Here is a 55,517-nt window from a genome sequence, read left to right as displayed (position 1 = left end):
GACTCCGTCTGATCGTCGGTGACAGTGCCCGGCCGCGTGAGGCGATCCGATACGTGATCCCAGATCTGTGCTGTGTAGGAGTCGACGATGGCGGCGACATCGAGCCCCTTCGCCTTCTCCGTGGGGACGATGGTCAGGACCAAAGTGTCCCCATCGGTGTCGTACTCGTCGCGGTAGATGCTGGCATGCGTGTACAGGTCGCTGCCGTCGTCGGTGTAGGAGCCGGCCCAGTCGTTCTTCACGTTGGTGCTGCCGAGCTGGTTGCCGTCGGCGTCCTTGGCGGTGAGGTGCCACTGCACGGACGCCATGACCGACTCTTTGTAGCCGGTCTCGACCGAGTACAGCTTGAAGGGGAGCAGGCCGCCGGTGCAGTCCTCCGCGCTCCAGCCGTCGACGGCCCGTCCCTCGATCGTCCAGCTGACAACGGGACTTTCGCCGTCGTCGCACTTGTCCATCACCTGGAAGAAGTTGGGCTTGTCAGGGCTGGCGTTCTCGTGTTCGTGGTAGTAGTGCAGACCGGAATTGAAGGACGCCGCCATGACGATGTCGCCGTCCTTGTTGTAGATCTTCCCGTTGCTCGTCGCGGCCTGTGCCTTCTCCGTGGTCCCAGGGCCGAACGGTCCGGCCAGCAGGGCGATGCCGAGGACAGTGACAAGGCGCAGTAACGTTCTTCTCATCGCGAGAGCTCCCCCGTGGCTCCGGCCGCGCGGGTACCCCTGACAGATGGCCGGGGCCTGCGCGCAGCATGCCGTCAGAGCGTAGGGGGAGATAAGGCGGTCGTGGGTGCGTAAGGCGTGTGACCGATGCGCATATTTTGTGTCAACTGCGCTGAGGAACAGAGGCGTTGAGTGCGCACATGGGCGACTGCCCCGGCGAGTGAGTGCATCGCGAAGTTGCTGATCATGGGTCTGGTGTGAGCGTCGGGGCAGGTACTCGCGCTGGTCGTCGGCCGTGTCCGCGGCGGGGATCGTCACTACGTCCGGAGTCACCACCACAGCAACGCACCGGCACCCCTACCGTCTGCTGTACGGGCAATGGGTGTCCTCCGGGCGGACCGAGGAGAAATGGATCTCATGGCAGCTTCCGACTGGCTGGGCACGCCGCCCCCGGACGGCGGGCGACGGCTGGCGGCGTGGACGCTCGCCAGGATGGGCGCGGCCCTGGCCGAGGACGCACCGTTCGAGGCGCGGGTCGTCCGCACGGACGACGAGGGCACCCACACCGTCGAGGTGAGCGGTTCCAGCGCCCGGCTCCGGGAGGCGGAGGGCGGTGATCCGCGAGTGGCCGCGCTGTTCGACCCGGCCTCGCTGATCCGGGACATCGGCACGGCCTCGGCACGGCACGGCACCGCGCTCGGGCGGCCCTGCGTGGTGCTGGACGTCGTTCCCCACCCGGTGTGGGCGGACCCGGACAGTCCGTGGTGCCCGCCCGGGGCCGCCTCCGCGCGCCTCGTGGTGGACACGGCCACCGGGTTCCTCCTCGAAGCGGCGACCACGCGGCCCGGCGCGCCGGTCTCTCACGCCCGCGTCGACGGGCTGGCCGGCCCGGTGCCCGTACCCGCACCCGAAGGTGACGGCCCGTTCGGCACGCGCGGCTGGCGCCGTCCGGGCCCGAGCGAGGCCGAGGACGCGGCCTGGGCGCTCGGCCGCATGGCCGCGACGCTGCTGGAGCCGCTGGACGCGACGGCCCGGGTCACCGTCCACAGCGAGGCCATGGGCCGGATCGCCGATGACCCGGAGCCGGTTCCGGAGCCCGGGGAACGCAGGTGGACCGTCACCGTCGAGCGCGCCGGTGACGGCGAACGGACCGTCGCCATGGGCGACGACCCCGACGCGCACAACAGCCGCTTCGTGATCGCGCGGCTGGCGGAGATGCTGACGCCCGCGCGGATCGTCTCCCACCTGCGGCGGGTCGCTGTCCCTCCCGGTCCGGACGGGACGACGGTGACCGCGACGGTCCGGCCGATGCGGGCGTTCCCCCTGAGCTTCTGGGCGCCCGACGAGGACGTGGAGTGCCGCTTCACCGTCGACCCCGCCACCGGCGTCCTCACCGAAGCGGTCGCACGCCTGGGCGACCGCGAACTCGCCCACTACGGCATCACGTCACTGCGGACCTGAGCCTGCTGCCCGGGACCCGCGGCGTTCACCGGAGGGGTGGCGCTGCGGGATGCGGCGCGAACCGTTCCCCTGGCGGGGCGAGCCGGGCGGACCGGGCGGGGCCCGGCTCGGGGTCTTCGGCGGCGCGGGGCCGAGCACGGTTCGGTCTCAACAGTCGAATACCGACCAGCAGATGTCGTTGCGCAGCCGCTGGTCGTCAAGTACGAGCTCGCGAACCGCCTCCGGGAGCTGATCGCGCTGCCACTGGCACTCGAGCCGTCCCGCGGTCTCGCTCTCGCCTTCCGGTGCTGCCGCACGTGCGGCCTTGATCGCGTAGGCGGCCGCGCCGAGCTCGTGCGCGGCGACGTGGGCGACGGCCCCGGCCTGACCGGCGGCGTACGCGGCATGCCGTGCTGCCCCGCGCAGGTCTCTGGCCGCCCCCATCGCGTGGCCGCCCGCCGCGCGAGCGCGCATCATCGTGACCTCGCCACGCACCCAGGCCCGGGCATGCTCGATCGCCTGGCGCGGTCGCGGGTCCCCGGGCCGGGACGACTCGAAGAGACCGAGGACGTGCTCCGCGCAGGCGGCAGCCCACAGGGCGAGGAGACGGTGATGCGCATCGGTGAGAGTCCCACCACGGCGGATCGTCACGAAGCGAGGGTCGCGGACCTTCGGGAGGATCACGACGTGCACTCCCTCCCGCGCACATCGGCGCCGCTCGCCGCGGTGTGCCCCCGCGGCCGCTCAGCCGCCTGACGCAGGGAATGATCCAGAGTGCTCATCAGCCGGGCGACACGACTGCTGCCGCCCGTCGAGAGCGGATAGCGGCAGAGCACATCGATGAGTACCGGTGTCGCTCGCCGCCGCGACCGTTCCAGCAGGGCATCCGCGATCGCGGGGTCGCCGCCCGCCGTGAGCTCTCCGATGTGTGCGGCGCTCGCGGAGGCCCGCAGGATGTGACCGACCTGGCCGGCCTGGGCGATGGGATGCAGGTATGCGGCCGACGCGGCGTCACCGGCGGATCGCGCGGCCAGTCGCGCGGCTTCGGAGGGCGCGGACCGGGCGGCTCGATGAGCGTCGAGGGACGTGACGCGCTGCAATGTCGTCCTGCGGGCACCGTTGATGAACGCCCAGGCCGCGTCGACCGCCGCACGAGGGCGCGGATCACCGGGAACAGCCTGCTCGAAGACCGGTAGGACGTCCTCTGCGTGCCACACCACGTAAAGCGCCACGACGCGCAGTTCGTGCATCGTCAGATCGAAGTCTCCGGACACGGTGTGCTTGCTCTGCGCCATGCCCCTGAATCGTATCCTTGAACGCTCGGTGGAGACTCTGCGGCGCATCCTCCGCTCATCCGCGCCGAAACCCTCAATCGGAGGTCACATGCGGCCCGTGGACCTGGCGCGTCGCCATGGCCTCTCCCCGCAGACGGTCCGCAACTACGAGGACGCCGGCATCATCCCGCCGGCCCACCGCAGCCGGACCGGATACCGGGACTACACCGCCACTCATGCCGCCGGCCTCGCGGCCTACCTGGCGCTCGTCCCCGCCTTCGGTTACTCGACGAGCCGACGCATCATGCATGCCGCCACCGGCGGCCGGCTCGACGAAGCACTGGAGTACGTCGACGACGGGCACGCGCTCCTGGCCCGCGACCGCGGCACGCTGCGAACCGTCGAAGCGGCGCTCGCTCATCTCGGAGCCGCCGCCCCGGATGCCGCGGCCGGCACCCGGGCGCCGTACAGCATCGGTGAACTCGCCCGCCACCTCGCGCTCAACCCGGCCACCCTGCGCACCTGGGAACGCGCTGGAGTCCTCACCCCACGACGTGACCCGCGCGGGCACCGCCAGTACCTGGCGCAGGACGTGCGCGACGCCGAACTGGCGCACCTGCTGCGCCGGGGAGGCCGGCCCCTGGGGGCCATCGCCACCGTCCTCGGAGAACTCCGCGACGCCGGCAGCCTCGAAGCGCTGGCGAGCACCCTGGAAGGGTGGCGGCGCGACCTCACGTCCCGCGGAAGGGCCCAGCTGTACGCCGCCGGTCAGCTCTCCGCCTACCTCGACGCCTTGGACCGGTCCGTGAGAACCGGCTGAGCCCTGAAGCACGAAGCCCTGCCGTGGCCGGCAGCCGCTGTGGAGAGGCAGGAGCACGCTTCTGGCCAAGGCCCCCTGAGCGCTGAAGTCGAAACGGGGGCAACGTCCGTCTTCGCCCCGGGAGACCGTCCATGGACGGAGACTTTCGGCTCGTACCTTCTGTGTTCCACGACGGGAACACAGATCAAGCTAGAAGACATCAGATACGAAACCCTCGTCAAACCGCTGAAAGTGGAACTGCGGCTCCGCAATGCCCCGCCGGGGTTCGACCTGGGCCCGATAACCAGCGCCTCGGGACAGCCGCCGAAGCCCAAAGAAATAGGTGACATTTCCGGGCAGGTTGGACCCTTCCGCAAAGGGGCTCAGAAATGCGACCAGGACGCGGTGTTGCACTCGCTCACACGTCAGCAGCACTGCGGGTCACAGATCTTTGAGGGCCGTGGTGGGCGGCCCAGCGGGCCGGGGCCGGCGACCGGACAAGGGCCGCCGGCCCCTCATGGCGCCACTACTCAGAGAATCCTGATCTTATCCAGTTTGACCGACCCAACAGTCGGAAAGTCGTAGTAGGTCCACTTGCCGATGGGAGTGCCAGGCTGCCATCGGCCGTCCCCATACCACTGGACCACGTTGTTGCCGGTTGAGAGATTGTCAAGCCACTCGGTTCCCGGTACATCGAAGTCGTGCTCTCCGGCGTTGGCGAAACAGACGTGGTGAGCGTTCCAACCGCCACCGAAAATGTAGTGCCAACTGACCTTGAGCAGGTCGGATCGACCATTGCAGTCGACGAGATTGATCGCGGACGCCTGTGTCGGGGTGGCGACGGTGAGGGAGGCCGCTGCCATAGCGGTTGCCAGGGTGGACAGAACTAGCCGTTTGGCTTTGTTCATGGTGTTTCTCCTCTTGTTGTCGTGCTGGTGGACCGGACGGTGGTGCGGTCTGGCACGGTGCCGTCCGGAGTCAAGGGGCGAAGACCGGCCTCAGGCCGTGTCAGACGCAGTCAGAAGGCGTTCTGCCCGATCGGTCTGCTCCTGGATCTGCTCCTCATAACCGGTCAGGACTTCGGCGTTCGCGGATACGAGTTGCTGTTGGTATCCGGTGAGGACCGCGAAGTAGACGCCGGCAAGATTCGACGACCGCGTGCAGGATTCGTCGGCCATGGCCGCGGCGATCTCCTTCGCGGTCGCCTTTTTGGCCTTCAGGTAACGCGTGGCCAGCTTCTCGGGATCGTCGGCGGGGTGCCCCGCCGTGCTCATGCAGGAGGACCAACGCTCTCGCGCGGCGCGGACCCGACTGTCCGCGGCCGCCTTCTGGAATGACCGGCCGAACAGGTTCTGGGTCAGCTTCCATCCCCGGGTGCCCACGAGAGTCGGCATCCGCTCGTCAGCCTTGTCCCAGCAATCGTTGTAGTCCCTCAGCTCCCGCCCGGTCGGGCCTTTCGAAGCGGGGACCGGTACTGCGACGTGGAAACCCTTCCGCTTCGCGGTGCCGCGCCCGATGTATCCCCAGGCGCCGGCTGGGTGGATGGCTTCCTTCTCCGCTGTCGTCTTCGCAGCGGTCGAAGTCTTCTTCCGGTCTGCATAGCTTGTGTGTCCGCGGCCCTTCATGCAGCGGGCGACCAGCGTCTCGTGCGTCCGGTGCAGCAGGAGGTCGTCCTGCTCGGAGGTCCCGTAGGCGGACAGCGGCAGCTGCGTCAGCCCGTCGTATCCGGTGGCGGGCGCTGTCGGAGCGGCCGCGATGGCCGGCGGGTCCGGCGTCACGTGCGCCCCGCTGCCGGCGGGGCCTGCGGAGCAGCCGGTGGCCAGCAGTCCGGCGGCGATCGCCGTGGCGGAGGCCGCGCTCACAACGGGCCGTACGGCCCGTCGTGAGCCGGGTGCGACTCGGACGGTTCTCACGCTGGGCCTGCCTTTCCGCAAGAAGGGGCGTCGTTCCCCGCATGTTCCGGCCGCTGGGGAGGTGACATGGAGACTGAGCCCTTTCCGTTGTGATCGGGCGGTGAGTTCGAGGGTGACGACGGTTCGGACGGCGGCTGTGATCCGGGTGGTGCCGCAGGCGGAGCTTCCGCCAGAGCCGCCAAGACGTGAAGATCGCCATGGCACGTTCACCGAGGCCGCGGATCTTCGCGTGGTCCCGGCTGTGACACCGGCGCCGGCCGCGCGGGTGCTTGCCACGGACCGGCACGGATCGCAGGGGCCGGCGCCCTGATACGCCTTGCGGCCCGGCATGTGACGTCCTCCGCGGCGAGGCGGCGGGAATGCCGGGGGCCCGCGCCGCGGTCAGGTCGAGGACCTGCACGTTCATCCCGTGGTGCTTCTTCACGGCGAACACAGCTCCATGAGCCGGCGCCGGACCGGCCCATGGAGCTGGTGTGTCAAGAAATGATCAGCCGGTCGAAGGTGACCGTGAGCGTTTGCACGCTCCCGTCTCCGCTGCTCGTCACCCTCCTGATCTGCGGGAGATCGAACCGGTAACGCTGGACTGTCCGCCCGTGGAAGTCGAGCACGTCGATGGTGATGTAGCCCGGCCGGAACCGGCTGGGGTCCTTCAGCCACTTGTCGACGATGGTCTGGTTGCCGGTGCGCCGGGTGAACGTGACCTCGTGCTCAGTGAGGCCGCTGACCTGCACCAGATACTCGGCGGGGGCGCCCGCCACACTGAGACGCCAGTTGTTGTTGACGATCGGTGGCTTAACGTCTTGGGTGATCGCCTGGTGAGCCGAGGTGTGCGGTGGTGTGCTCGCTGATGCGGTCGCGGTCGATCCGATGCCCAGGAGACCGGCGGACAGTGCCCCTGCGGTGATCAGAGTGGTCACGCGCCGAACACGGTTGCGCTGATACTTCAACAAAACCAAAACCTCACAATCGTGACGGTGTCTTCGGACTTCGAAACTACGGATCTGGCGGCCCGGAATCGTCACCCGGCGGTGGACACTTTCCGTAGCTCGCACGGGGGACGGGCCCAAGCTTCGGTGTCGTCGGCCTCGTCCGTTCTGATCAGGCGAGGCCGAGAAGAGTGCGGGCGCGGGGTTGGTGCCGGGCTGCCCGTCGGAGGCCGGCAGCGATGTCGTGGTGTCGCCAGGGCCGAGTCGCGGATAGGCGAAAGGAGGCGGCGGCCGCCCCGGGTGATCCGGGCACCGATGTGCAGGAGGCGGTAGCAGAGTTTCCTGGGTTTCGCAGTCGCGAGTTCGCTGATCCAGCCGGACGCCTGGTCCGGGTCTCGGACGCACTGCCGAGGCCGGGCTACCTGCGGGCCATCGCTCTGGGCCGCCGGGGCCGAGGGCGGGGTGGGGACGTTCGTCAGAGGCTTCCCGCTCGGGCGCGGAAAACTCGGCTGCCGCCGGGACCGGCCCGCCCGTATCCTCGCGCGGAGGGCTGACTTGGGACACCGCCCGGCAGCCGGCACCCGACGGACCGAGGACGCGTGGCCCAATGAGCAGCCGACTCTTCGCAATCACCTTTGACGCGCACCAGCCCGAACGCCTGGCCCGCTTCTGGTCCGGCCTCCTCCGCCTGGAGAGAGCCGACGATCCCTATGACGGCGTCGCCGTGCCGTCCGGGAACGACGCCGGTTACCGCCTCGGCTTCCGTCCCTCCCCGGCGCGGAAGAGCGCCCAGAACCGACTGCACTTCGACCTGACCAGTTCCTCCCCGGAGGACCAGCGGGAGACCGTGGCCCGGGCACTCGATCTGGGCGCGCACCACGCCGACGTCGGCCAAGGACCGGAGGTCCCCCATGTGGTGCTGGCCGACCCCGAGGGCAACGAGTTCTGCGTCCTGGAGCCGGGCAACAAGTTCCTCGCCGGCTGCGGCGTCCTCGGGGCGCTCGCCTGCGACGGTTCGCAGGCCGTGGGCTACTTCTGGAGCGAGGCGCTGGGCTGGCCGCTGGTCTGGGACCAGGACGAGGAGACCGCCGTCCAGTCGCCGGACGGCGGCACGAAGATCACCTGGGGCGGCCCGCCCCTCCTGCCGGACCCCGGCAAGGACCTGCACCTCGACCTCGCGCCGGACGGCGACCAGCGGGCGGAGGTCGAGCGGCTGCTCTCGCTCGGTGCGAAGCGCCTCGACCACGCCCCGGGCGGGGACGGCGCGGTACGGCTGACCGACCCGGACGGCAACGAGTTCCGCGTGCTGGCGCACGGCTGAGGCCGGGACCGCGCGGGCCGCGATGGGCGGTCGCTGCTGCGCGGAGCGCGGAAGAGGGCCGGGCCTGCCCCTGGTGCACCGAAGGGGCGGCTCAAGTCCCGGCGGACTGCCCATGAGGAACCACTCGGTCCCCAGACTCTGTCGTCCCGAAAGGGAAAACGGGACCGCTGGGGCGGGCCACGTGCCCGATGGACGGCGAGGGAGAGGCCCGCACCGAGCCCGGGACACGACCCCGTAGGACATCGGCGGCTTCCGTTGGTCGACGGCGGACGGGGTCCGGCTGTCCGTGGAACCTGCACAGTGTGGTGCTCTGCTCTCACCGTGCGCGGCACGCAACTACCCGCCCGCGCCGCTCGTCCTCCAGACATGACGTCTGCAACACCGCCCACCCGACCGTCCACCGCCCCGCCGGACTGGCCGCACTGTGGCCACGGCGCCACCGCGGAGGACTCGGTCGGCTGCCGTGGCAGCCGTATCCTCGACCGCACCGCGTGCCTGGCCCACGCGCCAGAGCCTGACCGCGCCGCCTACCTGGCCGCTCTGGCCCCCGGCGCCGACATTGACCACCGCGGGACTCCCTTCACCGCGGAGCTGCTGGACTGGTTACTCGATGCCCTGCGCGACCCGACCGCTGGACGCCCTCGCCTTGGCACCGCCCGGTTCGACTGGGCGGTCTTCTCCGGCGGCGCCGGGTTCGAAAGGGCAATCTTCTCCGGCGACGCCACCGGATTCGAAGGAGCGGCCTTCTCCGGCGACGCCTGGTTCGATGGGGTGACCTTCTCCGGCGACGCCGGGTTCGATGGGGTGACGTTTTCTGGCGACTCCGGATTCGAAGGGGCGGCCTTCCCGGCGGCGCCTGGTTCGAAGGAGCGGCCTTCTCCGGCTACGCCTGGTTCGGCGGGGTGACGTTTTCCGGCGACGCCGAGTTCGACGGGGTGGCGTTTTCCGGTGACGCTAGGTTCGGCGGGGTGGCGTTTTCCGGTGACGCTAGGTTCGGCGGGGTGGCGTTTTCCGGTGGCGCTAGGTTCGGCGGGGCGGCCTTTTCCGGCGACGCCGAGTTCGACGGGGCGACCTTCTCCGGCGATGCGGGGTTCGGCGAGGTGATCTTCTCCGGCGATGCCAGGTTCAAGGGAGCCCGCTTCGAGGCGACTGCGAGGCTGGGTCCGCTGGTGTGCGGCGCCACGCTGGTGCTGGACGGTGCGTTGTTCAGCGAGCCGACGACACTGGAAGCCGCCGCCTGTGCCGTGACCTGCGACCGTACCCGGTGGGCCTCAACGGCTACGCTGCGGTTCCGTCATGCCGAATTGGACCTGAGTGACGCGGTCCTAGAGTTCCCACTGATGGTTACCGCCCGCCCCACCCCCTTCCCCTCCTTGGTCGACCTGTTGCCGGAGACACTTGTGTCAGGCCGCGATCCCGGCGTGCGGCTGACCTCCGTGGACGGGGTGGACGCCGCGCACCTGGTGTTGCACGACATCGACCTCAGCGCCTGCCGGTTCGCCGGGGCGGTCCACCTCGACCAGCTCCGCGTGGACGGCTGGTGCACCTTCGCCACTACCCCCACCGGCGTCCGGTGGCACCGGCTCGTCCCGAGGTGGTGGAGCCTGCGAAGCACCCTGGCCGAGGAGCACCACTGGCGTGCCCGGCGTCTTCACGCCACCGCGGCCCGGGGCTGGACCCCGCCGCCCCGGGAGGACACCCCTGCCCTGAAACCGGCCGCGCTGGCCGCGCTGTACCGGCAGGTGCGCAAGTCGCTGGAGGACGGCAAGAACGAGCCGGACGCCGCCGACTTCTACTACGGCGAGTGCGAGATGCGCCGCCACGACACCACCCGCTCCCGCGGCGAACGGGCGCTGCTGACCGCGTACTGGGCCCTGTCCGGTTACGGCCTGCGCGCCGGCCGCGCCCTGGCCTGGCTGCTGGGCGCCATGACCGTCACCCTGCTCGCGCTGCTGCTGTGGGGCCTGCCGGTGGACGACCCGAAGCCGACCACCACCGGCCGCCAGGTCGCCGTCGGGCAGGAGGTCAACCTGATCACCGACACTCCCAACCCGGCCAATCCCACTGGGTCTTGGCCGGAGCGGATCACCACCGAGCGGTTCGAGAAGGCGCTGCGGGTCGTGATCAACTCGGTGGTCTTCCGCTCCTCCGGCCAGGACCTCACCACCGCCGGCACCTACACCGAGATGGCCTCCCGCCTCGCCGAACCCGTCCTCCTCGGCCTGGCCGTCCTGGCCATCCGCAGCCGCGTCAAACGCTGACCCCCGACCGTCCCGCAGGAGCGAGTCGTCCCGGCGGCACGGCCGGGCTCAGGGCGTGGATCCGGAGAGCCTCGGCAGCGCCAGATCGGGCACGGTGGCCCTTGGCTGCGCTCCCTGCGGACAGCTTCTGCCCCTCTCGGGCACCTTCCTGGCCGGCGTGTACGCGCGGAACCTTCCGGCGCCTGTGGTGACTTCGTGCGAACAGGCCACCGCGAGGACGGAGCCGGTGCCGCGTTCTTCCAGCGCGGCGCGTAGCGTCGGGTTGCCGCCGTAGACCTCGTCTCCCGCGACCCGGGCGGCCCGGTGACCGGCGTCCTTGAATCGGGTGACCATGCGGGCGGCAAGCTGCGGTTGGGCAGCGCGTCAGGGTCGCGCGGCGTCTGTCTGCCGTCGTGTGTCTGGAGGACTTGTGCTACGTGGCGAAGTCTGGTGGGTCCAGTTCGACGAGCGGAGGTTGGTCGTACTGCTGTCGGGAGACGACACGTCCGGGATCCGGGTGATGCAGGTCGTCGCTCCGGCGGGCGTCGACATCAGCGGTCTGGGCGTCGAAGTGCCGGTCGGCGCCGGTGAAGGACTGCCGTTTGAAGGCGTGTTGCGGCTCGTGTTCCCGCGTCCGGGCTTCACCCCGTGCACGTGGCTGACCACTGTGTCCCGGGACGACCTGATAGAGCGGGCGGCCGTCCTGTCCTCCGTGAAGCTCAGCGAGATCGACGACGCCCTCCGGCTCGCTGAACAAGCGCAGGAGCGGCCCCAGGCCACGACCGCGAAGCTCAGCGAGATCAGGGATGCCCTGCGTTTCGGTGAACTCGGGTAGACGGAGAAGGAGCCGACGCCCGCGACGGCGTGGGCGGTCTCGGGAGCTCCTTGCCCTCCAACGCGGGCTGCGGAGACCGGTACTGGTTCCACAGTGCTGCGAACCGGGCGCGCGGAGCCCTTCGGCTCTTCACGGCTTCTGTCCGGCCTCGTCGACGATGCCGCTGTCAACGACGGCGACGGAGGTGACGACGGTGCCGGCCTTGCCCCAGGCGTTGTCCTCCACGAGGACGGTGCGCTCACCGAGCAGCCGGGCCGTGCTTCTGTCGAAGATCCACTCAGTGCGTTCGCCATCGTGTGTCCGGGCGACGGCGACTCCGTTCCGGCCTGCCGCGTCGACGGCGTCGGGAACGACGTCCACCCCGGGAATGAGGGCAGCGGCCCGGTAGAGGGCCGCGGTGGTCTCGGGGGGAGTGACCCCGTTGCGCAGAAGATCGCCGATCGTGACGAAGGCTTCCTGGTCCGGGCCGGTCGTGGAGCCGGAACCGGCTCCGTGGTTCTTCCGGGCGTCGTCGTGGATCCGCTTCAGCAGGGCGTCGGGATCGGTCGGCAGGGCAGCGAGGAAGGCGTAGGTCGGTGAGTTCAGACTGCCTCGGCCCGGGGTGTCCGGCAGCAGGTTGTCCTTGCCGCCCTTGCGCTGAAGAGTCGGCTCACTGCCGTCCACGGATGTCCACTGCTCCATCCCCTCGTCCTCGCGCAGGAGTTCCATCCCGCTGTCCCTCGTCTCGGACAGCACCGACGTATGACCAACCGTCTTGACGTATGAGTACTGCCCGGCGCGCACCGTCGTCCGCGGCGTCGTGGCGGCGGTCAGAGCCGCTCTCTCCAGCAGTTCGACCGACGCGGCCGTGGCCGGAGGCACGTCACGCGGAGCGCCGGGAGAACCGGAGCCCAGACCGAGAACGACGACGGTGGCTACAACGGCCACTGCCGTACCCAGCGCCGGCCCCCAGCGCCCCTTCAGCCACAGTGCTGGACGGGGAGAACGGGCTCGCACCTGCCGGTCGACCTCGCTCAAGAAGTGCTCACGGCGGACTTCCAGCCGTCCCGGCGCCGGGTCCGGGCAGGCAACCGGAGGCAGCACCCGGCCCGCCTGTTCACGCTCGGACCATTCCCGCTGTTCCGGATTCATCGTGTGCCCCTCCTGTGGGAAGCGCGGGCCGCGGCCGTCCCGCTCGACGACATGTGTCCGCCGCCGGTCCGCGGATCCGCCGCGAGCTCTTCCTCGACGAGCCCGCGCAGTTTCTCTCTCGCCCGGGAGAGCCGGGAACGGACCGTGCCGACAGGAACTCCCAGCGCCTCAGCGGCCGCCGCGTACCCCAGATCGGACCAGACGACCAGAGCGAATACCTCTCGCTCGCTCCGCTTCAGGCGCTGCAGCGCCCGGGCCGCGGCGGCCAGCCGCTGAGCGTCGGCCATCTGCCCGGCCACTTCGTCCGAGAAGTCGGGTAACGCTTCCGGCGGCGGCAGACGGGACATCGCCTCCCGGTGCCGGCGAGCCGCCCTGGCGGTGTTGCGCATCACGTTGGTCGCGATGCCCAGGAGCCACGCCCGGACGCTCCTGACGTCATCGCGCAGCTTGTCACGCAGCCGCCAGGCCTCCAGAAAGGTGAGGGACACGACGTCCTCGGCAAGGGCCCGGTCACCCGTCGTCCGAACCGCATGGGCATGGACGACGCGCGCATGCTCGTCGAAGATCTCGGCGAACGCCGCCCGATCACCGGACCGGACCCGTTCGTGCAGAAGGAAGTCCACACCGATAAGTGTCCGCACAGGCACACCGGTTCCATTCCTCCCTGCCAAGGATGGAGCGCTCCGCACCACTGCGTCCGTCAACGCGGCCATCGCCGGGATGCCGGGCCGGCCGAGAGCTGCGGTGGGCGGTGGGGCACAGGCCTATGCCTCCACGCACTGCGGCACGGGCCGGCCCCTCGAACGACCAACCGGCAGGGCCGCGGACGCGTGACGAGCGACGTGAGCTGTCAGTCGGCAGCGAGGATGTCGGAGAGACTCACAGCGGGGCGGCCAAGCATGTCTGTCAGCGTGCGCCGCTGGTGCTCGGTCAAGGAGGCAACGAAGATCACTGCGTCAGCGTTGGCCTGGTCACAGGCCTGAGCTACCTCGCGGACTTTCCCGCGGCTCAGAAGCGTCCGCGAGGAGCAGGGCAGACTCATCTTCCGGACCCCGCCGTCCGAGACTCCTCGCCGCTGCACGATCTGCGCGACGACCCGAGCGCTGTGCGCTGCCAGTTCTGTGGCTGCCCAGGCCATGAGCGTTTCGAAGTCCTTCTGCTTCGCAGAGAAATAGCCGACCAGGACTACATCGGCGCCTACGGCCGTGAGCCGGAACGCTCGACGCGGGGCAGACACCGACGGCACGCGACGAGCCAGGCGCCGGTCGCGCCTGCGGGACTGATGCACGTGCCACAGGCTAAAGGCCTGCTGCCTGCAGCGATACCGGGTTTCTCTCTGACCGAGCCTGGCGAGCAAGGTCAGAGCCACTCGTTGATGACAGCGATCGTGACGGTCGTTTCGCATCGGATGGCGAGCCCGTGGTATTTCGTGGCTACGGCCCGGTGGCGCTTGAGGCGGTTGATTCCGCACTCGCATCCGCCTCGTCCTGGCCATTCGCATCCGCGTCAAATGCTGCCCCCGCCGACCACCCGCCCACCCTGCCCCGCAGCGGTCGGCGAAGTCATGTGTGTCAGGTGCCGGGGCGGGCACGCCACGCGTTCTCGAGCGCCGGCTGCACGTCTTCCCCGAGAACGAGGTGTGTCGTCATGCCCGGCAGGGTGGGCAGTTCGGCCCAGTGGGTCACCGTGTCATTGTCGGCAAGACCGTAGGGCAGGCGGACATATCCGTCGGAGTCGACGAAGCAGTTCCGGTGTTCCGTTCCGTCCTCACTGAAGTGCAGGGTCGTGAAGTACATCGGCCTCACCAGCCAGAACGCCTCCCCCAACCCGTTCTCGGAATCGGCGCTGCCGGCCGGGTACCGGCCCGTGATCGCCGCCGCCACCGGTACACCGGACTCCGGCAGCCTCTCCCGTGCGTCGACCCAGGTCACTTGGGTGTTCAGATGCGTCATTCCTCTCCCCGGTGCAGCGTTCGGATGCCCGTTTCCCGCTCATGTGCCCGCACATCGGCGAGACCGTCGTGCCGATCCCGGCATCCGGTAGGACCGCCCATCGCTTGCGCAGGTTGCGTGGGCGCCTACCTTGCTGCCCGGCCAGTGGCGTCATCCCTCCAGCGTGAGTACCACCTTGATGTCGTCCGGACGCTGCTCGAAGGCCTCGGCCGCCCGGTCGAGCGGCAGACGGCGGGTGATGAGCCGGTGCAGCCATTCCGCGTCGGCCCGCGCGAGGGCGTCGGCGGCTTGCCGGAAGTGCCGGCCATTGGCGTTGACGGAGCCCACCACGACATCGTTCTCCAGCACGATCTCGCGGTTCACCGTGCCGGCGTCGACGGTCAGCCGGCGTCCGGCGGGTGACACTCCGGTGAGGCAGACAACGCCGTAGGAGGCGGTGCCGCGCAGGGCGGCGAACACCACCTGTCCGGCACCGGTGGCCTCCACGACGATGTCCGGACGCACGGCTGACAGCACGTCGTCCACCGCGCCGCTGTGGTAGGCGGCCCCCAGAGCGCGGACCAGCCCGGGCTTCGGTCCGTCCGTCACCCGGTCGAGGACGTGGACGTCCAGCCCGCGCTGCTTTCCGAGCAGGGCGGCCAGGAGACCGATCGGGCCGGCGCCGGTCACCAGGACACGCCGGGGCTCGAACCAGGCCCTGGCCCCCACGCGCTCGATCTGCTCCCAGGCCTTGGCGACGACACTGGCCGGTTCCAGCAGGACGCCCGCAAGACCCAGGTCCGCGTCGACCGCGACGGCGTAGCCGTCCTCCACACACCACAGTCCGGCGCCGTAGCCGTCCAGTTCCTTGATACCGCGTTCGCGGTAGCGCCCGTTGCGGCACATGTCGAACTCGCCGTGCGCGCAAGCGCCGCACGGTTCCGGGTCCGGGCGCCGCACCACACCCGCGACCAGGTCGCCGACGGCGAAAGCGCTGCCGTCCGGTGCCTCCTCGACCCGGCCCAGTGATTCGTGGCCCAGCACCAGCCGGTCCCGGCCCGCGGGCGCCCGGCCGTACTCGCCGGCGGCGATCTCGCGGTCCGTGCCGCACACCCCCACGGCGATGCCGCGGACCAGGAGTTCACCCGGCGCCGGCTTCGGCTCCTCCACCTCCCGCACCTCGAGCGAACCGCTGTGACCCGGCCGGACCGTCAGTGCGCGCACGCTGCTCTTCCTCTCCAACCCCGGTGTACGGCTTCCGGGACGGGTACCGCGGGAATGCGGCCGGTACACCTTCCCGGAGAGGACGGAACGCCGCCATCTCCTGGTGCCCGGTCCGGGTAGTGCCGGGCACGTCGTCGTCCAGCACACCCGCCTCGACGGCCGGCAACCGGCGAACGCCCTGCTGTCGAACGTCGCCCGCGCTGCGGGCCGACAGCCGGACGCCGAGTCCTCGGGGACATCGCACGCCGGGCGTGCCGGTGACGTCCGCCCCGGGGTCCGGCCCCACGGACCGGGGCTCGCTCCGGCTCGGCACCGTCCGGGCCGTTGCCCGCGGCTATCTCCCGGCCCGGAATGCGGTCCCGGAGATATAGCTCTGCTTCGGCCGCCCGGGACCGGGTACACACGAGGATGGCCGCAGGGAAGCCGGATGCGCCGGCCGTGGCCCGTGGCCCTCCCGGCGGCGGCGTTCAGCGGACCCGCCGAGAGCCCTGGCCCGGCCGCTCGCCGCTGCCCGCCGACGAGGTCATCCGCCGTACCGCCAACCCTGGAGTCAGGATGTGGAAGCGTATGAAGGACCGTCGCCGCGTGGACCCCGCCCGTCTGGAACTGTGCGATCTGTGCGCGCGGACCTTCCCGGAGGACGAGGCGGTGAGCGGCTACGTCCCGGACTCCTCTTGCGCGCATCCCCGTCGCCAGTGGTTCGACGGTCTCCGCCGGGTCACTGCCTGCAGCGAGGAGCACTTCGGGAAGATCCGTGAGGAATACCGGCTCCGCCCCTTCGAACCGGAGGAACTCTGGGCGGCGAAGGTCAACTGCGCCCTCACCACCGGCCGGCCCGCGCTCACCTTGGAGGAACTCGGCCGCCGGACCGGCCTGCACGAGCCGGAAATCCGACGGGCCATCGCCTGGCACAACGAACGGCTGCGGGACGCGGGCGACAACGGCATCGACGACGGGACGAGCACGGTCTGAGCCGTTCCCCCGCGGGAACGCACGGTGCCGTCGTGTCCGCTGCCCACCGTCTTCGGCGAGCCCGCGGTGGCCCCGGTGCTCACCGCGGTGACCCCGGGCCGTTCCGGCGAGAGCGTCCCGGCCCCGACTCCGGGTCAGGGCCGGTGTGCGTGACCGGACGGCCGGTAGGCGTCGTTGACGGCGACCGGTGCCCCGCCTTCGGCGGTGCCGCCTCCCGGGATGTAGACGGTGTCGCCGACGGTCGCCGCGGCGGTGCCGTGGCGCGGCACCGGCATGGGAGCCAGGCGCTGCCAGCGGTCGCGGGCCACGTCGTAGACCTCGGTCTCGGCGAAGACGCCGTCCGAGCCCGGGGCCGGGTTGCCCTCGCCTCCGAAGGTGTAGATCTTTCCGCCGACCGCGGACGCGGCGAGGCCGCCCCGTGCGGTCGGCATCGGGGCACGTTCGGACCACTGTCCGGTGCGCAGGTCCAGTGCGTAGACGGTGTCGCGCACATGGACCTGGCCCCGGTCACGTCCGCCCAGGACATAGAACGTGGAACCGACGACCGCACCGCCGACGTGGTCGCGGGCCTGCGGCAGCGGGGCCAGTTCGCGCCACCGGCCAGTGTGCACGTCGTACGACGACACGCTGTCCACCGTGTCCTGGAGTCCACCGGGGCCCGGGGTCAGCGTCCGCATGCCGCCGGCGAGGTAGACCGTCCGGCCCTTCACGCCCATCGCGGCGCTGCCGCGCGCCATCTCCCGCGGCACCGGGGGCAGCGGGGACCAGCGGTCCTTCTTCGGGTCGTAGACGAAGCTCGCTCCGGTGGCCTCCCACGAAGCGCCTCCCGCCAGCGCGCCCAGGACGTAGATCCTGCCGTCCACGACCGCCACGTTCGGATGGTTCATCGGCACCGGCAGCGGAGCCGCTTCCGACCAGCGGCCTGTGCGGGTGTCGAAGACCTCGACCCGGTCGACCGTGGTGACGCCGCCGCCCGCCCGGGGCACGATGCCGCCCAGCACATAGACCTTCCCGCCGAGCGCTGCCACACCGTGCTCCTGGCGCGGACCGCTCTTGATGTCCGGCAGTTCCTGCCACCCGCGCCCGTAGTGCGGATCGGCCGGGACGACGCCCTCACCGGCCGCCGGCGGGTGGCCCTCATGCGCTTGCGCGGGCACCGCCACCCCGCCGACCGTCACCGACGCGGCGAGAGCTAAAGACATCATCGCTGTACGCATTCTCGTGTTCGGGTTCATATCCGAGACCATGCCACCGGCCATGGGCATGAGTCGAATGCATAGTTGGCATGCGACGCTATGCGTGTGACGCATATCGAACGGCTCGACCTCAACCTCCTCATCCCCCTCGTGGCCTTACTGGAAGAGCGGAATGTTTCCCGCGCTGCCGGGCGGGTGCATCTGAGTCAGCCCGCGATGAGCCGTACGCTGCGGCGCCTGCGGGAGACATTCCACGACGAGCTGCTGGTCCGCGGTCCCTCGGGATACCGGCTGACACCGTGCGCCGAACGGCTGCGGCAGCAACTCGCCGTGCTGCTGCCGCAGATCGCGGACCTGTTTCCCCGCGAGGAATTCTCCCCCGGGAAAGCCACGGAAAGCTTCCAGTTGACCGGCACGGACTACGCCGCCTCCGTCATCGGCGAGACATTGTTCCGGGACGTCATGCAGCGCTCACCCAACTCCCGGCTGCACTACCGGTCCTGGCACGAGGGAGTTTTCGACGACCTGCACCGCGGGGCTGTGGACCTGGCGTTCTTCGGCTCCGAACCGCCGGCCTCCTTGCGCGCCGAGCCCTTGTTCACCGAGGAGTTCGTCTGCGTGATGGACCGTGAGCACGCGCCGGCCGACCGCACCGCGTTCGACCTCGCCGGTTACCTGCGCGCCGTCCACGTCGTGGTCGACATCTCCCAGGGCCGGCAGGGTGTCGTCGACGAGAGCCTGCGCCGGGCGGGCGTGGAACGCACCGTCGGCCTCACGGTGCCCTACCACTACGCGGCCCTGCGGGCCGTCGCCGGAACGGCACTCGTCGCCACACTGCCGAAACGACTCCTGCACGCCGGTGCCGGTGCCGGTACGGGAACCTCGGGGCCCCGCGCAGCACTTCACGTCGTGCCCGCCCCCGACGTCGTCGGCACCATGACCTATCTGATGCTCTGGCATCCACGACTGGACAACGACCCCGCACAACGCTGGCTGCGGCAGCAAGCGCGCGCAGCGGTACGGGACTCCACCTCCTAGGCCGGTTGGCGCGGTACCGCAGGCCGTTGCCGGCCGTCCCCCGTTCGCGTCACTCGGGGTGGCACTCGCGGGCCGTGCCGCCGGCCGGGAGGAAGCAGACGTGCAGGCCGGCGCGGTCGACGCCGCCCAGCATCGGGGTGAAGCGGTAGACACGCGCGTCCGCCGGGGTCCGGATGACGACACGGCGCGGCGGTGCGCCGGGCGCCGAGACCTCGACCGCGTCCCCGGCCCGCGCGTGCCAGACCCGCCCCCACGCCGCGTCGCAGACCGTGCTGTACCGGATCTCCACGTGCGCGCCGGTGCTGGTGCGGCGGGGCGGGCCGAGCGCGTCGGCCCGGCCGGGCAGCCCGCAGGCCATACCGTCGGGATCCTTTCCGTCGCATGCCTCGCCCCGGCAACCGGGGGGCGGATCCAGCACCGGGGAGGCCGGCGCCGCCGTACGGCCGGACACCGGGCCAACAGGCAGCCACAGGGCGGCCGTCGTCACGGCGGCCGCCACGGCGGCTCCGGCGCCGAGGGCCAGCAGGTGCCACGGCCGGAACCGCCGGGGCCGCGCGGCCGTTGGCCCGGCGTCCGGTGCTCCCGGCCCCGGGGTGGTCGGCGGCGCCGGTGCCACCGGGCCCCGCGTGACCGGCTGGGGAGCGGTGGAGCGGGCGCGTCCGCTCCACTCGGCGTCGGCCAGCTCCCACAGCGCGAGCAACCGGCCGGGAGGCTCGCCCGCCATCGCGCAGAGCGCCTCGACGGCCTGCCGGGGAGCCGGCAGCTTGCCGTTGAGATAGCGCTCCCAGGACGACTTGCTGTACGGGGTGCGCTCGGCCAGGGCCGCCAGGCTCAGGCCCGTGCGGGCCCGCGCCGCACGGAGCCCTTCGGCCAGGGCCGCGCACTCCGGTGCGGGGGTGGTCATCCGCGCAGCACCCGCCAGGTGTGCGGGCCCACGACGCCGTCCGCCGGGAGTCCCGCCTTCTTCTGCAGCCGCATCACGGCCGCGATCGTCTGCTGTCCGTAGACCCCGTCGACGATGCCCGGGTCCAACTTGCGGTGCTGGAGCAGGCATTGGGCTTCCACGACGTCCCAGCCCGGCCCGGCGAGGACGGCGGTGCGCGTCGTGCTGTATCCCGCGGACAGGCCACCGCCGTCCGGGCCGCCGGACCTGCGGACCTCGCAGGGGTAGGACGTACCCGGCTTGAAGACGTACCGTCCCCGCCCGTTACCGGCGGACGTGGCCGTGGCGGGGGAACTCGGCTGCGCGGCCGGTGTGCCGAGCGCCGTGCCCGCCTTCTCGCCGCCGCCGGCGTCACTGTCACTGTCACCGCTCAGCGGGGTGCCCAGCAGCAGTCCCGCGCACAGCCCCGCGAGCGCGGCGGCCGCGACGGCGACGGCGGCGGCGCGCCTGGAGATCCCCGGCCGGCGTCCGTCGCAGTCTGCGGCGGGCTCCTCGCGGGGAGGCTGCGCCGATGCCGCCGATGCCGCCGATGCCGTCGTCGCGGCCGGGCCACGCCGCTCCCCGTCCTCCCCATCCTCCGCGCCGGCCGGCTGCGAGGGCGCGGACCGCTCCTGCCACGCCTTCTCGGCCACCTCGTGCAGGACCAGCAGCCGGGTCGGCTCCGTCCCCGTGATCCGTGCCAGCTCCTCCACCGCGTGTCGTGGGGGCAGCGCCTTTCCGTTCAGGCAGCGCTCCCACGACGACCGGCTGTACTCCGTCTTGGCGGCGAGCGAGGCGAGGCTCAGCCCGCTGCGGTCCTTCAATCTTCTGAGCTGTACGACCAGTTGCCGGACCCTCTGGTCCAGCGAATCCGGCAGTTCCTTCCAGCGCGGCATGGCTCGCTCCGTAAGCGTCGTCAGGGCCCGAGGGCCTTCACCTCCTCCATGTTCGGACCGCCGTCGTCCCCGGCGCAGGCTCCTGGCCCCGGTTCACCCTGCGCCCATGCCTCTTCGGCCAGGTCCCGCAGCGGCCCGGCGTCCCGGTGGTCCGGCGTTCCGGCGTACGTCTTCGCAGGTCAGCACGTGGGACGTCCCACGTTGTCCCGGTCGGCCCGATACCCCTGGCCCCGTTTCGGATTGGCCTGCAGTCTCGGTGGGGCCAGGCCGGACGGAACGGTGCCGGTCACCACGCCCCGCACCGTTCCCCGGCCACCACCGACAAGGGGGAACCATGAACAGGATCACATCAGTAGTCGCCACGGCGGCCGCGGCGGCCGCGCTCACCGCCGGCCTCACCGGCGGCGCCACGGCCGCGGACCGGGCCGACGCCGGCCGGGGCGGCAGTGCCGGGCCGGTCACCGCCGCCGGGACCGCGCCCGCGTGCATCGAGCGCACCAGCGTCACGAACAAGCCCGGTGGCGGAGTCCGGGTGTACCTGCGCAACTTCTGCGGCAAGACCATGCGCGTCAAGGTGGTCGTCAAGAACTGGTCGGACAGCGGCTGCAAGTCCATGCCGAACCGGTCGGGCTGGGTCTTCCAGACCGTCGGCGGCCGGTACGACCGCGTCGTGGTGTGCTGAGCGGGGACGGGGGAGAACTCATGACGGTCATCACCAAGACGTTTCTCGCCGCGTCCGCGGCCCTGGCGGCCCTGGCGGTCACGGCGCCGCCGGCCGCGTCGGCACCGCCGGCCGCCACCGGCGCCAACGCCGCGCCCGCGGCGGCCGCGGCCCGGTGCCCGGTCACGGCCTGGGGCCACCGGGGCTACTACATGTGCGGCACGGACCTGAAGGCCGGCTACGTCGACTGGAACGAGGACGGCCGGACCGACGAGGTCTTCGTCATCGCTCCGAACCGCACGATCTGGCACACGTGGAAGAACGCCGGCGGCTGGAAGGAGATGCCGGGCAACGGCCGAGCCGACGACATGCTGGGGCACAACGGCACCGGCACCTCCCGCCGTTGCATCGTCGTCTACGTGCGCACGGCCGACTACTCCTACTGGCAGAACTGCCACTACAACGGCCGGTGGCACAACTGGACGACGAGCGGCTGACGCGCCGTCCGCCGACCGTGCCCCGCGAAGCACCGGGCCCCGGAGCTGTCATGGCAGCCCCGGGGCCCGGTGGCATGCGCTGTTCAGCGGTCCGAGCCGGCCGGTCGGAGGTGAGAAGCGTGGTCAGCCCTCTGCGGCAGCACGTCATCGCCGATCTGGGCCTGCTGTCCGAGGACCCGCAGCGTTCGCCGGAGGGGGCAGTCGTTCGGTGCGATGGGGCGAGAGGGTGGCCCTCCACCCTGCCCTGGTGAGGGTCAGTAGTCGAAGGTGTCGTGGAGCGGAACCGGGGTGTACACCGGCTGGTAGCCGTGGTCGAGGTACTGGCCGTTGTACGCCATCTTCATGCCGATGCTGAGCGGCAGGTTGTGCCGGTTCGGGGAATTCTGGGAGTAGGTGGGTTCCGTGAAGCCCTGACTGGTGTACGTCCCCGTGATGATCATCACGTGGTCCTGCACACCATCGGGTACGGCGGTGTCCCAGTCCGCGAAGAGCAGGTCACCCGGCTGCAGTTCCCAGACGGCGAAGTCCGGGTCTCCGGGCTCCGCGGTGGGATCCGACGGCGGCCAGAAGTTCCGTTCGTAGCCGCGGTACTCGATGGCGAAGTCGAAGAGCCAGTTGGCGTTGACCCAGGTCCTCGTGGGGCTGTTCTGAAGGAGGTCGTTGGTCCAGTTGCTGGGATCTCTCGGGTTCCAGCCGCCCCTCTTGGGCCAGCCGCCCGCGAACAGGGCCTGGGAGACGAAGTTCGCGCAGTTCGTGGTGCCCAGGTCGTCGTACTCGGCCGTGTTGCGCGCCTCGTGGACCACGATGCCGTTCCGGCTCTTGTAGACCGTGGACCATCGCAGCGCGTACGCGACCGCGGCGTCGCGGTCGTAGGTGTGCTCCGCCAGAGTGCTCACGCCGTCCGGCGCCGCCTTGGCCTCGGTGGTGCTCGTGGTGGAGGAGGGGGTTTCCGGTTTCGGAGCCGCCGTGCTCGGGATCGGCGCGTAGGACGCGTCGGTGATCGTCCAGGTCCGGCCTTCGCGTTCCAGCGTCACGATGTAGGTGTCGCTGAGGCTGGAATCTCCCAGTGCTGTGTCGTTCCAGGTCAGCAACGTGCCGGAAGTGATGGTGACGGTGGCGGTCCTGCCCTTGAACTTCACCTTCGCGTCGTCGAAGAAGCCGGTGTCCACGCCGGTGGCGTGCAGGTCGCCCTCCTCCGCGGCCGACGCTTCGGCGGCCACCTTGGAAGGGCCCGTGGCGAAGGTTCTCGCCTGGTTCCCGATCTCCGCTCCCTCCGCTTCGATCGCGGCCATGGCGGTGCCGGGGCCCCCGGGTTCCCTCCAGCCTTGGTCGCGGGCGGCGAGATACTCCTTGACCAGTTCCAGGACCACGCGCTTGTGCCCGCCCAGGGTCACGGAGAGGTCCAGGAACTTCCCGCCCCTGCCGAACCCGATCTCGACTCCGATCTCTCCGGCCGGACCACTGGGCCCGGGCAGTGCCCCGGCCGGGGCGGCGGGGATCATCAATGCCGCAGCTAAGCCAAGTGTGATCAGCGGACTTCTCTTGCCGATTCTCATGCCGATGCCCTTTCCTCCGTGCCGTGCCACTTCCCGGAAGACAGGGGGCACGTACCGAGAGGACATCCGCAGCGTCCACCTGGTTTCGCGAAATGCCCCCGTCGAAGCCCGGGATGGGGCTTCTCATTTCACGTGCGGATCAGGGGCAATCCTGCTGGCGCTCCTGGGGGTTGGCAACAGCTGCCCGGGGGCGGAGGTTGTAGAGACACGGTGCACCAAGGCGTTGCAAACGGAAGCGCTTCGACTCATGTGAGGCGGGGCAACGCTGCGGAGCAAATGCCCCTCAGGTATCCGGGACTTGGCTGCCTGCCTGCGCGTTGAGAGCGTTGGCCGTCTGCGTGATGCTGCCCAACCCGGCGCTCGTCGCCGCCCGTGAGCACGGCGGCCCGGCTCACCCGCGGTGAGGCCTCGCCGTCACTGACGGGGAAGGTCTCACCGTAGGATCGGACGCCGTATGAGCAGGCAGGTCGGCCGGGAACTCATGGAGCACCGTGCGGAGATCCGCCGATGCTTCCGGGCTCCGGGGAGTGCGCGACGGCCGACCCGGAGAAAGCGGCCGACGAGCCGGCGGAGGATGGCCGTGTCGACACCTCAGGTACTCGATGAGCTGCTGCGTCAGCTGAGTTCTCGTGCCCGCCAGGACGCTGATCCCGATCCCGGTTCCGGAACCGGCCCCGATCCGCAGACGCTGATCGACTGGCTGGGGCGGCAACTCGGCGCGGAGATCGCCCTGGTGGACCGCTCGGGCACGGTGGAGGTCTCCACGGCCCGGTTTCCGGCGGACGTCGTCGGCGGTCTCCAGCCGGTGCCGGCGCGGTTGGCCGACGGGCAACTGGCGGCCACGGCCTCGCAGACGGGCCCGTACCACGTGCGGTGCGAAGCGTTGGGGCGGCGCGTGCCGCGTCCGGTGCTGGTCGTGGCCGGCCCGCGGCCGCTCACGCGGGAGGCGCTGGCGCTGACGTCCCATGTCGGCGCCCTGGTCGAGGTGGTGCGGCGCGCCCGGCGGGCCGACGACCTCGCCCTCCGCCATCAGCGGGCGGCGGCACGGCTTCGCTTGGCGATTCTCGCGGCCCTGATGACCGGAGAACCGACGCTGGCCCGGCGGATGACGGCCGGCGCCGTGCCGCCGCTGCTGGACGCCGGACGTCTCCGCGTCCACCTGCTGCGCTGCCCGCCGTCGCACCGCGGCAGGCTCATCGACGCCTACGAGGACGAGTCCGGCTATCACGGCCGGGGCCTGATGGTGCGCTGCCCCGTCTACGACGACCACCTCGTCTGCCTCCTGCCCCCGGACGACGGCGCCGGCCAAGCGGACGACGAGGCCCACCGAGCGGACGACGGCCTGGCCGCGTCCCTGCGGGCGCTGGTGCGGGACAACCCGGACTACGCGCTGGGCATCAGCGCCTCCGTGCCCCTGCCGGCCACCGCGCAGGCCTACGATCAGGCCCGCCACGCCCTGGCCGTCGCCTGCCACACGCCCGAACGGGTCGCCGACTACCACGGCCGGCCGCCGTTGGCCGGGCTGCTCCCTCGTCGGGAAGCCCTCGCCTGGGCCCGCGCCCTCCTGGGCCCGATCAGGGCGGCCCCCCGGCTCACCCTCGACATCACCAGCCTCGCCCTGCACTTCCCCCGCTCCGGTGTGGCGCGGCTGCTCGACGTCAGCCGCAACACCGTCACCGCCCATCTGCGACGCGTCCAGGACGCCCTCGGCCTCGACCTGCGGGACCCCCGCAGCCGCGCCGAACTCGCCCTGGCCCTGGCGATCAGCGATCTCCCGCCGCCCGAAGGCAACGGCGTGGACGAGCGTCCGCCGACGCCTTCGCTGGACGCTCTGCTGTCCACCGAAGCGGCCGTCACCTGGGCCCGCGCCTTCCTCCAGCCCCTGCGGTCCGGCGCGGACCACGCCGTGCACCGGACCCTGCGAGCCTGGATCGAGGCCGGCACCGACGCCCAGCGGACGGCCCGGCACCTCGGCATCAGCCGCGCCACCGTCCGCGCCCATCTGCGCACCGCCGAACAACTCCTGCAACGCACCCTGCTGATCCCGGGCCCCGGCACCCACGACCTGGTCCATGCGTTCCGCATCGCCGACCGTGCACCGTGAACAGCCGCCGCCCCGCGACTGCGCACCGTGCGCATTGCCCGCCGCCCGCGGCGCTTCCTAAGGTCTGTCCCACCTCGCCCGGCAAGCCACCCGCCGGGCGGGCAACGGGGGAGGGCGGGCCGTCGCCACGGGGGGAACAGCGTGACGGCCCGCCCTGGGCGCGCGGCTGGGCCGGTCCGCCGGGTCCGCCGGAACCACCACAGTGTGCCGCTGCGGTTGCGGCTGCCGCTGCCTGTGCCGCTGCCGTTCAAGGGCTGGGCGGGGCCGGAACGTCACCGCCCCATCGCCGTCGGCCCCCTCGCGCTCGCGACGCGGCGTCACGGCCCGCCTCACGCACTGTTCACCCCGGGTGACCGTACGCGCGCGGCGGTGTACGAGGATCTTGGCTCGCCTTCGCGCGGATCCGGCATCCACTCTGGCGTCATGAACCACGCGCTACCGCACACCGCCTCGCTCACCAGTACGTCTACGCAACTCCTGTCGTCCACGCGGCGAGGAGCCCGGCTCGCCCGGCTCCTCGCCGTGACCGAGCTGCGCTCCTGGGGCGCTCCGCAGGAGCTCACGGAGCGTGCCGAGATCGTCGTCGCGGAACTGGCCAACAACGCCGTCCTGCACGGCCGTCTGCCCGGCCGCTGCTTCCGGCTGACGCTCGTCCTCGACCCGCCGGCCGGCCGCCTCCGGGTCGAGGTCTCCGACGCCCGCGGGGAGCTCCGCCCCCAACTCCCGCCGACGGCAACCGAACCGGACGCGCTCAGCACCGGCGGGCGCGGCCTGGCGCTCGTCGCCGCCCTCGCCGACCACTGGGAGACCGTCCCCCGCCCGCCCAGCGGCAAGACCGTCCGCGCGGTGCTCATGGCACCGGCACCCTTGTGACCGTCCGCCCGGTGCGCCCCCTCACCGCCCGGACCGGCGAGGCCGGGGCCCGGCGGACGAACGGGCTAACGCGCCACGCGGTAGCGGAGGTAGACGGCCTTCGAGCCGAAGGTGCGGGTCTCGACGAGGTCGAGATCCACCCGGCGCTCGTGCCGCGGAAAGAACGGGGTGCCGCCCCCGACCAGCACCGGGTGGACCATGGTCCGGTACTCGTCGATCAGGCCCAGCGCGGCGGCCTCGGCGGCGAGCGTCGCGCCGCCGATCGCGATGTCGCCCTCGCCCGGCTCGGCCCGCAACCGCTCGATCTCCTCAGCCAGGCCGCCGGACGCCAGGCGGGCCCGGCCTTGGACCTCGGACAGCGTGGTGGAGAACACCACCTTCGGCAGCGGCTTCCACAGCGCGGTCCACTCGCGCGAGGCGTCGTCGAGCGACGGATCCTCGTCGGCGGTCTCCCAGTACAGCATCGTCTCGTACAGCCGCCGCCCCAGCAGGTGGACACCCACCTCCCGGATGTCGTCGATCCAGAAACGGAAGACCTCCTCGTCGGGCTCCGTCCATGCGAACTCGCCGTCCGGACCGGCGATGTAGCCGTCCAGGGAGACGCCCATCGAGTAGGTCACGCTGCGCATCGGAGGTCCTCCTCGGTCACGGGGTTCGACAGTACGGCTGCCGGGCGCCGGAGGCTACCGTGGCACGAGGAACTGACGGCTCGGCTGTTGTGCGCGGGAACCACGAGAGACGGGATGAACACCATGCAGGAATTGTGGCGCCGATTCGAGGAGTGGCTCCGGCGGAACGCCCCGGGCGATTATTCCGCGCTCCGCCCAGGAGCATCGGACGCCGATATATCCCGTCTGGAGAGCGGTATCGGCTTTCCGCTCCACGGTGAACTGAAGGCGCTCCTCTCGGAACACGACGGTGTCACACCCCGCAGATCCAGCACGGAGCCCGGCGCCTTTCTCCTCGGGTACAGCCTGCTGGATACCGAGGGAATCCTGGAATGGCATCAGAACCTCTCCTCGATGGCGAACGAAGCGGTCGAGGAAGGTTATGAGGAGGAAGTGGTCGGGCGCATCGCGCACACCCAGTGGGTTCCGTTCGCCCAGGACCTCACGGGTGATCTGCTGTTCGTCGACCATCGTACGGGCCACTACGGGGAAGTCGGCGAGATGTCGTTCGGCGACCCCGAATACGTGCTGCTCTGGCCGTCCATGGCTCCGATGCTGACCGACCTGTGCGACGCGGTGGAGGGATCGCTGCGGCTGCCGGCCGCGCGGCGCCGTCCGTCGGTCCATGAAGGGCGCATGCTGGAATGGGTCACGGGCTGACCCCGGATACGAGGCGTCCTGCCGGATCACGGTGATCCGGCAGGACGCCTCCTTCGCGGTGCCGCTGTCAGCTGATGTCGCAGACCGACTTGATGTCGCAGTATTCGAATCCGGTCTGGACGACATACGCGTCCTGGTCGAGCAGACGGATCTCGGACGTGAACCGCCCGAGGTCGCCACCGGCATCCGTGTTCTGCTTGGCCGGGACCGCGGCGCGGCCGCAGATCTCGTTCCAGGTCGGATACGGGTAGTTGTTGTCGAGCTTCAGCATCCAGCTTCCGTTGGATTGCTTGTCCGCGTAGAACTGCGCGCAGTGCTTGCCCGAAGATAGCGTCATCCCGCCGCTCTCACGGGATTTCGCGAACGGGTACTCGTCGCAACTGGTGCCGTCCGCGTTCGGATGCGGATTCCATTCCGCGACCGCGAGCATGCACATCTTGTCCCGGTTCTCCTTGGCCTTCGCCTCATCCGCCAGGCGGTGCAGTGGCTTGTTGTGCTGCTCGCTGCCCGGGTGTGAGGCCAGCTTCTCCATGAGCACCCAGTAGTACGCGGCAGCGGCCGGGTACTTCTTCGTGTTCAGCTGAAGCGTCGGCGTGTATCGGGGGAACACGCATCCGGTGTTGCCGCCCACCTTGTTGTCGCAGCGGACGTCGAAGGCGTTGTTGGTCCACTTCGGGACGGCCTGGACACCGGCGCTCGGTGTGGACCAGGCGGTGTTCCACGTGAAGTCCAGCTTCGATTCGCCCCCGGTGGTCTTCTTCCAGGTGTAGGTGTTGGTCCGGGTGGCGACGTGCGTGTCACCGGGGGTCCACGTCGTGCTGCCGATCCAGGGGCCGGTGCTCTCCGTGCAGTCGCCCGTCGGCCAGCAGTCCTCCGTGAACGACGTCAGCGTGGTGGAGGTGAGCCCCGTCATGTTGACCAGCGACAGTTGGGTCCACGTGGTGAACTCGTTCGACTTGGGGTCGAGGTTGATCTCCTGGACGACCTTCATGGTCGCGTTGCCGACGGGGGCGCCGTTCCGTGTCGCCGTCAGCGGAAGCAGGCCGCGCAGACATCCTTGCGTCCTGGTCTGCATGGCCGCGCCGTTGACATTCGCGCACCAGCCGACAGGGCCCGCGGCCGTGGCGGCTCGCTCGTCCCCCTTCAGAGACATGGCCTTCTTCTCGTCCAGCGGCACGTAGGAGCCGCACCAGCGGATCCCGTCGCGACCGGTCGCGCACTTCGGGCTCTCCGGCGCGGCGGCCGCCGACGACTTCAGAGCGGCGCCCGCAGGGACCTCCTCGGCATTCTGAGCGGCTACGAAGTTGACGTCGGGCGCGTTCGGGTCCGCCTCGGGGAAGACGATGTCGTTGAGACCGTCATAGTCCCCGGGTACGAAGGCGATGGCATCGTAGGCGATGTCCTTGGAGCCGTCGCCGCCGTTGAAGTTGTCCAGACTGACCTCGGGCACGGCATCGTTGAACCGGTACGCCCCCAGGTCGACCCACTTATTGGACTGGTTGGCGTCCTGGGAGACCGCCTTGACGGTGGTGCCGTGCGCGTGCTTGATGCGGTACTCGGCCTTGGAGGTCTGCGCCCCGTGGTCGGGTATGTGCGCGTACACCTTGGCCTGGCCGTCATGGGAGGTGATCCGGCTCCCGAGCTTCCACGTGCCCGTCACCTTCATGCGGTCGCCCGGCTCCGGGAACGTCTCGGGGGAGCGGGTGTGGGTGAACCAGAAGTGGTTGCCGTAGGCCGCTCCGATCTGATGCGTGTCGATCTTCCCCGGATAGGTGGTGATCGTGTCCCCGGTGTCCGCGTCGATGATGTCGGAGGGCCGGTAGGTGAAGGCGAACGTGCCGTCCGACCGCACCGCCCCGCATCCGCGCGCGTCCGATCCCGCCGGCGTGGTGCCGTCGGGCAGCTCGTCCACGATCAGCGCGTTCGAGGGCAGGCCGCTGGAGCAGCGCGGCGGATAGGAGTTGGCGTCCGGCTGCTCCGGATACGAGGTGTTGAAACGGTGCACCTGGTGGCCGCACTCGGCCCCGGTGTCGCAGTTCTTCCACTCGGCCGGCTTGTCCCACCAGCAGTGCAGCCAGTGGGGGTTGCTCTTGGAGTCACCCGCGTCGAGCTTGCAGGCGCCCAGGCCGGGATCGTTGGAGTCGTCTTCACCGATCTTGGACGGCTCGCAGTCGTTGGAGGCGTCGCAGAACAGGTCGAGCGGCGGCTTGACGGTGCTGCGGTCCGCATTGGTGTTCCACCAGGCGGCCAGATAGCCGGGCCGGAAGTCGCCGGGGGCGAACATCGCCGAGATCGGGCGGGCCGCCCAGCCGAGGACCTTCTCCTCGTACGGCCAGTCCTGCGGGTGCGCGGCATGGCTGTAGTCGTCCCCGGCCGGGTTCGTGGCGCTCTGCAGGAAGGGCACGCGGTTGGCCTTCCACAGCGGGTTGGCCGGGTTGTTGGTCCAGCCCAGCCCCTTGTGCCCGCCGGCGTCGGCGTCCGGGTAGAAGCCGGAGTTGTACGCCCACAGGGCGAAGAACCAGTTCTCGATCCACTGCGGGTGGCCGTCGTTGACCTTCATGCCGGCCCGGTAGGTCTGGTTCCACTTGTCGGAGAGGATCCGCACGCCGTAGGCGATGTTGGCGGTGTAGTCCAGCGCGACGGCCTCCTGGGTGTAGGTGGACAGCGCCGTCTCACCGTCCTTCTCCTTGCCGGACAGCCGCATGCCGTCGGTGGCCTGGGTGATGCCGTAACCGCAGTCGGCCTCGGAGAAGTTGATGCGCCACGGGTCGGCCTGCGTGCCGTCGGAGGTGTACTGGGTGCCGTAGTAGTTGCCGATCAGGCTGTTGGCGGTGACACCGGGGACGGCGAACCGCGTGGCCTGCCACATGTTGGACTCCTGCGCGGTGACGCCGAGCATCACCTGCGAGGGTATGTGCCAGCGGTCGGTGACGTCGGGGTCCTCGTTGTCGAGGGTGCCGTTGGGGTCACCGGCCAGCACCGTCGCCGGGAACAGGCCGCCCTGAGGCTGGTAGCCGCCCATGCCGGTGTTCTTCCAGTTCGGCGAGCGGTAGAAGTTCAGCTCACCGACGACGGCCTGGTCCACGGCCCATTCCACCTGCCGGGGAGTGGGCTGGAACGCCTGCTTCCGGACGTCGTTGCGGGCGACCCCGCAGTAGCGCTCATCCGTGCCCTCGGACGGGCTGTCCGCCCTGCCGGCGAGGGGCTGGGTGCGCACCGTCTGCGCGGACATCCCGCCCTCGTCGAGCGGCGCGGCGCCTCCCTGCGGCTTCGGCCCCTGCCGCGGCGCCGCCGGGAGCTCCAGGGCCGGTGAAGGGGCGCGTCCGACGGGGGCGTTGCCGCCGGCGGCCTTCGGGGTGACGTCCAGGGTGACGGTCTTCCCGGTGGCGAGCACGCGCAGCGTGGTGCGGGCGTCGCGGACCGCGTCGGCCTCGCTGGGCGTGATCAGGCTGGTCTTTCCGTCCGCCCAGGTGGTGGAGACGGCGGCGTGACCGAGGCTGGAGATGCGGGCGCCTTTGGCGAGGCGGCCCGGGTTCTCCACCTTGTCCGGCAGGCTGCCCTTCCCGGCCGCCTTGCCGGTGATGAAGACCTGCCCCGACGGGGTGCCCGTCAGGTCCCAGTCCCGCAGCCGCCCGGAGGCGACGGTGACCGGCGCGGCCTTCTCACCGGCCCTCACCTGCGAGCGGGTCAGGTGCTTGGCCCAGCTCACCGTCTCGGTGTCCGTCTTCTCCGGCTGCCGGTCGATGAAGGTGACGCCGCCGTCGCCGTCGGCCGTGATCTGGAACGGCACCGCCGTGGTGGCGGCGAGCACCCGCTCCTTGCTGCCGTTGATCCGCACCAGCTTGTTGCCGTGCGCGGCGACGATGCCGTCCCGGGTGGGGACGGCGGAGGTGACCTGCCCGGGGAACGCCACCGGCCGGGAGGGCTTGCCCGTGGCCGCGTCGACGCTGATCAGCCGGGTCTTCTGCTCGGCGTCGCCGTCCCAGGAGAGCTGGGTGAACACCGCCTGCCGGCCGGTGCCGCAGCCGGGGGAGAAGTGGGCCAGGGACGCGGTGAACGGCAGCTTGGTGACCTCGCCGCTGCCGAGATCGACGATGGCGGTGAACGCTCCCCGCACCATCAGCTCGGGCTTGTTGGTGAAGGTCCGGGGCGCGTACGCGACGGCCGCGTACTTCCCGGACCCGGTCAGGCAGGCGTTGCCGATCCAGGTGTCGGCGTCGAAGCCGTCCTCGGACAGGGTCGCGGCGGCCTTCCACGCGTAGCCGTCACGCTCGTCGGCGACGAGGAGATGGAAGCCGGTGCCGTCCCCGGACGTGGTGAACGCCTTGTCCTGTGACGCCGAGTGGCCGGGGCCGAGCACCGCCGTGCGGTCGCCCTTGGCCACGGAACGCGGCTTCGGCTCCGGCTTCTCGTCCGGCTTCCGGTGCGGCTCGGCATCGGCTTGCCCGGCCCAGCCTTGGGCCGCGTCGTCCGGTGGCGTGGGGCCGGCCGCTTGTGCGGGCAGGCTCAGGGGTAACGCCAGGGCGATCGCCGTCACCAGGGTGACGGGAACACGCCGGCGCCTGTACGCGTGTCTCACAGGCATCCTTAGTCGTCTGCTGCGGGTTGTCTTCTGCGCGTGGTGCATCGCGCGTTGCCTACCGCGCGTCGGCCTTGGCGAGCACCGTTTTCTTCGACGCCGTCGCCGATGCTGACAACGATGTCGTAATGCGCTGGTTCGTCCGTGTCGTTGTGCACGGTGACGGCGGTGAAGACGCCGTTCTCCTTGGGTGTGGCCTTCGCTTCCGCATCGCCGTGGCGCAGAATGCGCGTCCTGCCCTCCTGGGAGAACGACGGCACCGGATCCGACTCCTGCGGCGGCGCGCTGGGGTCGGGCGTGTTCGCTGAGGGTGCGCCAGTGGTCGTGGCGGCCTCGGTCGCCGGGGGAGAGGCGCCGGCGCTGCCGCTGTTCCCGCTCTCCGCGCTGCACCCCGCCGCCGGCGGGGTCGGGGCGTCAGCGGTGATCTGAAGCGCGGTGCGTAAGTGCACGGATCCCCCGTCACGGCGTTGAATGGTCCATGCCAATTTCGCACGGCCTCCGCACTCTAGCCACGCGCCGACACATCTTCAACACATATGTGACGGGGGAGGATCCCGGCACGGCACCTCGTACGGGACACCTCCGAGCCGACGGGCGGATGCCTGCCCCGCCGCCGGGCCCGTCCCAAGGGCCGGTTCCGCGGCTCCGGTCGGTCCTCGTCCGGGGAGTCAGGGGGCGAAGCTGAGGTAGGACAGGACGCGGCGCGGGCCGGCGATCAGGAGGCCGGGGACGAGCGCGGCGGCCACGTAGCACCAGGGGCGCAGGAATTCGGGGGCACCCAGGAGCGGCAGCAGCGGATGGACCGCCAGCGCGGCGCCCAGAGCGGCGAGGACGGCCGCCACCAGGCGCAGCGACTCCTTGAGGTGCTCCCGGGTGACGGACAGTGGGACGACATCGCGCAGGTCGTCCTCGGGCAGCAGCGCGCCGACGCGCCCCTGGGCGTACCGCTCGCCGATGGTGAGGAGTTTCCGCGCCAGGTCGCGCAGGGCCGTGTCCGGTTCGCTGTCGAGCCGGACGAGGTCCTGCCGGAGGGCGCCGGCGACGTGGGCGGCGTGGCGCCGGGCCGATTCGTGGCGCGGGGAGGAGGAGGCGATGGTCCCGACCGTGTGGTGCGCGCGCAGAAGGTCCCGCTCGATGCGGCGGCATCGGCGGTCGAGGGCACGTAGACGGGAGAGGTCTGCCAGGGAGGGCCGTTCGAGGATGTCGGCGCACAGGACGGCCGCCCGCGTGGTCCTGACCGTGAGCCGGTGCCGTACGGACGCGCCGCCCGCGCGGGTCCGCCGGATGAGCCAGACGAGGGGCGGCCAGGGCAGGGTGAGGGCGGCGATGACCGCGTAGACGTTGACGTACACGGGGTCGGGATCGTTTTCGTTGACCGGTAAGGACGTGGTGCCGGAGACTGCCGCGGACACGAATGGCGGAAGCAGCAGTACGAAGACCAGGATGCCGATGAGCAGAGAGCCTTCAGCCAGGTCGTTCCCGTCCGTGTGATAGGCCCGCAAGGCCGCTTTCGTCTCCGGGAATTCGGCCTCCGGCAGACCCAGCCGGGCCGGTGCCTCCTCCAGCTCGCGGACCGCCTCGGCCGCCGACCGTTCGGCGGAACGCCGGGCGGAGGCCGCCATGTACTCGCCGAGCGGATCCCTCATGGCCGCCACCGGGGCCCTCCCCTCCTCGCTGCCATCGTGCCGGAGCACGCCGGGCGGCGAGCGGCATTCCGGAGAACCAGGCTTCGCCGATCGCCTGTTGGGCAGCCTGCTCGGCGAAGGCGCGCGGGCGGAAGGCGGCCGGCGGCCGCAGGCTCATCGTTGCGGCGGAAGGCCCCGCGTTCCGGTGCCGGAGAACCGATAGGCGATCAGTGCCCAGAAGGCCGCCACGATGACCAGGCCGATCCACGCCTCGGTCAATCCCCTGGCGAGAATGAGGAACAGCAGGAGAAGCACGCACGGCACGGTGATCCATATGGTCACCCGCAGGTTTCTCATAGTTCTGGCGGAACCTGTGAACCTGCTCGCGTCCATGCGTTGGCCTCTCTCGTCTGTACCAGCGTTTTTCTGCGGTCAGCGACTTCTCGGGGAGCCGGTCACGTAGATGGCCGTGCCACACAGTGCGGAGAGGACGGCCAGCCCCACCCAAGCGCCGTGCATGCCCTGGAAGATCATCAGGAAGACGAGGAACAGCGCGAAGAGGAAAGAGGCGACGAGCCACATCCTCAGGAACCGATTGTTCTCACCGGAGAACCTCTTCATCCTCCACCCTTCTCGGAAGGGCCGAGGAGACCGGCTGAACCCCTCGGCCCCGCATGGTGTTCAGTCCCTTTGCCGGCAGCCTCGGTCGTCACGTTGCGAGCGCCCGGGCGCGACGCGGCTACTCGCGGGAGCCTCCTGTACCGGACGACGCCCATGCCCACGGCCGGACCGGCGAGGAGGGCAAGCGGCGTGCCGAAGGCCCGCCCCGCTGACGCTCCGCCGGAGAACAGGATGGCGGTGATCACCGCGTGGAGAGCCATGGAGGCCAGAAGGAAGGAAGCCCACGGCCCCCTGGACGGCCTGTGTTCAGCCCGGCCCGTCATGATGTCCTCTCGCTTTCAGCTCCCGGCCGGGGCGACTTCGCGCAGCGCATCCCCCTGGCTGCGACTACGGCTGGTCCCTCCGGATGGAGCCGACGAACAAGTACCCGGCCCCCGCGATACAGACGACCATTCCGAGCACGACCCAGCCGCCGCTGTTCCCCGAGCCGATGAGGAAGACGGAAAGGGCGACCCCGAGTACCGTGAACACGGTCGCGAAGAGCGAGTGGCGCCTGACCGTCGCCCGCTGTTCAACGGTCCAGCCAATCCTGGCCACAGAACCTCCCTGCCGGTGCGTCGGTGCGCTTGCAGTGCGAACTGACCGCCGTCGTCATGGAGTTGAGCGTGCCCCCGAGTTCGCGGATGAATCCGGCGCCCTTCCCGCCGAACACCGAACTCCGAGCGGCAGCGCCGACCGGCAGCGGCGGCCGGTGAAGGACGAGGTGGCTGAGCTCGTGCAGTGAGGGGGCGCCGGCCCGATCGCGTGGAAGCACACCGGTCACCGGAGAGAACCTCCGACGGGCACCCCGTCGTCATGAGAGAAAGGAAGAACAGGCAACCGATCCGTCAGTCCCCGATAGAGCTTCTTCCTTGCCACCTCGGGCCGGCCGGCTGCGCGCGGACGGCGGGTTGCCGGCGATGCGGCCTGTCAGCCGAAGATGTCCAGGAAGTCCAGCGAGGAGCCCGCGTCGCCGGTGGGGCGGGGCCGGATCGGGCGCGGCTCCGGGTAGGTCTCCGTTGCGGCCCGCGCCCGGACGATGTCGGGCCCGCCGCACGCCGCGACCGCGAAGGCGCCGAAAACCTTGGCGAACGCGGCGGGGTCGCGGAACTCCACGCCGAACGCCCGGCCGTCCAGCAGCGGCACCCAGACCACCCGGTCGAACCGTTTCCATTCCCCCACCGGCTGATCGTCCGCGGTCGACCTCCCCTCCAGCCACAGCCGCGCCACGTGCAGCAGGTTCACCTTCTCCATCGGCAGCCGCTTTCTCCGCACCCGCAGTTCCCGTGCCGTCAGCTCGACGTCCTGGTCCTTCCTCGAGTACCAGACGACGCCGATCCCGAAGGGCACCCACAACAGGACCCCGATCACCGGCCAGACCAGAGCGTCGCCCCACGACCGGAGCAGCCCGCCGTCCAGCAGGGACAGGGCCCCGAAGACCAGGGCCCACTTCGCCGTCATCCGCCAGAATCCGCTGCTCTGCCGGTACAGAACCCGTCGCTTCCCCGTCATCCCCATGCCCGCACGCTATCCGCCGCCCCGCAGCCCGCCCTGGTGCCCCCGATGGGGTACAGCTCGGGACCGGTGAGTTCGGCAGCGGCCGGGCCGGACCGGTCGGGCCGGGAGTCATGGGGCCACTGTCGTGACTCAAACCGCTTGAGGCGCACGTCCGTTGACGTCCCACCAGAGGCGCATGCGGGGATCCGCCTCCGGGGTGATGCGGTCCCCGCCAGGGGCGGGGGAGGCTGCGAGTGCACGCCAGGACCGGCAGGAAAAGAGAAGACCGCATGGAAACGAACACGGAGCCCGACTGGAACACCGTGGGAATCCTGGGGGCCGCCCGCGGCGCCCGGCCGGGGACCGACGGGGCCATCGGTACCGAGCATCTCCTCGCCGGCGTCACCACGTCCAAGGGGGCGGCCCGCGCGGCGCTCGCGGACGAGGGGGCGACCAAGGTCGCGGTGGCGGCGGTGCTGCGGGCCAGGAAGGACGGGGACGCCGCGTGGAGCGGCACCGATGACACCGAGGGCAGCGTCGCGGCACAGGCCGTGCTGGGGGACGACGGCGACCGGGGCGTCCGCCTCACGGGCGCCGCGGCCAGGGCGCTGACCGCGGCGATGCGGCAGGCGCGGCGGGAGGGCGCGGCCAAGTTCGGCGCGGTGCATCTGCTGCGGGCGCTGCTGGAGGAGGACAACCGCGCGGTGGAGCTGCTGGGGGCGTGCGGCATCGCACCGCAGGCCGTACGCGCCCGCCTCGACGGGGGCGACGGCGGCCCCGGGAGCGCGGGGGGCGGGGGCTCCGCGGGCGCGGGGGACGACCTCCACCCGCTGCTGCGCCCCACCCGCGACGTTCTCCTCGGCCGTGCCCGCTACCGCCGGATGCCGTTCTGGCAGCGGTGGGTGGTCAAGTACGGCGCGGTCAACTGGGCCGTGATGCCGGCCGGATGGGTCAGGTGGGAGACGTACGAACAGGCGCGCCGTCTCGGCGACCGCGCGGTGGGCACCGAGCACGTCCTGCTGGCGGTCCTGGCCACCCACGAGGTCGTACTCCGGTACCCGCACCTGATGGAGGACGGCGCCCCAGCGCCCGGCACCCGGTACGCGGGCGGCGCGCGGCTGGCCGCCCTGGGGCTCGACCACGCCTCGGTGCACGGCGTGCTGGCCGGCGACCGCGTGGAGCTGAGGCCCGACCCCCGTCCCGCCGAGCGGTACCTCGACGAGGCCGCGGGCCGGGACGCCGGCGGGCAGAGCGGACCGGACGGCGGACCGAGCGGCGGACCGGCGGCCGAGCCGGGCGGGGACCCGGGCACCGGCCCCCTGGTCGACATCCTCCTGCGGGAGGAGACCCGCGCCCGGCAGCTCATCGACGCGCTGATCTCCGCCGCCGGCGACTGACGGGGGCGTGGCCCGGGCCCGTGCACACGCCGGTCACCAGGGCCCGGTGCGGGGGACCGGGGCGTCCCGTACGGCCCCCAGTCCTCCGGTGTCCGGCGCCCGCCGGACGGTCACACGCGGGTCCACTGCTGGCCGGCCCGGCCGTCGCAGGTCCACAGGACGAGCGGAGTCCCGTTGGCGGTACCGGACCCGTCGGTGTCCAGGCACAGCCCGGCGTGGACGTTGCGGATCGACCCGTCGGGGCCCAGGGTCCACTTCTGGTTGTCCTGCCCGTTGCAGGGCCAGGTGACGACGCGGGTGCCATTGGCGGTGCCTTGCTCGTAGGCGTCCAGGCACTTGTCGCCGAAGACCCGGATCTCGCCGCCGGCCCAGGTCGTCCAGAGCTGGTTCGCTGCCGTGTGGCAGTCCCAGATCAGCACCGTCGCGCCGGCCGCGGTGGAGGCGTCGTCCACGTCGAGGCAGCGGCCGGACCCGGTGGAGCGCAGGCGGGAGGTGGTGGCGGCGAGCGGGCTGCCGCCGGTCACCCGGTACACGGCGACGCCGTGCGCGGGGACGCTCGCCGAGATCCGGCCGGATGTGCTCGACGTGCCGCCGGTCCACAGGTCGGTGAGGGTGAACGACCCGCCGGACAGCCCGGCTTCCGCGGCCGTGGTGGTGACGGTCGTGGTGGCGCTCCCGCGGTTGAACAGGCCCACGGCGACCGATCCGTCGGACAGGGCCTTGGCGAACACCTCGGTGTCGCCGTCGTCGCGCACTCTGCGGCCGCCCGCGCCCAGCGCGTCCTGGTTCACCGCCAGCAGGCGGGGGTTGCGCAGGACCGCGCTCACGTCGGAGGACATGGTGCGGATGTCGTTGCCCGCCATGAGCGGGGCGGCCAGCAGCGCCCACAGGGCGAAATGGGAGCGGGACTCGGTCAGGGACAGGCCGGGGCGGCCGACGACGAGCATGTCGGGATCGTTCCAGTGGCCGGGGCCCGACTGCGCCGCCAGGGGCGCGGTGACGTCCAGGACGTTGCCGACGCCCATCGGGTAGCTGTTGGTGTTGCCGTTCTGCCAGATGTCGAGCAGATCCTCGGTCGTCCGCCACAGATCGGCGACCTCGCCCCAGTTGTACTTGTCGCCCGTGATGGCGTGGAAGCTGTTGGGGTTGATGCTGTAGACGATCGGTCGTCCGGTCGCGCGCAGGGCGTCGCGCATGAGAGTGAACCGCGCGACCTGCTCGTCACGGGTGCCGCTGGAGGAACACCAGTCGTACTTGAGGTAGTCCACTCCCCATGAGGCGAACGTGGCGGCGTCCTGGCGCTCGTGCCCCTTGCTGCCCGTCGATCCCGGGTAGGTGCCCACGCCCTGCGCGCAGGTCTTCTCGTTCGGTGCCTGGTAGATGCCGAACTTGAGGCCCTTGTCGTGGATGTAGTCGCCGAGCGCCTTCATCCCGCTGGGGAACTTCGCCGGGTTGGCCCGCAGGTTGCCCGCGGCGTCGCGCTGCGGATCGAACCAGCAGTCGTCGACCACCACGTACCGGTAGCCGGCGTCCCGCATGCCGGAGGACACCATCGCGTCGGCGGCTTCGCGGACCTGTGCCTCGGTGATCCCGCACCCGAAGCTGTTCCAGCTGTTCCAGCCCAGCGGCGGGGTGACCGCGGGACTTCCGGGCGCGGCCCGGGCGGCCGGGGCCGAGGCCGAGGCCGTGACACAGGTGGTGACCGTCAACGCTGCGGCCGCCACGAGGTGGAACAACCGCCTGCCTGGTCGTAGGGGCACCGTCCGTTCCTTTCGAAAGAGGGGCCGGGCACGGGTGGCGCGGGACAAGCAAGGCTTTCGATATATCGAACGGTATTCGATGTGTCAGACATTCATGGATGGTAGGGAGGCCTTGGGCGGTGTCAATACCGCCGGTGCGCCGGCACGCGAGGGAGAAGCCGTCCCGGGTGCTCCCGTCCTGATGGGGTGTCATCCGGAAAGGGGGTCAGAGGCCGGCGGAGTTCGCGTGCCGGCCCCGAAAGCCGGGGGCCATTCGGTGCGCGGTGCTGAAGTCGGCGGCGTCGTGGGGGTGTTGACGAGTGCCGCGTGTCTCCTAACATGCATGACGTCCGATGCTTCGGCCGCTGGTCGAAATGCCGAACACTGCGTCGGTGCGGCCGTACGTGCCGGCCGGACCCGCATCGTGGCACCCGCAGTCCGCACCGCCCGCACACCAGTACCGGTAAGGCCCCCCACGCCACCGCGCCGGAAGCCCGGAAACGCTCGGTGAACGTTGGTGAGCCCCGCCCCGGAGCCGCACCACCCGCGCCACCGGACACCGCCCCCCACGGCGGGTCCGGAGGGTCACAACAGCCGATCCACCCCGCTCACCCGACCGTGTCCCCCACCACCACGTCGCAGAGGGGTTCCCCCCACATGTCATGGCTGCATCACGCATGGAGCCGACGCCGGGCGCTGACCACGGCCTCCGGCCTGGCCGCCGGAGCGGCCCTTCCCGCCGCGCCGGTCCTGCCGGGCATCCCCGGCCCGGTGGCCGCCGCGGCGCCCGCGGACCAGTACACGAACCCGGTGCTCTGGCAGGACTTCGCCGACATCGACATCATCCGCGTCGGCGACACGTACTACTACTCCGCCTCGACCATGCACTACTCGCCGGGCGCACCCGTCCTCCGCAGCCACGACCTGGTCAACTGGGAGTTCGCCGGCCACTCCGTCCCGGTCCTCGACTTCGGTCCCAAGTACGACCTGAACGGAGCCCGCGGCTACGTCCGGGGCATCTGGGCGTCGTCGCTGGCCTACCGCCCGGGCAACAGGACGTTCTACTGGCTCGGGCAGATCGACTTCGCGAAGACGTACATCTACACCGCCGCCTCCGCCGAGGGCCCGTGGAGCAGGCTCACCACCCTCGACACCGCGTACTACGACGCGGGCCTGCTGGTCGACACCGACGACACCCTGTACGTGGCGTACGGCAACACCACCATCAGCGTGGCCCAGCTCTCCCCGGACGGGCGCGGCCAGGTCCGGGCCCAGCAGGTGTTCAGTACGCCGTCGAGCGTCGGCACCCTGGAGGGCGCCCGCTTCTACAAGATCAACGGCAACTACTACATCTTCCTGACCCGCCCCGCCAACGGCCAGTACATCCTCAAGTCGACGAGTGGCCCCTTCGGGCCGTACACGATGCGGCAGGTCCTGCTCGACCTCCGCGGACCGGTCCCCGGCGGCGGGGTCCCGCACCAGGGCGGACTCGTGGAGACGCCGAACGGGGCCTGGTACTACCTGGCGTTCGTGGACGCGTACCCCGGCGGCCGGATCCCCGTCCTGGCACCGGTCACCTGGACGGCGGACGGCTGGCCCGTCGTGCAACTCGTGGACGGCGCCTGGGGCGCGTCGTATCCGAGCCCGGCCGCGACCGCCCCGCCCCGGCAGCTCACGTCCATGACCGGTGCCGACACCTTCGACGGGACGGCCCTCAAACCGCGCTGGGAGTGGAACCACAACCCGGACAACACCCAGTGGTCCGTCAACTACGGGCTGACGCTGCGGACCGCGACCGTCACCCACGACCTGTACTGGGCCCGCAACACCCTCACCCACCGCATCCAGGGCCCCACATCCACCGCCACGGTCGAGCTCGACCACGCGGCGATGCGCGACGGCGACCGGGCCGGACTCGTCGTGCTGCGCGACGCCTCCGCCTGGATCGGCGTCAAACGCGACGGCGGCAGGGCCCGGGTGGTCATGGTCAACGGGCTGACGATGGACGCCAACTGGAACACCACCGGCACCGGTACCGAGGCGGCGGGCGCCGACATCTCCGGCAGCCGGGTCTGGCTGCGCGCGACCGCCGACATCCGCCCCGGCGCGCCCCGCCCCGCGACCTTCTCCTACAGCACCGACGGCACCACCTTCGTCCGCCTGGGCCCCGCTTTCACCATGGCCACGAGCTGGCAGTTCTTCATGGGCCACCGGTTCGCGATCTTCAACTACGCCACCCAGGCACTCGGCGGCTCGGTCCGCGTCCCGCGGTTCGAGCTCTCCACTCCCTGAGACGCCCACTCTCAGAGGCAGCCCACAAGGAAAGAACGAAAGGAAGGAAGACGATGAGACGCAGCTCCCTCCTGGTGTCCATGACGCTCGCGGCACTGCTCGTCATGGTCCCCACCGGCACCGCGGTGAGCAGCGAGACGGGCGCCACGGCGGCGCCCCCCGCCGCCCGTACCGCCACCGGGACCGCCGGGTGCGGCAAGGCCCCGACCCTCAACAGCGGTACGCACACGATCAACAGCGGCGGCCAGAACCGCCAGTACATCCTCAGGATCCCGGCCAACTACGACAACAACCGTCCCCACCGGCTCGTCTTCGGGTTCCACTGGCTGAACGGCACCGCCCAGGAGGTCGACTCCGGCGGATCCGACGGCTACAACTGGTCCTACTACGGCCTCAGAAGGCTCGCGGAGAGCACGGGCAGCCCGACGATCTTCGTCGCGCCGCAGGGCCTCAACAACGGCTGGGCCAACTCCGGCGGCCAGGACGTGGCCCTCTTCGACGCCGTGCGCCAGCAGGTCGAGGCGGCCCTGTGCGTCGACGAGACCCAGCGGTTCTCCGCGGGATTCAGCTACGGCGGCGCGATGACGTACGCCCTCGCCTGCACCCGGGCCTCGGTGCTCCGGGCGGTCGCCGTCTACTCCGGCGCCCAGCTCAGCGGATGCAACGGCGGCACCGAGCCCGTCGCGTACATGGGGCTGCACGGCGGCCGGGACAACGTGCTGCCCATCTCCATGGGTCGGCAGCTGCGCGACACCTTCGTCCGGAACAACGGCTGCGCCCAGCAGAACCCGCCCGAGCCGCAGAACGGCAGCCTGAGGCACATCGTCACCGCCTACTCCGGCTGCCGGGACGGATACCCGGTCGTCTGGGCAGCGTTCGACAGCGGCCACACCCCGGGTCCGGTGGACGGGTCCACCGGGCAGAGCTGGCAGACCTGGACGTCGGCGGAGGTCTGGAAGTTCTTCACCCAGTTCGAGTCCGGTACGCCCACCGGCGCCCGGTAGGCAGGGAAGGCGGCTCCGGCTCCCGGACAGCGGAAAGCCCGTGTGGGCGGCTCGCGCCGCCCACACGGGCTTCTTTCCGACTTCGGTGTCCGAGGGGGGACTTGAACCCCCACGCCCGATAAAGGGCACTAGCACCTCAAGCTAGCGCGTCTGCCATTCCGCCACCCGGACGAGGTGTCCGCCGCCGTGGCCGTGGCCTGTGGCGACGGGAAAACCATAGCAAACATCCGGGGCCGCTCGATCACCCGGCCGGTTCCCTCCCCGGGCGCCCGCGTCCGGCGCCCGCCCGGTATCCGCCCGGCGTCGGAGTCCCGCCGGCGGGCCGCTTCCCCGGCGGGCGGGATGCCCGGTGCCGCGGCCCTCCGGCGGGGCCCTTGGGGAGCGGGCCGGGGCGGGGGAGGATGGTGGGGAAGCCCGCCCGGCGGCGGCCGCTGATCCGGCCGGCCGGGACGCACTCAGAAAGGCAGGCCAGCGTGAGCGAGTCGCATTCCGCCGCCGCGACCACCGGCAGGGTCACCGGACAGTCCACCGGCAACGTCACCGGCGAGGACGAGGTGGTGGATCTCTGCCGGGACCTGATCCGGATCGACACCAGCAACTACGGGGACCACTCCGGACCGGGCGAGCGCGCCGCCGCCGAGTACGTCGCGGAGAAACTCGCCGAAGTCGGCCTGGAACCGCGGATCTTCGAGTCGCACCCGGGCCGCGCCTCGACCGTGGCCCGGATCGAGGGTGAGGACCCCTCCCGGCCCGCCCTGCTCATCCACGGCCACACCGACGTGGTGCCCGCCAACGCGGAGGACTGGACGCACCACCCCTTCTCCGGTGAGATCGCCGACGGCTGCGTCTGGGGCCGCGGGGCCGTCGACATGAAGGACATGGACGCGATGACGCTCGCCGTCGTCCGCGACCGGCTGCGCAGCGGACGGAAACCCCCGCGCGACATCGTGCTGGCCTTCCTCGCCGACGAGGAGGCGGGCGGCGTGTACGGGGCCCGGCATCTCGTCGACCGGCACCCGGACCTCTTCGAGGGCGTCACCGAGGCCATCGGGGAGGTCGGCGGCTTCTCCTTCACGGTCAACGAGAACCTCCGCCTCTACCTGGTGGAGACCGCGCAGAAGGGCATGCACTGGATGCGCCTCACCGTGGAGGGCACCGCCGGCCACGGCTCGATGACCAATACGGACAACGCCATCACCGAACTGTGCGAGGCGGTCGGCCGGCTCGGCCGGCACCAGTTCCCGGTGCGGGTCACCAAGACCGTGCGGTCCTTCCTCGACGAACTGTCCGACGCGCTGGGCACCCCGCTCGACCCCGAGGACATGGACGAGACCCTGGCCAAGCTGGGCGGCATCGCCAAGATCATCGGCGCGACGCTGCGCAACACGGCGGCCCCCACCATGCTCGGCGCCGGCTACAAGGTCAACGTGATCCCGGGGCAGGCCACCGCCCATGTCGACGGCCGCTTCCTCCCCGGCCACGAGGAGGAGTTCCTGGCCGATCTCGACCGCGTCCTCGGCCCGCGGGTGAAGCGCGAGGACGTGCACACCGACAAGGCCCTGGAGACCGGCTTCGACGGGTCGCTCGTCGACGCCATGCGGTACGCGCTGAAGGCCGAGGACCCCATCGCGCACGCCGTGCCGTACTGCCTCTCCGGCGGCACGGACGCCAAGTCCTTCGACGACCTCGGCATCCGCTGCTTCGGCTTCGCGCCGCTGAAGCTCCCGCCCGAGCTCGACTTCGCGGGCATGTTCCACGGCGTGGACGAGCGGGTACCGGTGGACGGTCTCACCTTCGGCGTCCGGGTGCTCGACCGCTTCCTCGACCGCTGCTGAACTCCGCCGGACACCGCTGAACTCCGGCTCCGCGCCGGAAAATCAACGCGATGTGTGCCTCTCGCCGGAAAGAGTGAAGCGCCGCGGCGGCTCGTTCCCCCTTTACTCCTTCCTCGTTACAGGGAGTGCGATCCGAGGTCGGGTTCGCAGTGCCAACTAGGAGGAACGAAATGATCAAGAAGGTCGTGGCTGTCGCCGCTGCCGCCGGCGGAATCATGTTCGCCGGAGCCGGTATGGCCGCCGCCGACTCGGGTGCCGAGGGGTCCAGCGCGGACTCTCCCGGCATCGTGTCCGGCAACGTGATCCAGGCCCCGGTGAACCTGCCGGTGAACCTGTGCGGCACGACGGTCTCGGTGATCGGCGCGATGAACCCCGCCTACGGCAGCTCCTGCTCATCCTGACGCAGCGACGGCCCGCGAGGGTGTGATCGCCGGGGAGCCCCGGAGCGCAAGCCACGCACTCCGGGGCTGTCCGTTTCCGGCGGCGGGCGGGAACAAGCCCGCGCGCCTTTCGAATGGCAGAGACAGAGGAAACGAATCCATGCGACATGTCGCGAGGAAGAGCCTGATCACCGCAGCGGCCGCGGGCGGCGTACTCGCCGCCACCGCCGGCTACGCGTGCGCCGACTCCGGCGCCGAGGGAGGCGCCGCGAACTCGCCGGGGATCCTCTCCGGCAACTCGGTCCAGGCACCGGTCAACGCGCCCGTCAACGTCTGCGGTACCACCGCCAGTGTCGTCGGCCTGCTCAACCCCGCCGCGGGCAACGACTGCGACAGCTCGGGCAACGCCACCGTGGCCCAGGGCAAGGCCAGTGACTCCGAAGGCATCGCCTCGGGCAACTCGGTCCAGGCCCCGGTCAACGCCCCGGTGAACGTCTGCGGCACCGGGGTCAGCGTCATCGGCGTGGGCAACACCGCCGGGGACAACGACTGCGGCGGCGGCTCGGACGCGGGAGACCCCGGCGACCCGGGTGACCCGGGTGACCCGGGTACCCCCGGCGGTCCGGGCGGTCCGGGTACCCCCGGAGACCCGGGCACCCCCGGAGACCCGGGCGGTCCGGGTGAGCCCGGTGACCCGGGCGGCGAGGAGCCGGGCAGCCTCGGTGAGGAGTGCCCGGGCGGCGAGGAGTGCCCGGGCGGTCCGGAGACCGCGGAGGGCGGTGGCGAGTCGCCGGCCGGCGAGGAGACCACCCTCGTCGACCAGCCCGAGGGCATCGAGACCCTCGCCGAAACGGGCAGCGACTCGCTGGCGGTCACCCTGCCGCTCAGCGCCGGGCTTCTCATCGGCGGTGCGCTGCTCTACCGGCGGTCCCGGGTCAAGGCCTGAGGCTGCCCCACGCGTGTGCCCGGCCCGCCACGGACCGGGCACACCCATGACGGCACGACCGGGGAGCGGGTCCCGTTTCGGGGCCCGCTCCCCGCGTGTGTGCGGGGCGCGCCCTACCAGGTGGCGCGGAGCTGGCGGATGATCCGGCGGCGCAGCCGCACCCTGCGGCTGCCGTCGCGCATGAGCAGAAGACGGTCCAACTCCCAGTGCCCGTACTCGGCGTGGTCGGTCAGCAGGCGGGTCGCCGCGCTGCGGGAGACCCCGCGCGGCACATACACGTCACGAAATTCATATTCCGGCATCGCATCTATTGTGCGGGCAAGGCCCATGTACGGATAGCGTCTGCACTATGTCTGATGCTGCTCAGCCATCCGCTGCCGAGGTACGCGCCGCCGCCGAGGCGGTCAAAGCCGCGCTGGACCGACACCTCGAAGCGGTCGAGCGCCGGTCGGGCGAGGACGACCCGGCCGTCTTCACCGCCTTCAACGAGCTGGCGGCGGCAGCCGAGGAATACGACGAACTGCTGTACGAGGCGTACGACGAGGTCACCCCGTTCGAGATTCCCGGGGACGGCTCGCTGCCCGCCTACACGGGCCCGGAGAATCCCAGCGCCCTCAGCGTGCTGATCCGGCGCGACTACTCCGTCGCCGAGACCCGCCGGCTCCTCGCCCAGGCCGAGCGGATCGTGGAGCTGGACCCGGACGCGGAACCCGCCGTGAACGGGGCCCGCGCGGAGATCGCCGGAGTGGGCAGCAGCGTGCACACCGCCCTGGGCGTGCTGTTCGGGGAGTTCGAGCCCGACGAGATCGCCTCCCGGCACAAGGAGTTCGGGCTGGAGGAGGGCGACTCCACCCTCTGGGTGACCGCCGCCGACGAGCCCGCCGAGCCGGGGGAGTGGCTGAACGCTCCCTTCGACGACGTGGACCCGCAGCGCGTCCTCTGCCGCTTCGACGTCAGCTCCGTCTTCGACGAGGAGGACTTCGAGGAAGAGGAGGACGAGGAGGACGAGGCCGAGGAGGCCCTGCCCGACGGGCTGGAAATCCTCGCCCCGGACACCCCCGGCACCGGGCGCTGAGTCCCCGCCCTCCCGGGCCGCGCGCCGTCCGGGCCCGGGCGGCCCGCGGAGCCCGGGGCGGGGAGACGGCTCGCCCGTCGGCGGACCGCCGCGCCCGGCGGTTTGCCGGCCCTCGCGCAGCCTCGGCCCTGTAGCCCCGCAGCCGTCAGGACACGGTTGTCCCGGGGCCGGTTCGCGGCCGGAATCCCGGGCCCGGCCCGGGGGCACGGGAGCCGACCGCCGCGGTGACCGGTCGGCCCGGGGACGCGAGCCCGTACCGGCCGCGGGTTCCACGGGCCCCTGCCGCCGACGGAGACCGCCGGCGGGAGACCGGGGCAGCCCCGGCCTCCCCAGGAGGGCCCGGCTGCCGGGCCCGTGAGCGTGTTCAGCCCTGCGCGGGCGGCGGGGTGAGGGCGCGCAGCAGGGTCCGCAGCCGGGTGGTGCGCTCCGTCACCGGCACCTCGGCGACCGCCCGGGGGAGGGCCTGCTCCACTCCGTGCACCACGGACAGATGCCGCTCGGCCCGCCCGAACGCCGTGTAGACCCAGGCCCGGGTCAGCGCCGGCGCCGCGTCACCGGGCAGGACCACCACGGCCGCCGGCCAGGTGGCCCCGGCCGCCTGGTGCGCGGTGAGGGCCCAGCCGTGCCGTACGGCCCCGCCCGCCACCCGCTCGCGCGGCACCGTGATCCGGCCGCCGTCCCCCTCCAGCCGCAGTCCCTCGGCGTCGGCCGAGACCACGGTGCCCATCAGGGCCCGGCCCGGAGCCGGGCTGTACACCACCCGGTCGCCCGGGTCGAAGCCGCCGAACCGCCCCGGCCCCGGGTTGAGCCGCTCCTTGAGGGCCGCGTTCAGCGCCCGGGTGCCGGCCGCTCCGCCGTGGCCGGGCGTGATGACCCGGGTCTGCTCCGGCGGCACCCCGAACGCGCGCGGTACCGAGTCGGCGACGAGCTGCACGGTGCGGTGCACGGCCTCCCCGGCGTCCCGGACCGGCACGATCACCACCTCCTTGCCGGGGGCATCCACCGAGGGCAGCTCGCCGATGCCGACGGCCGACACCAGCTCGCCGATCGGGCCCGGGTCCGGGGTGCGCGAGGTGATCCGGGGGCAGAAGCCGGCGGACAGCAGATCGGCGAAGACCTTGCCCGGGCCGGCCGACCAGAGCACGCCCGGGTCACCGCTGAGCACCAGCCGGGCGCCGTCCGGCAGCGATTCCACGAGCATCGCGGCCGTCTCCACATCGAGTTGGGGCGCGTCGAGGACGACGAGCAGATCCAGCTCCAGCGCTCCCTCCGGGTCCCGCCCCGGGCCCTCGGCGCCCGCGAGCAGACCGGCGACCGTCACCACGGCGCCGTCCCCGTCCGCCATGCCGTCCGTGCCGACCGCGCCGTCCGTGCCGACCGGTTCCGCGGAACCCGCCGCGGCGAGCAGTTCCCCGGCCCGCCGGCGGCCCGCCGGCGTGTGCACGGCGGCCCAGGCGCGCAGGCCCAGGGCGCGCGCGGCCGCGACCAGGGCCAGCGGCTCGGCCCGCGCCGTCTCCCCGCCCGTGTGCGCCACCAGTCCGTGCCGGGCGGCCGCCCGGATCAGCTCGGCGGCGGACGGCGACGGCGCGGCCTCCGCGGCGGCCTCCCAGGCGGCGGCGTCCGGGCCGGAGCCCGCGGTTCCGTCCGCGCCGACATCCGCGCCGCCGTCCTGGGGCCCGGCAGGGGTTCCGGCCGGGCTTCCGTCCGGGGCGAAGCCGCTCGCGATCCGGCCCAGGCCGTCCGCGAGGCTCTCCTCGGCCAGGGCGTAGCGGTCGAGGCCCAGCAGCACCCGGACCGGCTGCTCAGCCTCCCCGCCCTCCGCCTCCCCGCTCTCCGGCTCACCGGCGGGACGGGACGAACCGCCCGGCCCTCCGGCGCCGGGGGCGTCCAGGGCGTCCTGGAAGACAAGCACCGCGCCCCCGGCGATCGCGTCGCGCAGCGCCGCCTCGGGGTCGGGCACCGACTGGCGGGCCAGCGCCTCGCTCAGCGCCGAGGGCTCGAGGGCCGTGTGCCCCCGGAGCGCGGCCCGCTCCAGGAGCCAGGTGGTCAGCGCCCGGGCCCGGCGCTCGTCCCCCGGGCCGGCCTCCGGGCCCAGCAGGGCCCGTGCGAAGCCGTCCGCCTGCTCCGGCTGGACGCCCGGTACGGCGAGCAGCTGCCAGGGGTCTTCGCGGAGCGCTTCCGCGGCCCGCTCCCCGAGGAGGTCCGTCACCGGCTCCGCCAGCGTCTCCGGAGCCCCGCCCGCGGCCAGCACCTCCCGCACCGTGGCGCTCGCGGCCGTCCGCTCCGGCGAGGGCGGCCGGATGCCGGGCACCGCGGGGGAGCCGGGCGCGGGGCCGGCTCCGTGCCCCGCCGCCCGCGGCGCGGGCGCGGGGGAGCGGCCGGGCTCCGCCGCGGGGGCGGGACGCCGGGCGGCCGGCCGGGGTTCGCTGAAGAAGGACGAGGCGGGCCGCTCCCCGCGCTCCACGGCCCGCACGGCCGCGGCGAGCGCCTCGGCCGCCGGCGGTCGCCGGGAGGCGCCCTCACCGGCACCGCTCTCCCCGGCGGGCGGTGCCGGTGCCGGCGTGCCGGGGGAGGCGGGGGCCTCCTCCGGCGCCGGGGCGGCGGCAGCGGTCTCGCCGGCGGGGCGCTCCGTGGTCACAGCGTGCTCCAGTCCTGGTCGGGATAGCGGTGCAGGGGCGCCGACACGTCGTCGAGCGCCCGGCAGATCTCGTCGGGAAGACTAAGCGCTTCCACTGACAGCGCCGCCGAGAGCTGCTGTGCGTTCCGCGCGCCCACGATGGGGGCCGCGACCCCCGGCCGGTCCCGGACCCAGGCCAGGGCGACGTGCAGCGGGGTGGTGGCCAGCCCGTCGGCCGCGGTGGCGACCGCGTCCACGATCCGGCCGGCGGCCTCGTCGAGATACGGGGCGACGAAGCCGGACATGTGCGCCGAGGCCCCGCGCGAGTCGGCCGGTGTGGTGTGCCGGTACTTGCCGGTGAGCACGCCCCGGCCCAGCGGGGACGAGGGCAGCAGCCCCACTCCGAGATCCAGGGCGGCGGGCAGCACCTCCCGCTCGACACCGCGCTGCACCAGCGAGTACTCCATCTGCGTACTGGCCAGCCGGGTGCGGCCGGGGACACCGAGCTGCCAGGTCGCCGCCTTGGCGAGCTGCCAGCCGCTGTAGTTGGAGACGCCCACGTACCGGGCCCGGCCGCTGCTCACCGCGATGTCCAGCGCCTGCAGCGTCTCCTCCAGCGGGGTCGCCGGGTCGAAGGCGTGGACCTGCCACAGGTCGACGTGGTCGGTGCCGAGCCGTTCCAGGGACGCGTCGAGGGCGGCCAGCAGATGGCCGCGCGAGCCGTCGAAGCGCCGCTCCGGGTCGGGGACGCTGCCCGCCTTGGTCGCGATGACGAGGTCGCGGCGCGGGACCAGGCTCTCCAGGAACTGCCCGAGGAGATACTCCGCCGCGCCGTCGGCGTAGACGTCGGCCGTGTCGACCAGGGTCCCGCCCGCGTCCCAGAACGCCTTGAGCTGCTCGGCGGCGTCGTGCTCGCCGGTGTCACGGCCCCAGGTGAGGGTGCCGAGCCCGATCCGCGATACCCGCAGGCCGGTTCGGCCGAGATGCCTCTGCTCCATGGGCGCAGAGAGTACTGGCCGCCGGACGGACCGCGGTGACGCGTGTCATACCGGCGGGCGGGCGCCCGGCCCGTTCCGGCACTGCCGGTGGCCGGGGCCCGCGCGCTACAGTCCGCCCGGAGAAGCGTTACCGACCAGTAAAGGGAGCGATATGCGGCTCGGCATCAACCTCGGCTACTGGGGCGCCGGCATGGACGCCGACAACCTCGCCGTCGCCCGCGAGGCCGACCGGCTCGGCTACTCCGTCTGCTGGGCGGCGGAGGCGTACGGGTCCGACGCCCCCACAGTGCTGGCCTGGGTCGCGGCGCAGACCGAACGGATCGACATCGGCTCCGCGATCCTCCAGATCCCGGCGCGCACCCCCGCCATGACGGCGATGACCGCCGCCACCCTCGACTCGCTCTCCGGCGGCCGCTTCCGGCTCGGCCTCGGCGTCTCCGGCCCGCAGGTCTCCGAGGGCTGGTACGGCGTGAAGTTCGACAAGCCGCTGGCCCGCACCCGCGAGTACGTGGAGATCGTCCGCAAGGCGATGTCCCGCGAACGGCTGACCCACGAGGGCGAGCACTGGACCCTGCCGCTGCCCGATGGCCCCGGCAAGGCGCTCAAGCTCACCGTGCACCCGGTGCGCGAGGAGATCCCGCTCTACATCGCGGCGATCGGCCCGAAGAACCTGGAGCAGACCGGGGAGATCGCCGACGGCGCCCTGGTGCTCTTCTTCGCGCCGGAACACGCCGAGGAGACGACCCTGGGCGCGGTCCGCGCCGGCCGCGAGAAGGCGGGGAAGACGCTGGACGGCTTCGACCTGGTGCCGACCGTCCCGATGGCGCTCGGCGAGGACGTGGACGCGCTGGCGGACCTCTTCCGCCCGTACACCGCGCTCTACGTCGGCGGCATGGGCAGCGCGAAGCAGAACTTCTACAACAAGCTCGCCCGGCGTATGGGATACGAGAAGGAGGCCGCCGAGATCCAGGAGAAGTACCTGGCCGGCGACAAGCAGGGCGCGGCCGCGGCCGTCCCCCGTCAACTCATCGACTCCACCTCGCTGCTCGGCCCCGTCGAGCGCGTCGCGGACCGCATGCAGGCCTACGCCGAGGCCGGGGTCACCACCCTGTCGCTCACCCCGGCGGGCTTCACCCTCGACGAGCGGATCACCGCGCTGCGCGCCGGCGTCGAGGCCCTGGAGCGCGCGGGCCTGGCCTGACCACCCCCGGCCGGTGCCGTGCCCGGTTCCGCGCGGGCCGGGCAGCGGGGCCGGCCGGCGGCGGGCCGGGGGAGTGAACCACCCGGTGGCGGCGCGGGAATGGGCCGAAGGTCCCAAGGGGCGCGAGCCGTACCTACGCTAGCGTAGGTTTCCGGTGGCGGCGGCTGACGGCCCCGCCCCCGGCGACCCCCTGGAGGAACCGTGGACATCCCTGCGTCGGACATCCCCGCGTCCGGCCGGCCCTGGCTGATCCAAGGCGGGATGGGGGTGGGGGTCTCCGGCTGGCGGCTGGCCCGCGCCGTGGCGCGCACCGGGCAGATGGGCGTCGTCTCGGGCACGGCGCTGGACACCGTGCTGATCCGCACCCTGCAGAGCGGGGACCCCGGCGGGCACCTGCGCCGGGCGCTGGCCGCCTTCCCCGCCCCCGGCGCCGCCGAGGCCGTCCTGGAGCGGTACTTCGTCGAGGGAGGCGTGGGGGACGGCGAGCGGTTCCTCACCACGCCGCCGCTGACCGCCGCCCCCGGGTGCCCCGCCCGCGCGCTGACCGCCGTCGCCAACTTCTGCGAGGTGTGGCTCGCGAAGGAGGGCCATCGCGGACCCGTCGGCGTCAACTATCTGGAGAAGGTCCAACTCGCCACCGTGCCGGCCCTGTTCGGCGCGATCCTGGCCGGTGTGGACTACGTCCTGGTCGGCGCCGGGATCCCCGCGCGCATCCCCGGCCTGGCCACCCGGCTGTCCCGGCTGGAGCCCGTCACCGCCGAGGTGGCGGTCGAGGGGGACGCCGAGCCGCTGCGGGTACCCTTCGACCCCGCCGAGGTGCTGGGCGGGGCCGAGGTGGGCGCGCTGCGCCGCCCCGACGTGCTCGCCATCGTCTCGCTGCCGGCCCTCGCCGCCTACCTCCACCGCTCCGAGCGGACCCGGCCGGACGGCTTCGTGGTCGAGGGCCACCGCGCCGGCGGCCACAGCGCTCCGCCGCGCGGTCCGCTGACGCTGGACGAGGACGGCGAACCGGTCTACGGGCCGCGCGACACACCGGACTTCGCGAAGATGGCCGCGCTCGGCCTGCCGTTCTGGATCGCCGGCGGCGCCTGCGGGCCGGAGCAGGTGGCGCGGGCCCGGGCCGCCGGTGCGGCGGGAGTGCAGGTCGGCAGCGTCTTCGCGCTCTGCGAGGAGTCGGGCCTCGACCCGGCGCTGCGGCGGGAGCTGACCGAGCGCCGGCTGCGCTCCGGACTGACCGTGCGCAACGATCCGGCGGCCTCGCCGACCTCCTTCCCGTTCAAGGTCGCCGAGTTGCCGGGGACGCTCGCCGATCCGGCCGTGGCCGCCGGCCGCCGCCGGGTCTGCGACCTCGGCTATCTGCGCACCCCCTACCGGGCGGCGGACGGCACCGTCGGCTACCGCTGCCCGGCGGAACCCCTGGTGTCCTACGCGCGCAAGGGCGGGGACCCGGCGCGGACGGAAGGGCGGAAGTGCCTGTGCAACGGGCTGCTGGCCGCCATCGGGCTGGGGCAGCGCCGCCCGAAGGGCCGGGTGGAACCGCCGGTCGTCACCATCGGCCAGGATCTGGACTTCCTGCCCCGCATCGCTCCCGGCGGCGAGCCGTACGGCGCGGAGTCGGTGGTGCGGTGGCTCTCGGCGGGCCTGACGGAGACCGCCGCGGCGGACGCGGCGGTGTGAACGGCACGCCGGCACCGCGGGGCGGCGGCCCGCCGCGCCGGGTGGCCGGACCGCGCCCGTACCGGGCGGGGCAGCCGGGCCGCTCCGGCCCGGGGCCGCGCCGCGCCGGGCGGCACGGGGCGCGGGGCGGTTCGGTTCCATGGCGGCACGGAACCCGTGGCGGTCGGCGCACGGCGTGGCCCGGCTCTGTCGCGCCACGGGGTGCGGGACCTGGTGGTTCTCCCCGGTCTTGAGGCCCCCTGCGGGGGAGTTGGTCTCCTTGCCGCACAAGGACGACAGCGCGGGGCGGTGCTCAGGGCGACGCGGGGCGAGGGCCCCGCATGGGTGCGGCTCAGCGCGGGACCAGGCGTCCCAGCAGCCGGCCGAAGGAGATCAGCCGTGCTATCTGCCCCGGCCCGCCGTCCTCCAGCGACTTGCTGAAGCGGAACGCCTCCGGGCGGAACCGGGCGGAGGCGATCGGCGCCTCCGGATCGCCGCCCGGCACCGGGTTGAGTTCGTGCGGAGTGGACGTGGCCAGCACCAGATGCACCCCGCGGTCCACCCGGCGGCCCGAGGCGTCCCGGCCGACCATCGTCCGCATCCCCACATGCCGGATCGACTCCAGCGGCAGCACCTGCACCGAGGAGTCGAGGACGGTGCCGCCCGGCGCCTGCTCGTCGGCCACGTCCTCGCTGTGCCAGAGGATCAGCCGCCGGCCGTCGCAGATGGCGGCCTCCTGCCAGACCGAGGCGCCCGACTCCGTGAGATCCACGACGCGTTCGAGCGTGAAGCCGCGGACCCGCCGCCGGCCCAGCACTCCGCCGACCGCCTCCAGCGCCACATCGGCGTGGAGGAAGTACGCCCGCGCCGCCTCGTCGAACCGCTCGTACGGCGACCAGTCCGAGCCGGCGGGACCGAGGCGCGGCCGCGCGAGACCGCCGCGCGCCGCTCTGCCGAACAGACTCACCCACTACCCCCTCCGGTCCGCTGTCACCCTATCGAGAGCGGACGACAACGGGCGGACCGGTCGCGGAGAAACGATCAGCGAGGAGGGCGGCCGCCCGCTTCCCGCCGGGCCCGCCCGCCTCAGAGCCAGCCCTGCCGTTTGAACGCGCGGAAGAGACCGGCGATCGCGAGCCCCATCAGCACCAGGACCACCGGGTATCCCCAGGTGCTCCGCAGCTCCGGCATGTGCTCGAAGTTCATCCCGTAGATGCCCGCGACCATCGTCGGGATGGCCGCCATCGCCGCCCACGCCGAGATCTTGCGCATGTCGTCGTTCTGCCGCACCCCGGTCTGCGCGAGATGCGCGGCCAGGACGTCCGACAGCAGCCGGTCCAGCCCCTCGACGCTCTCGTTCGCCCGGGTCAGGTGGTCCCCCACGTCACGGAAGAACGGCCGGGCCGACTCGTCGACGAACGGCAGCGCGGCGTGGGTGAGCCGCGTCATCGGATCGGTGAGCGGGACGGTGGCCCGCCGGAATTCGACCACCTGCCGCTTGAAGGTGTAGATCCGCGCCGCGGTGTTCCGGGCGTCCACGGCCTCCGGCGCGAACACCTCCGTCTCCAACTCCTCCAGATCGAGCTGGAGTTCGGCGGCCACGTCGATGTAGTGGTCCACGACCGCGTCGCTGATCGCGTACAGCACTGCCGTCGGCCCCTGCCGCAGCACCTCGGGCTCCCGCTCCAGCCGGTGGCGCACCGCGGCCAGCGGACTGCCCTCGCCGTGCCGCACGGTCACGACGAAGGAGTCGCCGAGGAAGACCATCAGCTCCTCGGTGGTGACGGTGTCCGCGGCGGCGTCGTAGACCACCGGTTTCAGCACCAGGAACAGCGAGTCGTCGTACACCTCCAGCTTCGGCCGCTGGTGCGCCTTGAGGGCGTCCTCGACGGCCAGCGGATGCAGCCCGAACTCCCGGCTGACCTTGTCGAACTCCTCCGGGGTCGGCTCGTGCAGCCCCAGCCAGAGGAAGGAGTGGCGCTCGGTGCGCGCCTCCCGGAGGGCGACGGTGACGTCCGGCGCGCCCTCGACACGGCGTCCGTCCTGGTAGATGGCACAGTCCACGATCACTCGGTTGCGTATTCCCCGTCTGCGCGAGTCATGCCTGCGACCATCCGGCGGACAGGGCGGGAGAGGCGCGGCGGGAGAAACGGGGCGGGGGAGACGGGACCGGGCCCCGCGGCGGACGCCGGTCCCGGCGCCGGAGCCCGCCGGGAAGCACGGGGCAGCCCTTAGGCTGGCGGGCATGCCCACGCTGCTTCTCGTCCGGCACGGCCGGTCCAC

53 protein-coding genes, 1 tRNA gene and 2 pseudogenes (2 of these 56 running past the window's edge) are annotated in these 55,517 nt (G+C 71.9%); 25 read left to right on the top strand and 31 right to left on the bottom strand.

The genetic code is table 11. The features are described from left to right. A protein-coding gene (locus IF83_RS0101800; protein ID WP_030542206.1) for a DUF2599 domain-containing protein crosses the window boundary here: on the bottom strand, positions 1–677 show its 5' portion. It extends 1,312 nt beyond the left edge of the window; the window shows 677 of its 1,989 coding nt (coding positions 1–677); its start codon is at positions 675–677; its stop codon lies beyond the left edge, outside the window. A gap of 396 nt (positions 678–1,073) precedes the next feature. Here IF83_RS0101800 and IF83_RS0101795 point away from each other — a divergent pair, with 396 nt between their 5' ends. Further along, positions 1,074–2,117 carry a hypothetical protein gene (locus IF83_RS0101795; protein WP_158710972.1) on the top strand — a complete coding sequence of 348 codons (1,044 nt, stop codon included), beginning with the start codon at positions 1,074–1,076 and terminating at the stop codon, positions 2,115–2,117. 147 nt (positions 2,118–2,264) lie between these two features. Here IF83_RS0101795 and IF83_RS0101790 read toward each other — a convergent pair whose 3' ends face one another. Together IF83_RS0101790 and IF83_RS0101785 are read right to left on the bottom strand one after the other, a co-directional pair. Further along, on the bottom strand, positions 2,265–2,780 hold the full coding sequence (locus IF83_RS0101790; RefSeq protein WP_030542204.1) for a putative immunity protein: 516 nt from the start codon (positions 2,778–2,780) through the stop codon (positions 2,265–2,267). Further along, positions 2,777–3,391, bottom strand: coding sequence for a putative immunity protein (locus IF83_RS0101785; RefSeq protein WP_244176750.1), 615 nt, complete (start codon positions 3,389–3,391; stop codon positions 2,777–2,779). Before IF83_RS0101785 ends, IF83_RS0101790 begins: the two co-directional genes overlap by 4 nt. Positions 3,392–3,479: 88 nt before the next feature. Here IF83_RS0101785 and IF83_RS0101780 point away from each other — a divergent pair, with 88 nt between their 5' ends. Next, positions 3,480–4,190 carry a MerR family transcriptional regulator gene (locus IF83_RS0101780; RefSeq protein WP_030542202.1) on the top strand — a complete coding sequence of 237 codons (711 nt, stop codon included), beginning with the start codon at positions 3,480–3,482 and terminating at the stop codon, positions 4,188–4,190. Between the two features lie 509 nt (positions 4,191–4,699). Here IF83_RS0101780 and IF83_RS31515 read toward each other — a convergent pair. The 3 genes from IF83_RS31515 to IF83_RS33550 all read right to left on the bottom strand — a co-directional run bounded on the left by IF83_RS31515 (position 4,700) and on the right by IF83_RS33550 (position 6,999). After that, the gene (locus IF83_RS31515) at positions 4,700–5,077 is read right to left on the bottom strand and encodes a beta/gamma crystallin domain-containing protein (protein ID WP_030542201.1); all 378 of its coding nucleotides are present in this window, start codon (positions 5,075–5,077) and stop codon (positions 4,700–4,702) included. Positions 5,078–5,167: 90 nt separating this feature from the next. After that, the gene (locus IF83_RS0101770; RefSeq protein ID WP_030542200.1) at positions 5,168–6,031 is read right to left on the bottom strand and encodes a hypothetical protein; all 864 of its coding nucleotides are present in this window, start codon (positions 6,029–6,031) and stop codon (positions 5,168–5,170) included. A gap of 527 nt (positions 6,032–6,558) precedes the next feature. Next, positions 6,559–6,999 carry a hypothetical protein gene (locus IF83_RS33550; RefSeq protein WP_158710971.1) on the bottom strand — a complete coding sequence of 147 codons (441 nt, stop codon included), beginning with the start codon at positions 6,997–6,999 and terminating at the stop codon, positions 6,559–6,561. Positions 7,000–7,615: 616 nt separating this feature from the next. Between IF83_RS33550 and IF83_RS0101760 the strand changes: the two genes are divergently transcribed. From IF83_RS0101760 to IF83_RS29710, 3 genes are all read left to right on the top strand, one after another. After that, entirely contained in the window at positions 7,616–8,329 is a 714-nt protein-coding gene (locus IF83_RS0101760; RefSeq protein ID WP_030542198.1) for a VOC family protein, read from the top strand. 366 nt (positions 8,330–8,695) lie between these two features. Continuing rightward, positions 8,696–9,235, top strand: coding sequence for a pentapeptide repeat-containing protein (locus tag IF83_RS34470; protein WP_037678149.1), 540 nt, complete (start codon positions 8,696–8,698; stop codon positions 9,233–9,235). Next, the gene (locus tag IF83_RS29710; protein ID WP_244176749.1) at positions 9,232–10,590 is read left to right on the top strand and encodes a pentapeptide repeat-containing protein; all 1,359 of its coding nucleotides are present in this window, start codon (positions 9,232–9,234) and stop codon (positions 10,588–10,590) included. The genes IF83_RS34470 and IF83_RS29710 overlap by 4 nt, the downstream gene beginning before the upstream one ends. Before the next feature lie 50 nt (positions 10,591–10,640). Here the strand turns inward: IF83_RS29710 and IF83_RS31510 are convergent. Further along, a pseudogene (locus tag IF83_RS31510) lies at positions 10,641–10,950 on the bottom strand (IS701 family transposase); the annotation flags it as partial. A gap of 49 nt (positions 10,951–10,999) precedes the next feature. Between IF83_RS31510 and IF83_RS0101750 the strand changes: the two are divergent. Next, complete coding sequence (locus IF83_RS0101750) at positions 11,000–11,404, top strand: mRNA interferase PemK (protein WP_030542197.1); 405 nt, start codon at positions 11,000–11,002, stop codon at positions 11,402–11,404. Between the two features lie 129 nt (positions 11,405–11,533). Here IF83_RS0101750 and IF83_RS0101745 read toward each other — a convergent pair whose 3' ends face one another. The 5 genes from IF83_RS0101745 to IF83_RS0101725 all read right to left on the bottom strand — a co-directional run bounded on the left by IF83_RS0101745 (position 11,534) and on the right by IF83_RS0101725 (position 15,690). Continuing rightward, complete coding sequence (locus IF83_RS0101745; protein WP_030542196.1) at positions 11,534–12,535, bottom strand: CU044_5270 family protein; 1,002 nt, start codon at positions 12,533–12,535, stop codon at positions 11,534–11,536. Then, a complete protein-coding gene (locus tag IF83_RS0101740) occupies positions 12,532–13,164 on the bottom strand; it encodes an RNA polymerase sigma factor (protein WP_037678294.1) in 633 nt (210 codons plus the stop codon). The genes IF83_RS0101745 and IF83_RS0101740 overlap by 4 nt, the downstream gene beginning before the upstream one ends. A 221-nt stretch (positions 13,165–13,385) precedes the next feature. After that, positions 13,386–13,904 (bottom strand): HflX-like GTP-binding protein, encoded by a 519-nt coding sequence (locus IF83_RS34465; protein WP_244176745.1) that lies wholly within the window; start codon positions 13,902–13,904, stop codon positions 13,386–13,388. 202 nt (positions 13,905–14,106) lie between these two features. Continuing rightward, the gene (locus IF83_RS0101730; RefSeq protein WP_030542193.1) at positions 14,107–14,487 is read right to left on the bottom strand and encodes an AQJ64_40280 family protein; all 381 of its coding nucleotides are present in this window, start codon (positions 14,485–14,487) and stop codon (positions 14,107–14,109) included. 150 nt (positions 14,488–14,637) lie between these two features. Continuing rightward, a complete protein-coding gene (locus IF83_RS0101725; RefSeq protein WP_030542192.1) occupies positions 14,638–15,690 on the bottom strand; it encodes a glucose 1-dehydrogenase in 1,053 nt (350 codons plus the stop codon). Between the two features lie 555 nt (positions 15,691–16,245). Here IF83_RS0101725 and IF83_RS0101720 point away from each other — a divergent pair. Then, positions 16,246–16,662 carry a hypothetical protein gene (locus IF83_RS0101720; RefSeq protein WP_030542191.1) on the top strand — a complete coding sequence of 139 codons (417 nt, stop codon included), beginning with the start codon at positions 16,246–16,248 and terminating at the stop codon, positions 16,660–16,662. A 134-nt stretch (positions 16,663–16,796) separates the two neighbouring features. On the opposite strand, the gene IF83_RS0101715 is transcribed toward IF83_RS0101720, so the two are convergent. Further along, positions 16,797–17,879, bottom strand: coding sequence for a Kelch repeat-containing protein (locus tag IF83_RS0101715; RefSeq protein ID WP_078843060.1), 1,083 nt, complete (start codon positions 17,877–17,879; stop codon positions 16,797–16,799). Positions 17,880–17,957: 78 nt separating this feature from the next. On the opposite strand from IF83_RS0101715, the gene IF83_RS0101710 reads away from it, so the two are divergent. Then, positions 17,958–18,896, top strand: a complete 939-nt coding sequence (locus IF83_RS0101710; protein ID WP_030542189.1) for a LysR family transcriptional regulator — start codon at positions 17,958–17,960, stop codon at positions 18,894–18,896. Between the two features lie 49 nt (positions 18,897–18,945). Here the strand turns inward: IF83_RS0101710 and IF83_RS0101705 are convergent, their stop codons facing one another. Then, the gene (locus IF83_RS0101705) at positions 18,946–19,800 is read right to left on the bottom strand and encodes a helix-turn-helix domain-containing protein (RefSeq protein ID WP_030542188.1); all 855 of its coding nucleotides are present in this window, start codon (positions 19,798–19,800) and stop codon (positions 18,946–18,948) included. After that, complete coding sequence (locus IF83_RS0101700; RefSeq protein ID WP_030542187.1) at positions 19,797–20,714, bottom strand: peptidoglycan-binding protein; 918 nt, start codon at positions 20,712–20,714, stop codon at positions 19,797–19,799. The genes IF83_RS0101705 and IF83_RS0101700 overlap by 4 nt, the downstream gene beginning before the upstream one ends. A gap of 334 nt (positions 20,715–21,048) precedes the next feature. Here IF83_RS0101700 and IF83_RS0101695 point away from each other — a divergent pair, with 334 nt between their 5' ends. The 3 genes from IF83_RS0101695 to IF83_RS35240 all read left to right on the top strand — a co-directional run bounded on the left by IF83_RS0101695 (position 21,049) and on the right by IF83_RS35240 (position 22,123). Continuing rightward, on the top strand, positions 21,049–21,396 hold the full coding sequence (locus tag IF83_RS0101695; protein ID WP_030542186.1) for a hypothetical protein: 348 nt from the start codon (positions 21,049–21,051) through the stop codon (positions 21,394–21,396). A 20-nt stretch (positions 21,397–21,416) separates the two neighbouring features. Beyond that, entirely contained in the window at positions 21,417–21,872 is a 456-nt protein-coding gene (locus tag IF83_RS0101690) for a PLL family lectin (protein ID WP_030542185.1), read from the top strand. A gap of 119 nt (positions 21,873–21,991) precedes the next feature. Continuing rightward, the gene (locus tag IF83_RS35240; protein WP_279617204.1) at positions 21,992–22,123 is read left to right on the top strand and encodes a hypothetical protein; all 132 of its coding nucleotides are present in this window, start codon (positions 21,992–21,994) and stop codon (positions 22,121–22,123) included. Between the two features lie 3 nt (positions 22,124–22,126). On the opposite strand, the gene IF83_RS0101685 is transcribed toward IF83_RS35240, so the two are convergent. Further along, entirely contained in the window at positions 22,127–23,428 is a 1,302-nt protein-coding gene (locus IF83_RS0101685) for an amidase domain-containing protein (protein ID WP_158710970.1), read from the bottom strand. 574 nt (positions 23,429–24,002) lie between these two features. Between IF83_RS0101685 and IF83_RS0101680 the strand changes: the two genes are divergently transcribed. Beyond that, positions 24,003–25,532 (top strand): helix-turn-helix domain-containing protein, encoded by a 1,530-nt coding sequence (locus IF83_RS0101680; protein ID WP_030542183.1) that lies wholly within the window; start codon positions 24,003–24,005, stop codon positions 25,530–25,532. Between the two features lie 423 nt (positions 25,533–25,955). Continuing rightward, a complete protein-coding gene (locus IF83_RS0101675; RefSeq protein ID WP_030542182.1) occupies positions 25,956–26,405 on the top strand; it encodes an ATP-binding protein in 450 nt (149 codons plus the stop codon). A gap of 65 nt (positions 26,406–26,470) precedes the next feature. On the opposite strand, the gene IF83_RS0101670 is transcribed toward IF83_RS0101675, so the two are convergent. Next, positions 26,471–27,034: a dihydrofolate reductase family protein gene (locus IF83_RS0101670; protein WP_030542181.1), complete on the bottom strand. Its 564-nt coding sequence runs from the start codon at positions 27,032–27,034 to the stop codon at positions 26,471–26,473. Positions 27,035–27,148: 114 nt separating this feature from the next. On the opposite strand from IF83_RS0101670, the gene IF83_RS0101665 reads away from it, so the two are divergent. Then, entirely contained in the window at positions 27,149–27,733 is a 585-nt protein-coding gene (locus IF83_RS0101665; protein WP_030542180.1) for an SMI1/KNR4 family protein, read from the top strand. A gap of 67 nt (positions 27,734–27,800) precedes the next feature. Here IF83_RS0101665 and IF83_RS29705 read toward each other — a convergent pair whose 3' ends face one another. Continuing rightward, a complete protein-coding gene (locus IF83_RS29705; protein ID WP_244176744.1) occupies positions 27,801–32,312 on the bottom strand; it encodes a golvesin C-terminal-like domain-containing protein in 4,512 nt (1,503 codons plus the stop codon). An 8-nt stretch (positions 32,313–32,320) separates the two neighbouring features. Further along, positions 32,321–32,572: a hypothetical protein gene (locus tag IF83_RS33545; RefSeq protein WP_158710968.1), complete on the bottom strand. Its 252-nt coding sequence runs from the start codon at positions 32,570–32,572 to the stop codon at positions 32,321–32,323. Positions 32,573–32,609: 37 nt separating this feature from the next. On the opposite strand from IF83_RS33545, the gene IF83_RS35235 reads away from it, so the two are divergent. Next, positions 32,610–32,741, top strand: coding sequence for a hypothetical protein (locus tag IF83_RS35235; RefSeq protein WP_279617203.1), 132 nt, complete (start codon positions 32,610–32,612; stop codon positions 32,739–32,741). Between the two features lie 239 nt (positions 32,742–32,980). Here the strand turns inward: IF83_RS35235 and IF83_RS30985 are convergent, their stop codons facing one another. The 5 genes from IF83_RS30985 to IF83_RS0101630 all read right to left on the bottom strand — a co-directional run bounded on the left by IF83_RS30985 (position 32,981) and on the right by IF83_RS0101630 (position 36,115). Continuing rightward, a complete protein-coding gene (locus IF83_RS30985) occupies positions 32,981–33,967 on the bottom strand; it encodes a hypothetical protein (RefSeq protein WP_051722346.1) in 987 nt (328 codons plus the stop codon). 144 nt (positions 33,968–34,111) lie between these two features. Next, complete coding sequence (locus IF83_RS0101645) at positions 34,112–34,279, bottom strand: hypothetical protein (RefSeq protein WP_158710967.1); 168 nt, start codon at positions 34,277–34,279, stop codon at positions 34,112–34,114. Positions 34,280–34,369: 90 nt separating this feature from the next. Continuing rightward, positions 34,370–34,558, bottom strand: coding sequence for a hypothetical protein (locus IF83_RS0101640; protein ID WP_030542175.1), 189 nt, complete (start codon positions 34,556–34,558; stop codon positions 34,370–34,372). A 387-nt stretch (positions 34,559–34,945) separates the two neighbouring features. Continuing rightward, on the bottom strand, positions 34,946–35,155 hold the full coding sequence (locus IF83_RS0101635; RefSeq protein WP_030542174.1) for a hypothetical protein: 210 nt from the start codon (positions 35,153–35,155) through the stop codon (positions 34,946–34,948). A 372-nt stretch (positions 35,156–35,527) separates the two neighbouring features. Beyond that, complete coding sequence (locus IF83_RS0101630) at positions 35,528–36,115, bottom strand: hypothetical protein (protein WP_030542173.1); 588 nt, start codon at positions 36,113–36,115, stop codon at positions 35,528–35,530. Between the two features lie 269 nt (positions 36,116–36,384). Here IF83_RS0101630 and IF83_RS0101625 point away from each other — a divergent pair, with 269 nt between their 5' ends. Then, entirely contained in the window at positions 36,385–37,491 is a 1,107-nt protein-coding gene (locus tag IF83_RS0101625) for a Clp protease N-terminal domain-containing protein (protein ID WP_030542172.1), read from the top strand. Between the two features lie 110 nt (positions 37,492–37,601). Here IF83_RS0101625 and IF83_RS0101620 read toward each other — a convergent pair whose 3' ends face one another. Then, complete coding sequence (locus IF83_RS0101620) at positions 37,602–39,251, bottom strand: glycoside hydrolase family 27 protein (protein ID WP_030542171.1); 1,650 nt, start codon at positions 39,249–39,251, stop codon at positions 37,602–37,604. A 636-nt stretch (positions 39,252–39,887) separates the two neighbouring features. Between IF83_RS0101620 and IF83_RS0101615 the strand changes: the two genes are divergently transcribed. Together IF83_RS0101615 and IF83_RS0101610 are read left to right on the top strand one after the other, a co-directional pair. Continuing rightward, the gene (locus IF83_RS0101615; RefSeq protein WP_030542170.1) at positions 39,888–41,522 is read left to right on the top strand and encodes a glycoside hydrolase family 43 protein; all 1,635 of its coding nucleotides are present in this window, start codon (positions 39,888–39,890) and stop codon (positions 41,520–41,522) included. Between the two features lie 53 nt (positions 41,523–41,575). Beyond that, positions 41,576–42,511: pseudogene (locus IF83_RS0101610) on the top strand (CE1 family esterase); the annotation flags it as partial. A 101-nt stretch (positions 42,512–42,612) separates the two neighbouring features. On the opposite strand, the gene IF83_RS0101605 reads toward IF83_RS0101610, so the two are convergent. Beyond that, positions 42,613–42,697 (bottom strand) — tRNA-Leu (locus IF83_RS0101605). A 302-nt stretch (positions 42,698–42,999) separates the two neighbouring features. Here IF83_RS0101605 and IF83_RS0101600 point away from each other — a divergent pair. The 3 genes from IF83_RS0101600 to IF83_RS0101590 all read left to right on the top strand — a co-directional run bounded on the left by IF83_RS0101600 (position 43,000) and on the right by IF83_RS0101590 (position 45,687). Further along, the gene (locus tag IF83_RS0101600) at positions 43,000–44,361 is read left to right on the top strand and encodes a M20/M25/M40 family metallo-hydrolase (RefSeq protein WP_030542168.1); all 1,362 of its coding nucleotides are present in this window, start codon (positions 43,000–43,002) and stop codon (positions 44,359–44,361) included. A gap of 170 nt (positions 44,362–44,531) precedes the next feature. Next, positions 44,532–44,762: a chaplin gene (locus tag IF83_RS0101595; protein WP_030542167.1), complete on the top strand. Its 231-nt coding sequence runs from the start codon at positions 44,532–44,534 to the stop codon at positions 44,760–44,762. Positions 44,763–44,901: 139 nt separating this feature from the next. Further along, entirely contained in the window at positions 44,902–45,687 is a 786-nt protein-coding gene (locus tag IF83_RS0101590) for a chaplin (protein ID WP_030542166.1), read from the top strand. A gap of 113 nt (positions 45,688–45,800) precedes the next feature. On the opposite strand, the gene IF83_RS0101585 is transcribed toward IF83_RS0101590, so the two are convergent. Beyond that, on the bottom strand, positions 45,801–45,989 hold the full coding sequence (locus IF83_RS0101585) for a DUF5703 family protein (protein ID WP_030542165.1): 189 nt from the start codon (positions 45,987–45,989) through the stop codon (positions 45,801–45,803). 47 nt (positions 45,990–46,036) lie between these two features. On the opposite strand from IF83_RS0101585, the gene IF83_RS0101580 reads away from it, so the two are divergent. Then, positions 46,037–46,762 carry a hypothetical protein gene (locus IF83_RS0101580; RefSeq protein WP_051722345.1) on the top strand — a complete coding sequence of 242 codons (726 nt, stop codon included), beginning with the start codon at positions 46,037–46,039 and terminating at the stop codon, positions 46,760–46,762. 364 nt (positions 46,763–47,126) lie between these two features. Here IF83_RS0101580 and IF83_RS0101575 read toward each other — a convergent pair whose 3' ends face one another. Together IF83_RS0101575 and IF83_RS0101570 are read right to left on the bottom strand one after the other, a co-directional pair. After that, entirely contained in the window at positions 47,127–49,466 is a 2,340-nt protein-coding gene (locus IF83_RS0101575) for a helix-hairpin-helix domain-containing protein (protein ID WP_078843058.1), read from the bottom strand. Beyond that, positions 49,397–50,377, bottom strand: coding sequence for an aldo/keto reductase (locus tag IF83_RS0101570; protein ID WP_030542162.1), 981 nt, complete (start codon positions 50,375–50,377; stop codon positions 49,397–49,399). The genes IF83_RS0101575 and IF83_RS0101570 overlap by 70 nt, the downstream gene beginning before the upstream one ends. A 151-nt stretch (positions 50,378–50,528) precedes the next feature. On the opposite strand from IF83_RS0101570, the gene IF83_RS0101565 reads away from it, so the two are divergent. Next, complete coding sequence (locus IF83_RS0101565; protein ID WP_030542161.1) at positions 50,529–51,578, top strand: LLM class F420-dependent oxidoreductase; 1,050 nt, start codon at positions 50,529–50,531, stop codon at positions 51,576–51,578. A 201-nt stretch (positions 51,579–51,779) separates the two neighbouring features. Next, positions 51,780–53,255, top strand: coding sequence for a nitronate monooxygenase (locus tag IF83_RS0101560; protein WP_208605832.1), 1,476 nt, complete (start codon positions 51,780–51,782; stop codon positions 53,253–53,255). A gap of 331 nt (positions 53,256–53,586) precedes the next feature. Here IF83_RS0101560 and IF83_RS0101555 read toward each other — a convergent pair whose 3' ends face one another. Both IF83_RS0101555 and corA read right to left on the bottom strand, forming a co-directional pair. Further along, on the bottom strand, positions 53,587–54,201 hold the full coding sequence (locus IF83_RS0101555; protein ID WP_030542159.1) for a hypothetical protein: 615 nt from the start codon (positions 54,199–54,201) through the stop codon (positions 53,587–53,589). Between the two features lie 119 nt (positions 54,202–54,320). After that, positions 54,321–55,304 (bottom strand): magnesium/cobalt transporter CorA, encoded by a 984-nt coding sequence (corA, locus tag IF83_RS0101550; protein WP_030542158.1) that lies wholly within the window; start codon positions 55,302–55,304, stop codon positions 54,321–54,323. A 175-nt stretch (positions 55,305–55,479) separates the two neighbouring features. Between corA and IF83_RS0101545 the strand changes: the two genes are divergently transcribed. Beyond that, positions 55,480–55,517: the 5' portion of a histidine phosphatase family protein gene (locus IF83_RS0101545; RefSeq protein ID WP_030542157.1), read on the top strand. It continues 667 nt past the right edge of the window; only the first 38 of its 705 coding nucleotides appear in the window; it begins with the start codon at positions 55,480–55,482; the stop codon falls past the right edge of the window.

This window comes from Streptomyces albus subsp. albus (assembly GCF_000719865.1).
GTDB lineage: Bacteria > Actinomycetota > Actinomycetes > Streptomycetales > Streptomycetaceae > Streptomyces > Streptomyces albus_E.
This window is presented reverse-complemented; position numbering and strand designations above follow the sequence as displayed.

Excerpts from the sequence above, each read along its gene's own strand:
- IF83_RS0101785 (WP_244176750.1), bottom strand. The coding sequence starts at position 3,391 with ATGGCGCAGAGCAAGCACACCGTGTCCGGAGACTTCGATCTGACGATG.
- IF83_RS0101595 (WP_030542167.1), top strand. The coding sequence starts at position 44,532 with ATGATCAAGAAGGTCGTGGCTGTCGCCGCTGCCGCCGGCGGAATCATG.
- IF83_RS0101565 (WP_030542161.1), top strand. The coding sequence starts at position 50,529 with ATGCGGCTCGGCATCAACCTCGGCTACTGGGGCGCCGGCATGGACGCC.
- IF83_RS0101665 (WP_030542180.1), top strand. The coding sequence starts at position 27,149 with ATGAACACCATGCAGGAATTGTGGCGCCGATTCGAGGAGTGGCTCCGG.
- IF83_RS0101760 (WP_030542198.1), top strand. The coding sequence starts at position 7,616 with ATGAGCAGCCGACTCTTCGCAATCACCTTTGACGCGCACCAGCCCGAA.
- IF83_RS31515 (WP_030542201.1), bottom strand. The coding sequence starts at position 5,077 with ATGAACAAAGCCAAACGGCTAGTTCTGTCCACCCTGGCAACCGCTATG.
- IF83_RS0101745 (WP_030542196.1), bottom strand. The coding sequence starts at position 12,535 with ATGAATCCGGAACAGCGGGAATGGTCCGAGCGTGAACAGGCGGGCCGG.
- IF83_RS0101705 (WP_030542188.1), bottom strand. The coding sequence starts at position 19,800 with ATGACCACCCCCGCACCGGAGTGCGCGGCCCTGGCCGAAGGGCTCCGT.
- IF83_RS0101640 (WP_030542175.1), bottom strand. The coding sequence starts at position 34,558 with ATGAAGAGGTTCTCCGGTGAGAACAATCGGTTCCTGAGGATGTGGCTC.
- IF83_RS0101780 (WP_030542202.1), top strand. The coding sequence starts at position 3,480 with ATGCGGCCCGTGGACCTGGCGCGTCGCCATGGCCTCTCCCCGCAGACG.
- IF83_RS0101570 (WP_030542162.1), bottom strand. The coding sequence starts at position 50,377 with ATGGAGCAGAGGCATCTCGGCCGAACCGGCCTGCGGGTATCGCGGATC.
- IF83_RS0101715 (WP_078843060.1), bottom strand. The coding sequence starts at position 17,879 with ATGCGTACAGCGATGATGTCTTTAGCTCTCGCCGCGTCGGTGACGGTC.
- IF83_RS0101630 (WP_030542173.1), bottom strand. The coding sequence starts at position 36,115 with ATGGGGATGACGGGGAAGCGACGGGTTCTGTACCGGCAGAGCAGCGGA.
- IF83_RS0101625 (WP_030542172.1), top strand. The coding sequence starts at position 36,385 with ATGGAAACGAACACGGAGCCCGACTGGAACACCGTGGGAATCCTGGGG.
- IF83_RS0101590 (WP_030542166.1), top strand. The coding sequence starts at position 44,902 with ATGCGACATGTCGCGAGGAAGAGCCTGATCACCGCAGCGGCCGCGGGC.
- IF83_RS0101615 (WP_030542170.1), top strand. The coding sequence starts at position 39,888 with ATGTCATGGCTGCATCACGCATGGAGCCGACGCCGGGCGCTGACCACG.
- IF83_RS0101585 (WP_030542165.1), bottom strand. The coding sequence starts at position 45,989 with ATGCCGGAATATGAATTTCGTGACGTGTATGTGCCGCGCGGGGTCTCC.
- IF83_RS0101670 (WP_030542181.1), bottom strand. The coding sequence starts at position 27,034 with ATGCGCAGCGTGACCTACTCGATGGGCGTCTCCCTGGACGGCTACATC.
- IF83_RS0101795 (WP_158710972.1), top strand. The coding sequence starts at position 1,074 with ATGGCAGCTTCCGACTGGCTGGGCACGCCGCCCCCGGACGGCGGGCGA.
- IF83_RS0101685 (WP_158710970.1), bottom strand. The coding sequence starts at position 23,428 with ATGAGAATCGGCAAGAGAAGTCCGCTGATCACACTTGGCTTAGCTGCG.
- IF83_RS0101700 (WP_030542187.1), bottom strand. The coding sequence starts at position 20,714 with ATGCCGCGCTGGAAGGAACTGCCGGATTCGCTGGACCAGAGGGTCCGG.
- IF83_RS0101695 (WP_030542186.1), top strand. The coding sequence starts at position 21,049 with ATGAACAGGATCACATCAGTAGTCGCCACGGCGGCCGCGGCGGCCGCG.
- IF83_RS0101730 (WP_030542193.1), bottom strand. The coding sequence starts at position 14,487 with ATGACGCATCTGAACACCCAAGTGACCTGGGTCGACGCACGGGAGAGG.
- IF83_RS0101675 (WP_030542182.1), top strand. The coding sequence starts at position 25,956 with ATGAACCACGCGCTACCGCACACCGCCTCGCTCACCAGTACGTCTACG.
- IF83_RS0101690 (WP_030542185.1), top strand. The coding sequence starts at position 21,417 with ATGACGGTCATCACCAAGACGTTTCTCGCCGCGTCCGCGGCCCTGGCG.
- IF83_RS0101720 (WP_030542191.1), top strand. The coding sequence starts at position 16,246 with ATGTGGAAGCGTATGAAGGACCGTCGCCGCGTGGACCCCGCCCGTCTG.
- IF83_RS0101580 (WP_051722345.1), top strand. The coding sequence starts at position 46,037 with ATGTCTGATGCTGCTCAGCCATCCGCTGCCGAGGTACGCGCCGCCGCC.
- IF83_RS0101680 (WP_030542183.1), top strand. The coding sequence starts at position 24,003 with ATGGCCGTGTCGACACCTCAGGTACTCGATGAGCTGCTGCGTCAGCTG.
- IF83_RS0101710 (WP_030542189.1), top strand. The coding sequence starts at position 17,958 with ATGCGTGTGACGCATATCGAACGGCTCGACCTCAACCTCCTCATCCCC.
- IF83_RS34470 (WP_037678149.1), top strand. The coding sequence starts at position 8,696 with ATGACGTCTGCAACACCGCCCACCCGACCGTCCACCGCCCCGCCGGAC.